The sequence below is a fragment of the Pseudomonas siliginis genome, from assembly GCF_024072275.1.
Lineage (GTDB): Bacteria > Pseudomonadota > Gammaproteobacteria > Pseudomonadales > Pseudomonadaceae > Aquipseudomonas > Aquipseudomonas siliginis.
This window is the reverse complement of the sequence record NZ_CP099598.1, coordinates 2871454-2929124: the sequence shown is the minus strand read 5'-3', so window position 1 is coordinate 2929124 and position 57671 is coordinate 2871454. Positions and strand designations below refer to the sequence as shown.

The 57671-nt window shown below is 60.8% G+C and carries 39 protein-coding genes and 2 pseudogenes (1 of these 41 running past the window's edge); 28 read left to right on the top strand and 13 right to left on the bottom strand.

All coding sequences use genetic code 11. From position 1 onward, the window contains the following. The 5 genes in view from NF676_RS13595 to NF676_RS13575 are tightly spaced (at most 43 nt apart) and all read left to right on the top strand, a layout consistent with a single transcriptional unit that may run on beyond the window. Positions 1 to 1017, top strand: the 3' portion of a protein-coding gene (locus NF676_RS13595; protein WP_252887914.1) for an MFS transporter. The gene continues 231 nt to the left of window position 1, outside the view; 1017 of the gene's 1248 nt are visible here — the last part of the coding sequence; the start codon falls outside the window, past its left edge; the stop codon is at positions 1015 to 1017. A 9-nt stretch (positions 1018 to 1026) separates the two neighbouring features. Then, positions 1027 to 2157, top strand: a complete 1131-nt coding sequence (locus tag NF676_RS13590; protein ID WP_252887913.1) for a LuxE/PaaK family acyltransferase — start codon at positions 1027 to 1029, stop codon at positions 2155 to 2157. A gap of 1 nt (position 2158) precedes the next feature. Then, the gene (locus tag NF676_RS13585) at positions 2159 to 4561 is read left to right on the top strand and encodes an aldehyde dehydrogenase family protein (protein ID WP_252887912.1); all 2403 of its coding nucleotides are present in this window, start codon (positions 2159 to 2161) and stop codon (positions 4559 to 4561) included. A gap of 43 nt (positions 4562 to 4604) precedes the next feature. Then, positions 4605 to 5915: a phenylacetate--CoA ligase family protein gene (locus tag NF676_RS13580; RefSeq protein WP_252887911.1), complete on the top strand. Its 1311-nt coding sequence runs from the start codon at positions 4605 to 4607 to the stop codon at positions 5913 to 5915. Next, positions 5884 to 6819, top strand: a complete 936-nt coding sequence (locus NF676_RS13575) for a GNAT family N-acetyltransferase (protein WP_252887910.1) — start codon at positions 5884 to 5886, stop codon at positions 6817 to 6819. The genes NF676_RS13580 and NF676_RS13575 overlap by 32 nt, the downstream gene beginning before the upstream one ends. 45 nt (positions 6820 to 6864) lie before the next feature. Here NF676_RS13575 and NF676_RS13570 read toward each other — a convergent pair whose 3' ends face one another. Beyond that, a complete protein-coding gene (locus NF676_RS13570) occupies positions 6865 to 7392 on the bottom strand; it encodes a hypothetical protein (RefSeq protein ID WP_024012886.1) in 528 nt (175 codons plus the stop codon). Positions 7393 to 7745: 353 nt separating this feature from the next. Here NF676_RS13570 and NF676_RS27745 point away from each other — a divergent pair. The 19 genes and pseudogenes from NF676_RS27745 to NF676_RS13480 form a co-directional block, all read left to right on the top strand. Further along, a pseudogene (locus NF676_RS27745) lies at positions 7746 to 8828 on the top strand (cache domain-containing protein); the annotation flags it as partial. 381 nt (positions 8829 to 9209) lie between these two features. Next, positions 9210 to 9737: pseudogene (locus NF676_RS27740) on the top strand (methyl-accepting chemotaxis protein); the annotation flags it as partial. Positions 9738 to 9977: 240 nt separating this feature from the next. Continuing rightward, positions 9978 to 10424 carry a DUF411 domain-containing protein gene (locus NF676_RS13560; RefSeq protein WP_252887909.1) on the top strand — a complete coding sequence of 149 codons (447 nt, stop codon included), beginning with the start codon at positions 9978 to 9980 and terminating at the stop codon, positions 10422 to 10424. Then, positions 10424 to 10858: a YqaA family protein gene (locus tag NF676_RS13555; RefSeq protein ID WP_252883779.1), complete on the top strand. Its 435-nt coding sequence runs from the start codon at positions 10424 to 10426 to the stop codon at positions 10856 to 10858. Before NF676_RS13560 ends, NF676_RS13555 begins: the two co-directional genes overlap by 1 nt. Positions 10859 to 10944: 86 nt before the next feature. After that, entirely contained in the window at positions 10945 to 11991 is a 1047-nt protein-coding gene (locus tag NF676_RS13550) for an alpha/beta fold hydrolase (protein ID WP_252887908.1), read from the top strand. Positions 11992 to 12003: 12 nt separating this feature from the next. Then, positions 12004 to 12957 (top strand): D-2-hydroxyacid dehydrogenase family protein, encoded by a 954-nt coding sequence (locus NF676_RS13545; protein ID WP_252887907.1) that lies wholly within the window; start codon positions 12004 to 12006, stop codon positions 12955 to 12957. 590 nt (positions 12958 to 13547) lie between these two features. After that, positions 13548 to 15134: a glycogen synthase GlgA gene (glgA, locus tag NF676_RS13540; RefSeq protein WP_016774645.1), complete on the top strand. Its 1587-nt coding sequence runs from the start codon at positions 13548 to 13550 to the stop codon at positions 15132 to 15134. Positions 15135 to 15151: 17 nt separating this feature from the next. After that, entirely contained in the window at positions 15152 to 16954 is a 1803-nt protein-coding gene (treZ, locus tag NF676_RS13535) for a malto-oligosyltrehalose trehalohydrolase (protein WP_252887906.1), read from the top strand. Then, complete coding sequence (malQ, locus tag NF676_RS13530; protein ID WP_095179954.1) at positions 16951 to 19029, top strand: 4-alpha-glucanotransferase; 2079 nt, start codon at positions 16951 to 16953, stop codon at positions 19027 to 19029. The genes treZ and malQ overlap by 4 nt, the downstream gene beginning before the upstream one ends. Continuing rightward, positions 19026 to 21800 carry a malto-oligosyltrehalose synthase gene (locus NF676_RS13525; protein ID WP_252887905.1) on the top strand — a complete coding sequence of 925 codons (2775 nt, stop codon included), beginning with the start codon at positions 19026 to 19028 and terminating at the stop codon, positions 21798 to 21800. Before malQ ends, NF676_RS13525 begins: the two co-directional genes overlap by 4 nt. A 21-nt stretch (positions 21801 to 21821) precedes the next feature. After that, positions 21822 to 22160, top strand: coding sequence for a DUF2934 domain-containing protein (locus NF676_RS13520; protein WP_056785823.1), 339 nt, complete (start codon positions 21822 to 21824; stop codon positions 22158 to 22160). 239 nt (positions 22161 to 22399) lie between these two features. Continuing rightward, positions 22400 to 24559 carry a glycogen debranching protein GlgX gene (glgX, locus tag NF676_RS13515; RefSeq protein ID WP_041480983.1) on the top strand — a complete coding sequence of 720 codons (2160 nt, stop codon included), beginning with the start codon at positions 22400 to 22402 and terminating at the stop codon, positions 24557 to 24559. A gap of 1 nt (position 24560) precedes the next feature. Next, positions 24561 to 25559 (top strand): acyl-CoA dehydrogenase family protein, encoded by a 999-nt coding sequence (locus NF676_RS13510; RefSeq protein ID WP_150635384.1) that lies wholly within the window; start codon positions 24561 to 24563, stop codon positions 25557 to 25559. Continuing rightward, positions 25556 to 26314 carry a PIG-L deacetylase family protein gene (locus tag NF676_RS13505; RefSeq protein WP_150635385.1) on the top strand — a complete coding sequence of 253 codons (759 nt, stop codon included), beginning with the start codon at positions 25556 to 25558 and terminating at the stop codon, positions 26312 to 26314. The genes NF676_RS13510 and NF676_RS13505 overlap by 4 nt, the downstream gene beginning before the upstream one ends. Then, positions 26311 to 26910 (top strand): class I SAM-dependent DNA methyltransferase, encoded by a 600-nt coding sequence (locus NF676_RS13500; RefSeq protein WP_252887904.1) that lies wholly within the window; start codon positions 26311 to 26313, stop codon positions 26908 to 26910. Before NF676_RS13505 ends, NF676_RS13500 begins: the two co-directional genes overlap by 4 nt. Then, complete coding sequence (locus NF676_RS13495) at positions 26907 to 27566, top strand: glycosyltransferase family 2 protein (protein ID WP_095179947.1); 660 nt, start codon at positions 26907 to 26909, stop codon at positions 27564 to 27566. Before NF676_RS13500 ends, NF676_RS13495 begins: the two co-directional genes overlap by 4 nt. A 178-nt stretch (positions 27567 to 27744) precedes the next feature. Then, the gene (locus NF676_RS13490; protein WP_252887903.1) at positions 27745 to 28503 is read left to right on the top strand and encodes a PIG-L deacetylase family protein; all 759 of its coding nucleotides are present in this window, start codon (positions 27745 to 27747) and stop codon (positions 28501 to 28503) included. Positions 28504 to 28701: 198 nt separating this feature from the next. Beyond that, positions 28702 to 29484 (top strand): endonuclease/exonuclease/phosphatase family protein, encoded by a 783-nt coding sequence (locus tag NF676_RS13485; protein ID WP_056786852.1) that lies wholly within the window; start codon positions 28702 to 28704, stop codon positions 29482 to 29484. A 379-nt stretch (positions 29485 to 29863) separates the two neighbouring features. Beyond that, complete coding sequence (locus NF676_RS13480; RefSeq protein ID WP_252885986.1) at positions 29864 to 30916, top strand: autotransporter domain-containing protein; 1053 nt, start codon at positions 29864 to 29866, stop codon at positions 30914 to 30916. Between the two features lie 116 nt (positions 30917 to 31032). On the opposite strand, the gene glgB is transcribed toward NF676_RS13480, so the two are convergent. From glgB to NF676_RS13465, 3 genes are all read right to left on the bottom strand, one after another. After that, entirely contained in the window at positions 31033 to 33264 is a 2232-nt protein-coding gene (gene glgB, locus NF676_RS13475) for a 1,4-alpha-glucan branching protein GlgB (RefSeq protein WP_252887902.1), read from the bottom strand. A 2-nt stretch (positions 33265 to 33266) separates the two neighbouring features. Then, complete coding sequence (treS, locus tag NF676_RS13470) at positions 33267 to 36608, bottom strand: maltose alpha-D-glucosyltransferase (RefSeq protein WP_252887901.1); 3342 nt, start codon at positions 36606 to 36608, stop codon at positions 33267 to 33269. A 186-nt stretch (positions 36609 to 36794) separates the two neighbouring features. Next, the gene (locus NF676_RS13465; RefSeq protein ID WP_252887900.1) at positions 36795 to 38792 is read right to left on the bottom strand and encodes an alpha-1,4-glucan--maltose-1-phosphate maltosyltransferase; all 1998 of its coding nucleotides are present in this window, start codon (positions 38790 to 38792) and stop codon (positions 36795 to 36797) included. Positions 38793 to 39009: 217 nt separating this feature from the next. Here NF676_RS13465 and NF676_RS13460 point away from each other — a divergent pair, with 217 nt between their 5' ends. Then, positions 39010 to 39168, top strand: coding sequence for a hypothetical protein (locus NF676_RS13460; RefSeq protein ID WP_167351302.1), 159 nt, complete (start codon positions 39010 to 39012; stop codon positions 39166 to 39168). 70 nt (positions 39169 to 39238) lie between these two features. Here the strand turns inward: NF676_RS13460 and NF676_RS13455 are convergent, their stop codons facing one another. After that, the gene (locus tag NF676_RS13455) at positions 39239 to 39751 is read right to left on the bottom strand and encodes an MgtC/SapB family protein (RefSeq protein ID WP_056785798.1); all 513 of its coding nucleotides are present in this window, start codon (positions 39749 to 39751) and stop codon (positions 39239 to 39241) included. 121 nt (positions 39752 to 39872) lie between these two features. Here NF676_RS13455 and NF676_RS13450 point away from each other — a divergent pair, with 121 nt between their 5' ends. The 3 genes from NF676_RS13450 (at position 39873) to mapR (ending at position 43394) form a co-directional block, all read left to right on the top strand. Then, positions 39873 to 40121 (top strand): DUF3203 family protein, encoded by a 249-nt coding sequence (locus NF676_RS13450; protein ID WP_252887899.1) that lies wholly within the window; start codon positions 39873 to 39875, stop codon positions 40119 to 40121. Between the two features lie 195 nt (positions 40122 to 40316). Continuing rightward, complete coding sequence (gene ccoG, locus NF676_RS13445) at positions 40317 to 41747, top strand: cytochrome c oxidase accessory protein CcoG (RefSeq protein ID WP_252887898.1); 1431 nt, start codon at positions 40317 to 40319, stop codon at positions 41745 to 41747. Between the two features lie 237 nt (positions 41748 to 41984). Beyond that, complete coding sequence (gene mapR, locus NF676_RS13440; RefSeq protein WP_150635391.1) at positions 41985 to 43394, top strand: GntR family transcriptional regulator MpaR; 1410 nt, start codon at positions 41985 to 41987, stop codon at positions 43392 to 43394. Between the two features lie 131 nt (positions 43395 to 43525). Here the strand turns inward: mapR and NF676_RS13435 are convergent, their stop codons facing one another. The 8 genes from NF676_RS13435 to NF676_RS13400 all read right to left on the bottom strand — a co-directional run bounded on the left by NF676_RS13435 (position 43526) and on the right by NF676_RS13400 (position 57586). Continuing rightward, entirely contained in the window at positions 43526 to 44272 is a 747-nt protein-coding gene (locus tag NF676_RS13435) for an SDR family oxidoreductase (RefSeq protein WP_041480996.1), read from the bottom strand. A 177-nt stretch (positions 44273 to 44449) separates the two neighbouring features. Continuing rightward, entirely contained in the window at positions 44450 to 46531 is a 2082-nt protein-coding gene (locus tag NF676_RS13430; protein WP_016774626.1) for a putative bifunctional diguanylate cyclase/phosphodiesterase, read from the bottom strand. Between the two features lie 301 nt (positions 46532 to 46832). Next, positions 46833 to 48302: an efflux transporter outer membrane subunit gene (locus tag NF676_RS13425; protein ID WP_041480998.1), complete on the bottom strand. Its 1470-nt coding sequence runs from the start codon at positions 48300 to 48302 to the stop codon at positions 46833 to 46835. Next, the gene (locus NF676_RS13420) at positions 48299 to 51406 is read right to left on the bottom strand and encodes an efflux RND transporter permease subunit (protein WP_056785782.1); all 3108 of its coding nucleotides are present in this window, start codon (positions 51404 to 51406) and stop codon (positions 48299 to 48301) included. The genes NF676_RS13425 and NF676_RS13420 overlap by 4 nt, the downstream gene beginning before the upstream one ends. Before the next feature lie 136 nt (positions 51407 to 51542). Further along, positions 51543 to 54644 carry an MdtB/MuxB family multidrug efflux RND transporter permease subunit gene (locus NF676_RS13415; protein ID WP_252885980.1) on the bottom strand — a complete coding sequence of 1034 codons (3102 nt, stop codon included), beginning with the start codon at positions 54642 to 54644 and terminating at the stop codon, positions 51543 to 51545. After that, entirely contained in the window at positions 54641 to 55945 is a 1305-nt protein-coding gene (locus NF676_RS13410) for an MdtA/MuxA family multidrug efflux RND transporter periplasmic adaptor subunit (protein ID WP_041481001.1), read from the bottom strand. Before NF676_RS13410 ends, NF676_RS13415 begins: the two co-directional genes overlap by 4 nt. Before the next feature lie 174 nt (positions 55946 to 56119). Further along, positions 56120 to 56620, bottom strand: coding sequence for a thiol peroxidase (gene tpx, locus NF676_RS13405; RefSeq protein WP_016774621.1), 501 nt, complete (start codon positions 56618 to 56620; stop codon positions 56120 to 56122). Positions 56621 to 56908: 288 nt separating this feature from the next. Continuing rightward, a complete protein-coding gene (locus NF676_RS13400; RefSeq protein ID WP_076563101.1) occupies positions 56909 to 57586 on the bottom strand; it encodes a DUF3313 domain-containing protein in 678 nt (225 codons plus the stop codon). Positions 57587 to 57671: the final 85 nt, after the last annotated feature.

The following is a 57671-nucleotide window of genomic DNA, read 5'->3' as shown; positions in this document are numbered from 1 at the left end:
GGCCGACGACCACTGTTGTTGTCGGGCAGCGCGCTGTTCGGATTGTCGTGCGCGGCAGCTTTTTTCACCGACAGTATTGGGGCGTTCAACCTGTTGCGGCTGTTGCAAGGCATGGGTCTGGGGTTTGTCGTCGCAGTCAGCTATCCGGCGCTACAGGAGGTGTTCTGTGAAACGGACGCCGTCAGGCTGATGGCGTTGCTCGGCAATGTTGCGTTGTTATCGCCGCTGCTCGGGCCGCTACTGGGGATCCTGTTGCTGGAATGGCTGAGCTGGCGGGAAATCTTTCTGCTGCTGGGATTCACGGCAGCGCTGGTCTGGCTCGGTCTGTTGCTGTGGATGCCGGAAACCGTAGGCGTCGAGCGCCGCGATGGTCATCGAACACCCCTTGTGCCCTTCTCCTGGCGTTGCACTTCACGGCGCTATGGCGCGTTGTTGGGCAACCCGCGTTTTCTCTGCGCCAGTCTGGCGCTGGGCCTGATGAGTCTGCCCCTGATCACATGGATAGGCCTGGCACCGTTGCTGCTGGTGCGGGTGCTGGAACTGCCGCCGCTGGAATATGGCCTGTGGCAGATTCCGGTTTTCTCAGCGGTGATTGCCGGCAATCTGATTCTCGACCGCTTGCTGCAGACTCATTCGCTGACGCAATTGATTCAACTGGCGCTCTGGCCGTTCTGTCTGGGCCTTCTGTTTCTGGCCGCGTGCGCATTGTTCGGCGCGGGGCTTGGTCCGGTGGTGGCGAGTTTATCGCTGTACGCCGTCGGGCTGGGCATGAGCAACGCCGCGGTGTATCGCCTGGCGCTGTTTGCCAGCGACGACAGCAAAGGTCTGGTGTCGGCGCTGACCGGCATGATTTCGATCGCCGTCATGGGCCTTGGCGGTTCGCTGATTGCGGCCATCGGTGGCGGCGGCCGTCTTGAATACTTCGCTCTCTGGGCCGCATTCGGCGGGCTGATGTGCCTGCCCATGGTTTACCGGCTCCTGCAAACCACCACAGCTGATGTGGCCTCGCCTCAGTAAGGAACACTGATGACTCACCTACCCTATGCCGACGCGCTGTGCGCGTTGAAGCACCCCTATTGCGCGGATTCAGCCGCGCCCGGTCTGTTTGATCGGGCGATGAAGGAAATCAGCCGCTTTCACTGCGATCACACCCCGGGTTACGCCCATTGGCTCAACGCCCATGGGCTGGCACCGCAAGACCTCGACAGTCTTGATGACTGGTCACGTCTGCCGCCGATCTTTGCCAGTTTCTTCAAGCAACACTTGCTGCTCAGCAGTACGGGGGCGGACGCCCTGGAACTGACTTCGTCGGGCACCAGCGGGCAGAAAAGCCGGATGCGTTACGACGAACGCAGCCTGGCGCGGGCGCAGTTCATGGTTGCGCAGATCTTTCGCCATTACGGTTGGGACACTCCGGATACGCCGTGCAACTACCTGCTGCTGAGCTACGAACCCGAGGGTCACATTACGCTCGGGACTTCGTTTACCGACCAGTTTCTCTGTCGGTTCGCCCCGGTCAATCGCGTGGTTTACGCCTTGCGCAACACCGGTAGCGGCCATCAGTTCGACGTATTCGGTGTCATCGCCGCATTGCAGTCATTCGCTGAAGAAGGTTTGCCGGTACGGATTTTCGGCTTCCCGGCGTTTCTCTGGCAGACCCTGCAACGCATGCAGGCTACCGCTGTACAGGATGTGCAATTGCCCGCCGGTTCGCTGGCCTTTTTTGGCGGCGGCTGGAAAACCCAGGCTGCGCAGGAAATTCCCAAACAGCAGCTCTACGCCCATATCCATCGGCAATTGGGCATCGAACCCGCCCGCTGCCGCGACGGTTACGGCGCTGTCGAGCATGCGGTGCCTTACATCGAATGCGCCCGTCACCGCTTTCATGTGCCGGTGTATTCGCGGGTGCTGATTCGCGATGCGGCGGATTTTTCTCTGCTGCCCTATGGCCAACAAGGCCTGCTCGGCTTCGTCTCGCCTTACATCTCATCCAGCCCGGCCCACGCCGTGGTCATGAGCGACCTTGCCACGCTGCACCCGGGCGCAAGTTGCGGCTGTGGATTGACCAGCGACTGGTTCGAACTGCACGGCCGCGCCGGCACCACAGCGGGCAGAAGCTGCGCGATGGCCGCCGCCGAATTACTGGGAAGTCACTGAAATGTATTTGATAAATGGACAACTGCACGACATTTACAGCCTCGACCAAGCGCTGCAAGACCTGCAACACAAGTTGCCCCAGCGTTTGGCGACATCGCTAGACAGCAGCACGGTCATCACGGCGATAACTGTTTTTGCCCAGCTGCTGCGTGACTCGCGCACGAACCTGCCCCTCGACAGCGAACAACGGCAGGCCTTGATCGATTTCTGCCAACCTGAAGCCTTGACGATCAAACGCCAGCGCGAACTCGGCGTCGCTGCCGACTCCCTGCGCCGTATCGATTATCGCCTGCCGCGCTTCGAAGCCTGGCGCCCGCTCGGGCTGGTGGTGCACATCACCCCGGCCAACGCGCCGCTGCTGGCCTTTTGCGCGGTGGTGGAAAGTCTGCTCGCCGGCAACGTCAACTGGTTGCGCCCCAGCCGCAGCGATCAAGGCCTGACGGCGCGACTGTTGCGGGCGTTGGTGAACTGCGATGCGAGCGGACAACTGGCCGGCCACGTGGCGGTGGTTCCAGCGAGCACCGAGCAGATCGGCCAATTATGCAAATCGGCCAATGGTGTCGCGGCGTGGGGTGGCGAAGCGGCCTTGCAAGCCATTCGGCAACAGCTCGCGCCGGGTTGTCGCTGGATCGACTGGGGGCATCGCATCAGCTTCGTCTATCTCACTCCTGCATCGGCTACGCCAGAGGCGCTTGATGCCGTCGCCGACGAAGTTTGCCGACTGGATCAGCAGGCCTGCTCCAGCCCGCAATGGCTGTTGGTGGACAGCGACGACACGCAAGTCTTGCGCGATATCGGTGAACGCCTGGCGCAGGCCCTGCAACGACGCGCCGCACAGTGGCCGGCACTGGTGCCGACACGCCAGGAAGCTGCGCAAATTACCACGCACACGCAAATGGCCCGCCTCGGTCAGAGTTTTGCCGGTCACACCGGGCAAGTGTGGAATGGCCCAGGCTGGCGGGTGATCTGGAGCCATGATCGGCAACTCGCACCTTCGCCGCTGTTTCGCAGCGTATTGCTGCACCCGGTGCCGCAGGCGCTGCTGCCCGCCACTCTGCTGCCGTGGCGCAACGCCCTGCAAAGCTGTGCGCTGGTATGCGCACAATCGCAAATTGTCGAGCTTACCCATGCGTTGATCGCTGCCGGAGTCACGCGGATCGCACCGATCGGCAACATTCACGACGGCTACGAGGGCGAACCCCATGATGGCGTCTATGCGCTGCAACGTTTGAGTCGACGGGTATCGGTGAGTCTGGCGGCCACGCAACTGCCGAATCAGGCCAGTCTCGATCCAGCGCCATCAGCGGCGACGCCGTGCGCTGCGATCATGGACAAAGAAGCCTTCGTCGCCCAGCCCATCAACGATCAGGCGCAGTTGTATTTCCGCTCCGGAGGCAGCAGCGGCACCCCTGCTCTGGCCGGCTACAGCTATCGCGACTTTGATCGGCAGATGCGCGCGACCGCTGACGGTCTGTTCGCCGCTGGTCTTGATCCGGCGCGGGATCGGGTCATGAACCTGTTCTTCTGTGGCGGGCTGTACGGCGGTTTTCTCAGCTTCAGCAAAGCGCTGGAATTGCTTGAGGTGACGCACCTGCCCATGGCCGCCCCCGCTGATGACAATTATCGGGAGATTGCTCAATTGATCATCGACCAACGGGTCAACGTGCTGGTGGGAATGCCCGCCACAGTGCATCGCCTGTTTTTGAATGAGCAGCAGCGGCTGCGCGCTTATGGCGGGGTTGAAAAAGTCTTTCTGGGTGGCGAGCACCTGAGCGAGCAGAACCGTGCATTGCTGCGCAGTTGTGGCGTGTCGAGCATTCGCTCGGCGATCTACGGCAGCGTCGATGCCGGCCCGCTAGGCCATGCCTGCAGGGCTTCGGCGGATGGGGTTTTCCATCTGATGAACGTGATCCAGCACTTGGAAATCGTCGCGTTCGATGAGGATGTGCCGGTGGTCGAGGATCAAGTCGGTCGGCTGCTGGTCACCTCGCTCGCCCGTGAAGGGGGCCAGCGCGTGCAGCGTTATGAGATTGGCGACACCGGGCGCTGGCTGCCGGGCGTCTGCGCCTGCGGGCTGACGTCGCCACGCTTCGAGCTGTTGCAACGCCACGGCAAGCTGTTGCGCATCGGCACTGACTTCATCTCCCTGAGCGAATTGGCGTCGCGGCTGCAAGTGCCGTTTCAGTTGCAGCTGGACCACAGCGCCGAGGGCGTCGAGCGCATGCAACTGCATTGCGAACTTACAGCCGCCACGGTTGATACACGTCTCGCCGATTACCTGACCCTGACGACCATCATCGACAGCGGATTGCTGGTGCTGCAGATCGAGCAATGCTCGCCCGAACACTTCGCTCGAAACAAACACAGCGGCAAGACGCCGCTGGTCATTGACTCCCGCCGCTGACGCTTGCCGTGAGCTGGCTCATTCGAATCAAGAAGAACACACCGTGAAAATAACCGACTCGATTAGCGAATTAACGGGTTTCGCCCTCGAGCATTCGCCCTACTACAAGAACAGTCTCGCCAACATCCCCGAGGCGATAAGTTCACTGTGCGAATTGCCACTGCTTGATCCGGCAGACTTCTGGAAAGACAGCGCGGATCTGATGCAATGGCCGGTTCTGACGGCCCCCATTGCCCACGCCTTGGTGTTCAAGAGCGGTGGATCAACCGGCGGTGGCAGGCTGTCCGTGTATGCCCGCACGGAATGGCAGCGCACGGTGGAAGATTTCGGCCGCAGCCTGAGTGAACAATTCAGCCCCGGCGACCGTGTCGCCAACCTGTTTTTCGCTGGCGACCTCTACGCCAGTTTTCTGTTTATTCATGACTCACTCGCCCATGTTCAAACAGCTGTCAGCGAGTTTCCGTTTACCGGCGAGGTTGATCCGCCGAAGTTGGCCGATGCCATCGAACAGCATCGAATCAATGTACTGGCTGGCGTGCCCGCGCAATTACTGACTTTCGCCAGTTGGCTCAAACAACGCGGACTGACGTTGCCCCTGGTTGATAGCGTGCTTTACGGCGGGGAGAGCCTGTTTGCCTCACAGCGCCAGCTCCTTGAGCAAGTGCTGCCCAACGCGCGCATTGCCTCGATCGGCTACGCCAGCGTCGATGGCGGATTCATTGGCGCCAGTCATCCTGATTGCATCGAAGGAGAACATCGCACACCCGACGGTCACGTCCTGTTGGAGATTGTCGATCAGCACAGCGGCGCAACGATCGAGGCCTGCAATCAAACCGGTCTGCTCGTATTGACCAATCTGCATCGCCGCTTGATGCCGCTGATCCGCTATCCCGTCGGAGATCTAGCGTGCTGGCGCGAACCGCCGGGCACTGCACGACGCAAATTCGCCCTGAGGGGACGCAGCGGCAATAGCCAGCGTGTGCGGGTCGGCATTCTGTCGCTGATGACCGATGAAATCAGCGAAAGCGTACGGAGCATCACTGGCAGCGACGATTGGCAATTGCTGATCGAACAAGCCAATAGCGCAGATGTGTTGACGTTGAAATACGCAGTCATCGAACGATCGGCGCTCATCGACGAGAAACTTGAGGCCCGCTTGATCGAACTGTACCCGCCGATCGCGCAACTGCGGGCTGAGCGGTTATTGGAGCTGCGCATCCAGAGTTGCCGGTTTGAGGACTTGGCGCGCCATCCTCGCGCAGGGAAAAGCCTGCGGATCGTCGACTTGCGCTGCTATGACCAGGAAGAGCGGGAGGTGCGTGATGGAGTCGTTGATTCTGCGCAATTACCGTGACACCGACGCCAAGGCCGTCAGCCAGCTGTTTCGCGAGGTCTACGGTGATCATTACGTGCAAACCGACGTTTACATGCCCTGCCTGATCAATCAGAACCACGCCGACAAACGCTGGCATTCACTGGTTGCAGTGGAGGGTGAGCGGATTCTTGGTCATGCCACTTTGTATCGGCAAAGCGAAAGCTCGCACGATGCCGAACTGGCCTTGAGCGTCGTACATCCCGATACCCGTGGAAAGAACATTGCCACGCGGCTGGGCGGACAACTGCTGACTCATGCGCAGGCGTTGGGTTGTCGCAGCGTCTCGATCAAACAGGTCACCCATCACCCTTACACCCAACGCATGGCTATCAACCTCGGTTTTCACAACACTGGATTGTTGCCGGACTATGTCCGCTCACCCTTTGGTTGTAAAAAACCCGAGTCGATCGTGTTGGGTGTACGTGCTATCGATGGCTATCAACGGCCATTGCCAGAACAGGCATGGCCAGCCAGTTGCCGCCCCTTGATGGAGCGTCTGAGCGCTGTGTTCGGCGTCGGAGCTGATGCAGGACGCTGGCGCGGAGCTTCGGTTCAGGTCCAGCAGCACGGCAGCCGCCATGAAATGTGGCTGGAAAAACTCAATCCGGAACTGCTCGACCAGTTGCGATCACTGCCCGGGCATTGGCTGGTTTCGATTCGTCTACAGCTTTCGCGACAGTTTGCCGTGGATCTGCACAGTCTGAATGCCATCGGTTTTGCTTTCACCGGCCTGGCGCCTGCACAGGACAATCGAGGGGGATGGCTCGCGCTGTTTCATCGTGGCTACCGCGCCCGCCGGCTTGCGCTGCATTGCCCGCATATGCAGCAGTTGCATGACCAGGCACAACGTCACATCACTCGGCAAGCCGTGCCGGCGGCGTAAACAGCATGAGCCCGCACACGGATGAGCGGGCATCATCAGCAGACGTTACGCCTTTGCCTTCAGGCCTTTGTCGGACGGAACTGCCGCATTGCCTTCGCCATAGGTCTTGAGATTCTGCAGGACGTAAATGGCTTTCTTGAATTCGGGGATCAGGCTCTTGCCGTAGTAATTGCCATTGAGACTGTTGGTCTGGATGGCATCGAGCTGAGTGGCGAAATATTCCAGCGCGTTGAACTTCGCCTCCGGGTCTTTCTGCACGCCGAAGCGGTCGAATTTGTCGCCGGCATTGAGCAAAGTGATCGAGGTGATCTCGGAAATCAGGCCGCGCCCGCGCAGGAATTCGCTGAGGTTGCCCAACTGCTTGACGGAAACGTTGGCCGGGTCGAAGCCCTTGATCTGCTTGCGCAAACCCTGTTTGTCCATCTCCGCCACATTCAGCGCATTCGGATCGTTGCCGACCAGCGTCAGCATCTGCTGCACTTTGACGCTCTGCGAAACCTGCTTTTTCGCGCCGGTATCACGGACCATTACGCCTGCCTTGCTTTCCCAGGCGCCGGTATAGCCGATCGTCATGCGAGGATTCCTTTTGCGATGAGCATGAAATGTCCTTGTTCCAACCAATTGAATGGGCGCGAGTATCGGCCGATGCGCCTGATCGCACCAAGTCTTTTGTGCGCTTTTTTACAAATCTCGTACATTCGCGACACAAGCCTGCATCCCGTAAACATTGGTTCAGAGCCGTCATCTTGATGTAACAAACGTGGCGATCCGGGGATTTGTACCCATCCCGATATCAACCGGTCATCGCCCAGCGTTGTTTCGGCGCGCGAGCACCTAAAGCTTCGGCCCGCAACGACGATACGCTGTGATACCCGCCCTGTTTTATTCCTGCCCTCCAACAAAAAAGCCGCTCAAGGATCAGTTCCATGCCCGCACTGCGCACTATTCAGGCTCGCTACACGCTGTTTCTGATTCTGTTCATCCTGCTGTTGTCCGTGCTGACCGTGGTCGGCATCAGCCAACTGGTGGCACCGACCCTGCGCGATACCGAAGAGAAGGTCGTGCTCAACCGCATCGCCGAAGTCGCCGTGCAGATTCAGGGCGAACTGAACAAGGTCCAGGCGCAGCAACGCAGCATCACCCAGACCATCCCGCTGCTCGACAGCGCCGCCATCGACACGGTGTTGCCAGGGCTGGTGGATCAGTATGGCGAGCTGAAAGTCTTCGGCGGCGGCATCTGGCCGTTACCGGGCCAGCGTGAAGCCGGGCGCAACAAATTCAGCACTTTCTGGCACCGTGACGCCTCTGGCCAACTCAAGGTCAACACGTTCTGGAACAGCGATGCGGCGCCCAACTATTACGACCAGAGCTGGCACAAGGGCGGCATGGCCACTCCGCGCGGCCAGTGCGCGTGGGCCGCTGCCTATAAGGACGACGCCAGCGCCGAGCCGCGCACCAACTGTGCCATGGCGATCTACAAGAACGGCAGCGCCTGGGGCGTTTCGACCATCGACGTGACCCTGGGCTTCTTCAACGATTTGGTGGCGCGCAAGGAAAAGGACCTCAACGCCGAAATGCTCATCGTCGAGGCGGACGGCAAGATCATCAGCAACAGCTCGCGCATCAGCGGCCCGATCGTGCTGAAAAACATCAGCGAACTGGCGGCCAGCTCGACCTTCGTCAATCAGATCAAGACCGGCCTGCAGAATCGCGATACAGCGCAACGCGTCGAGTTCGATAACAACGGTGAAGATGCCACCTTCTTCATGCGCCCTATCGAGGGCACACCGTGGTTCCTCGCCACCGCCCTGCCGACCAAGATGCTCACTGCCCAGCGCGATGACGTGCTCCATAGCCTCAGCCTGATCCAGATTCCGCTGGTGATCCTGCTGGTGCTGTTGCAGGTTTACGCGATTCGCAAACTGGTGCTGCGCATGAAAGCGCTGAAGGCCAACATTGATTCGCTGTCCAGCGGTGACGCCGACCTGACCCGCCGCATCACCATTCGCGCCGAAGACGAACTGGGCGCCATCGGTCACTCGGTCAACACCTTCATCGCCTATCTGCAGAACATGATCGGCGAAGTCACCCAGGCCACCGGCGCCATGGCTTCCAGCCTCGACAACCTGCAGCGCACCTCGGCACATACCGGCCAGATTCTGCTGCGTCACGCTTCGGAAACCGATCAGACCGTCACCGCCATCAACGAAATGAGCTCGACTGCTGAAAGCGTCGCGCAAAACGCCGCTGAAACCGCTGCATTCACCCAGCGTGCCAATGAGAACGCAGACCGCTCGCGCGTTGTGGTCGGGGAAGCGACCAACAGCGTGGTCGCGCTGATCGACGAAGTGGCCAGCGCTACACACAAAGTTGAAAACATGCAGCAGGACGCCCAGCGCATCACCGAAATCCTCGGCGTCATCGGCGCGATTGCCGGCCAGACCAACCTGCTCGCCCTCAACGCCGCGATTGAAGCGGCCCGGGCCGGTGAACAGGGGCGCGGCTTTGCGGTGGTGGCGGATGAAGTCCGCGCCCTCGCCGCCCGCACTCAGGCCAGTACCTCGGAAATCAACGAAATGTTGACCCGTCTGACCCAAGGCGTGAGTTCCTCGGTCAGCGCCATGGAAAACACCCAGGCCAGTTGCCAGTCCGCTGCTGACGCCACCGCCCGAGTCAACTCGGGGCTGGACGAAATGGCCGGTTCGGTCAGCCACATCAACAGCCTCAGCACGCAGATCGCCACCGCCGCCGAACAGCAAAGCGCAGTGACCGAAGAGATCAACCGCAGCATGGTGCAGATTCGCCACATGGTCGATGAACTGGTGCAGAGCGGCCAGGCCAGCGAGCTCAATACCCGCCAATTGCTCGAAGCCAACAGCCGCGTGAGCGCGATCATGGGGCGGTTCAAGGTCAGTTAAGCCAACCGCGACCACGGGGATTTCGGCCTTTACGCCAATCCCCTGTGGGAGCGAGCCTGCTCGCGAAAGCGATTTTTCAGTCACTGTATCTGCGGCTGGTCAACCGCAATCGCGAGCAGGCTCACTCCTAAACTGGTTCGGGTGTTTTGTAGCAACTGGAAACACTCAGTTGATGCCGGGATGGAAAAACCGGTCAAAATGCGTTCTTGCTGACCTTCACCGAGTCGAGAGCCCATTCCCATGCGAAGCCAACTGCGTCTGCTCGCCCTGAGCGCCCTGTTCATCTCCTCCCTGGCGCAAGCCGCCGAACTGATCCCGATCGAAGTGCACCGCGATGCCAACTGCGGCTGCTGCAAAAAGTGGATCAGCCATCTCGAAGCCAAAGGCTTCAAAGTCGAAGATCACGTCGAAAGCGACATGAGCAGCTTCAAACAGCAGCACGGCGTACCACCGCGTCTGGCGTCCTGCCACACGGCGATCATCAATGGCAAATTCGTTGAAGGTCATGTGCCGGCCGATCAGGTGCTTGCGTTGAGCAAGCGCGACGATCTGCTGGGTGTGGCAGCGCCAGGCATGCCGATGGGCTCGCCGGGCATGGAAATGGACGGCATGAGCGATGCGTACCAAGTGATCGGTCTGAAGAAGGACGGCGCCGACGTGGTGGTGGCGGACTACCCGGCCCGTTAATGGGTGCGGCTTACTTCGGCCTGTTCTTTGCTGCGTTCGGTGCGGCAACGTTGTTGCCATTGCAATCAGAGGCGCTGCTGGTCGGTTTGATCGTCAGCGAGCGTTACTGGCTGTGGGGTTTGCTCGCAGTGGCGACGCTGGGCAACGTACTCGGCTCGCTGGTCAACTGGTGGCTGGGCCGTGGCATCGAGCGGTTTCAGGATCGACGCTGGTTCCCGGTCACTCCTCGACACATGGCCAAGGCGCGCAAGCACTACGAGCGTTATGGACATTGGTCGCTGCTGCTCAGTTGGCTGCCGGTGATCGGCGATCCGCTGACCTTGATAGCAGGCGTCATGCGCGAACCGCTCGGGCGCTTTCTGTTGATCGTGACGCTGGCCAAAGGCGCGCGCTATGGCGTGCTGGCCTTGCTGACACTTGGCTGGCTAGGTTGAACCAACCCTCAGTGTGATTGCCTTTGTTTAACGTCGGCGTAATCCCGACCTTCCAGAGTCGGCCAATTTTCAAGGAGTTTGTGCTTATGTCCGTCACGCTTTCCCGCTGGCTGCCCGGCCTCGTCCTCAGCGCTGCCTTGCCATTAATGGCGCACGCAGCCACTGAAACCGCCCCCGCCGAAGGGCCTGCCTACGGCCCGGAGCTGCAAGGCTTCCAATACCCCTACACGCTTAAACACTTCGCCTTCGAATCCCAGGGCCAGAAACTGCAAATGGGTTATATGGACGTCGCCGCCAATGGCAAGGCCAACGGCCGCACCGTGGTGCTGATGCACGGCAAGAATTTCTGCGCAGCGACCTGGGACAGTTCGATCAAAGCCCTGAGCGACGCCGGCTACCGCGTGATTGCGCCGGATCAGATCGGTTTCTGTACATCCAGCAAACCTGAGCATTATCAGTACAGCTTCCAGCAACTGGCGACCAACACCCAGCAATTGCTCAAGGCCTTGGGCATTCAGAAAGCCACCCTGCTCGGCCACTCCACCGGCGGCATGCTCGCTACCCGTTATGCGCTGCTGTTCCCTGAGCAGGTCGATCAACTGGCAATGGTCAACCCGATCGGTCTGGAAGACTGGAAAGCCCTCGGCGTTCCGTATCGCACCGTTGATCAATGGTATCAGCGTGAGTTGAAGGTCACGGCCAAGGGCATTCGCGACTATGAGCGCACCACCTATTACGACGGCCGCTGGAAGCCGGAATTCGATCGTTGGGTCGACATGCTCGCCGGCCTGAGCAACGGTCCGGGCAAGACCCAGGTCGCGTGGAACTCGGCGCTGATCTACGACATGATCTTCACCCAGCCGGTGTACTACGAGTTCAAAGACCTGAAGATGCCGACCCTGTTGCTGATCGGCACCTCCGACACCACCGCCATCGGCAAGGACCTCGCGCCGCCGGAAGTGAAAGCCAAAATCGGTCATTACGAGGTGCTTGGCAAACAGGTCGCCAAGCTGATTCCGCAGTCGACGCTGATTGAATTCCCGGGCATGGGTCATGCGCCGCAAATGGAAGAACCGGAGAAATTCCATCAGACGCTGCTTGGCTGGCTGGGCAAGACTCCTTCCGCTCCTTGATGAGGCAAGCCGATGACGGTGCAGATTGCAGTGATCGATGACTGGCAAGACGTGGCCCGCGACGTGGTCGACTGGTCCGTGCTGGAGAGCATCGGTGAAGTGACCTTTGTGCATGATTACCCGGCCGACAACGCCACACTGGCCGAGCGCCTTGGCAAGTACGAGGTGATCTGCGTCATGCGCGAACGCACGCGCTTCGACGCCGATTTGCTCGGGCGCTTGCCCAATCTGAAGTTGCTGGCCACCGGCGGCATGCGCAATGCCGCGCTGGACATGTCGGCCGCAGCAGCGCTGGGCATCAAGGTCTGCGGCACCGATAGCTACAAACACGCCGCGCCGGAACTCACCTGGGCGCTGATCATGGCGGCCACCCGTGATCTGGTGAAGGAAGCCAATGCCCTGCGGGCCGGCCAGTGGCAGCAGGGCCTCGGCGGCGATCTGCACGGCAAGACGCTGGGTATTCTCGGTTTGGGCAGCATCGGCCAGCGGGTCGCGCAATTCGGTCAGGTGTTCGGCATGCGGGTGATCGCCTGGAGCGAAAACCTCACCGCCGAACGCGCTGAACAGGCCGGCGTGACGTACGTCAGCAAGCAGCAACTGTTCGAGCAGGCCGACGTGCTGTCCGTGCATCTGGTGCTCAGCGAACGCAGTCGCGGTCTGGTCGATGCCCAGGCGCTGGACTGGATGAAACCGACCGCATTGCTGGTCAACGCCGCACGCGGGCCGATCGTCGATGAAACCGCGTTGATCAAGGCGCTACAGAAACGGCGCATTGCCGGAGCAGCGCTGGACGTATTCGAGCAAGAGCCGTTGCCGGCCCTGCACCCGTTTCGCACGCTGGACAATGTCCTCGCCACGCCGCATGTGGGGTATGTCAGTCGGCAGAATTACGAGCAGTTCTTCCGGCAGATGATCGAGGATATTCAGGGTTGGGCAGCTGGGGAGCCGGTGCGTCTGTTGAACTGAGTCCATCACTTTAAACTTCATTTGCTTCAACCGCCCTCTTCGCGAGCAGCCTCGCTCCCACAGGTTGTACGCGGTCCAATGTGGGAGCGAGCCTGCTCGCGAAGAGGTCATCTCAGATTCCACTCTGCAATACGCTCGCACCACAACGGTGCAACTCGCCCATCCCCTAGCACAAAACCGTGACTGCCCAGTCACTGTTTTGGCCCACTCCGACCGAAAAACATGCCCTTCGTCGGAGCGTTTTCCCTCCTGAACCCTCGCTTACATCCCGACACAACCGATTGTCGAACAATTTACCCATTTGCCCCGACCCGCTCTAGGATCTGGCCTAGACTGATTTTTCAGTGGCCAAACCACTCAGTCATACCGACGAAAAAAAGTCGAAACTTTTGCTTCACGCCACAGGTCATCAGAACAACTGGGCGAAAGCGACTGGTGTAATCCTTGCAACGGCCTCACCACCCATTCTGCTTGCGCGTGTTGGGTCAGCATTTGCTCACCGATGCGTGGCGCCTTTGCGCCCGGCCACAGGACTTGGCCACGAAACAGCTTGTTCGAGACAAGAATCAGATCACACACGGGAGATACATATGATCAGTGCGGCATTGGATATTCAGGGAGAGCGTGCTCACCAGTCGCTTGGAGAATCGAGCACCATCAGTGTTCCCGGCAGCCGACAGATCAACGTACCCGGCACCAAGACGCTTGCTCCGGTAGCAAGCCAGAATCCCAACAAGAAAAAAGTGTTGTTCGTGACCTCTGAGATCGCCGATCTGGTCAAGACCGGTGGCCTCGGTGATGTCTCCGCCGCCCTGCCCCGGGCGATGGCCCACCTGCATGACGTGCGGGTGTTGATTCCCGGGTATCCGCAAGTGGTGCACAGCGAAAACCCGATTCACATCATCGGCGAGCTGGGTGGCCACGCCGCGCTGCCACCTTGCAAGATCGGTCGTATGGACATGCCCGATGGTCTGGTGATCTACGTGTTGATCTGCCCTGAACTCTACGAGCGTGAGGGTGGCCCTTACGGCGCCAACAACGGTCGCGACTGGCCGGACAACCATATCCGCTTCGCCCGTCTCGGCCTGGCTGCTGCCGACATCGCCGCCAACCTTGCGCAAATCCACTGGCGCCCGGATCTGGTGCACGCCCATGACTGGCCGGCTGGCCTCGCGCCCGCTTACATGCACTGGCGCGGGCAGCGCACGCCAACGCTGTTCACCATTCACAACCTTGCCTACCAGGGCGTGACCAGCCTCGGTTCCTGCCCGGAGCTGGGGATTCCCACCCATGCCCTGCAACAGGAAGGCATGGAGTTCTACGGCAAGATGTCGTTCCTCAAGGCCGGCATGGCCTATTCGAGCCACATCACCACCGTCAGCGCGACTTATGCGCAAGAAATCACCACCCCGGACTTCGGCTGCGGCCTCGACGGTTTCCTTGCCGCCAAGACCCAGCAAGGCCTGCTCAGCGGTATCCCGAACGGCATCGACGAGAGCTGGGATTCGGCGACCGACCCGCACCTGTTTGCCCCGTTCGCCATCGGCGACTGGGAAGGCAAAGCGGTCAACGCCGCCCATGTCCGTGAGCTGTTCGGCCTGAATGACTCCACCGGCCCGCTGTTCGCCGTGGTATCGCGCCTGGTCTATCAGAAAGGTCTCGACCTCACCGAAGCGGTGTCCGAGTTCATCGTGCAGAACGGTGGTCAGATCGCGATCATCGGTCGCGGCGAGCCGGAGGAAGAGCAAGCCATGCGTGAACTGGCCCTGCGTTTCCCAGGCCAGATCGGCGTGCGGATCGGCTTCAACGAAACCGATGCCCGACGCATGTTCGCCGGCAGCGATTTCCTCTTGATGCCGTCGCGCTACGAGCCTTGCGGCCTGAGCCAGATGTACGCCCAGCGTTTCGGCTCGCTGCCGGTCGCGCGCAACACCGGCGGCCTGGCCGACACCATTGAAAACGGCGTCACCGGTTTCCTCTTCGATGAGTCCACCGTTGATAGCTACAAGGAAGCCCTGAGCCGCGCGTTCAAGGTGTTCGCCTTTCCGGAACTGCTCAACGCCATGCGCTGCCGTGCCATGGCTGCACCGTTCAACTGGAGCAAAGCGGTTGAACCGTACGCCGAACTTTACGAACAACTGGTCGCCAAGGCGTTGGGTAAAGCCAGCCACAAATAACCAGGGAGTTGCAGAAAATGCCGTCAAGGACCCAAGAAACCTGGCCCCACGGCGCGATCATGCTGGATGCCGAGCACACGCAATTTGCGTTGTGGGCGCCTGACGCGTTCTACGTCAGTGTGGAACTGGAAGATGGAAAATCGTTGCCCATGCTGCCCCAGGGCGACGGTTGGTTTGTAATCAAGGCCAATTGCCCGGCGGGCAGTCGCTACCGTTACTGCATCGATGGCGAACTGGAGGTGCCGGACCCGGCCTCCAGAGCGCAGGATGGTGACGTTGACCGCCACAGCGTGGTGGTCGACCCCCATGCCTATCAATGGCGGCACACGACCTGGAATGGTCGGCCGTGGAGCGAAGCGGTGATTTACGAGATGCACGTCGGTGCGCTCGGTGGATTTGCCGAAGTTGAACAGCATCTGGCGCGCTTGGTGGCGCTGGGCATTACCGCGATCGAACTGATGCCGCTGGCGCAATTTCCCGGTGATCGCAACTGGGGCTACGACGGGGTGCTGCCCTATGCACCTCAAGCCTCCTACGGCACCCCCGAACAACTCAAACACCTGATCGACAGTGCCCACGGTCATGGCCTGGCGGTGATTCTCGACGTGGTCTACAACCACTTCGGCCCCGACGGCAACTATCTGCATCGTTACGCCAAGGGCTTTTTCCGCGAGGACAAGCACACGCCTTGGGGCGCGGCGATCGATTTCCGCCGCCCGGAAGTGCGCGAGTTCTTCATTGAGAATGCACTGATGTGGCTGCTCGAATACCGTTTCGACGGCCTGCGTCTGGATGCGGTGCACGCAATTGAAGACCCGGATTTCCTCAGCGATCTGGCCCGGCGCATTCGCCAGCAGATCGACCCGACCCGGCACGTCTGGCTGACCGTCGAAAACGAGCTGAACCAGTCGAGCCTGCTGGAAAACGATTACGACGCGCAATGGAACGATGACGGTCATAACGCGTTGCACGTGCTGCTGACCGGCGAAACCGACGCCTATTACGCTGACTATGCAGCGCAGCCCACTGAGCAATTGGTGCGTTGCCTGAGTCAGGGCTTCGTGTTCCAGGGCCACATCACTCGCCATGGCGAACCTCGCGGCGAGCCGAGCGAACATCTGCCCTCCACCGCTTTCGTGTTGTTCCTGCAGAACCATGACCAGATCGGCAACCGCGCGTTTGGCGAACGTCTGCATCAGCTTGCCGACCCGCGTGCGGTGCAGGCGGCGACGGTGTTGTTGCTGCTGTCGCCGATGATTCCGCTGATGTTCATGGGCGACGAGTTTGCCGCCGAGCAACCTTTCCTGTTTTTCACCAGCCACCACGGTGAACTGGCGGAACTGGTGCGTGAAGGTCGGCGCAACGAGTTCGCCGCATTCAGTGCCTTTACCGATCCGCACAAGCGCGAACAGATCCCTGATCCAAATGCCGAAAGCACCTTCCACGCTTCGCAGCCGCGACTGTCCGGGAGCGGCACGCCATTGCAACAGCAGACCCATGAGCTCTACCGGCAACTGCTGAAGTTGCGCCATCAGTACATCATTCCCCATCTCTCCGGGACCCAGGCTCTGGGCGCGCAAATGCTCGGCTATGGAGCGGTCAGCGCGCGCTGGCGGCTGGGCAACGGCAGTGAGCTGCGAATTGACCTGAACCTCAGTGACACGCCAGTGGTCAACCCTGCACAGACCGATACCGAGTGGCTGTTTCAACAGCCAGCCGCGATCGAACTGTCGGACCCGAACCAACTGCCGGCGTACACCGCGCTCGTCAGCCTCACGGCCGCACCCCTTTTGCACCCCCTGGATGGAGAGCGCCTATGAGCGATGCGCAACTGGAAATACTCGCCAGTCGAGCCGGCCTTGCCGTCGACTGGATCGACGCCAACGGGCGTCAGCAAAAAGTCGCTCCCGCTGTGTTGCGCAATGTCCTGATCGGACTCGGCCACCCCGCCAGCACCGCGCAAGAAATCGATGCCAGCCTGTTGCAACTGCAAGAAGTCCAGCAAGACCGCCATCTGCCGCCCCTGCTGACCTGCGACGTTGGCGTTGCCCTCGACCTGAGTCGCTACTTCACACCGGAGACGCCCTGCGAGATTCATCTTGAAGACGGCTCGCAGATGAACCTCAAGCTGGACAACGAAGCCATGTTGCCCGGCTTGATTCCGGTCGGTTACCAGCAAGTGCACATCGGCGATCAGTATTTCACTCTCGCTGTGGCGCCTGAGCGTTGTTTCAGCGTTGGCGATGCGGTCGATAGTCCGATCCCGCGCGCCTGGGGTCTGAGCGCCCAGCTGTATTCGCTGCGCCGTCCGGGTGACGGTGGTTTTGGCGACACCCAGGCGCTGGAGGAATTGGTTCGTGTAGCGGGTGAACGCGGCGCCGATGCGCTGGCGATCAGTCCGATGCACGCGATGTTCAGCTCAGACAATGGCCGCTACAGCCCTTATTCGCCGTCCAGCCGCTTGTTTCTCAATTCACTGTACGCAGCGCCGGGCAGCATTCTCGGCGAGCGCGCATTGCGTGACGCAATCGATGCCAGTGGCCTGGCCGCGCAGTTCGACCAGTTGGAAAATCTCAAGCTGATCGACTGGCCTGCCGCCGCCCAAGCCAAGCAGAAACTGCTGCAAGCCTTATATGATGGTTTCGTCGCTGGCGAGCATCCGCTGCACGCCGACTTCGCCAGTTTCCGTCATGCCGGTGGCGAAGCGCTGGAGAACCATTGTCGCTTCGAAGCGATTCAGGAAATGCGCGCCGCCCGTGGCGAAAGCCTCGACTGGCGCGAATGGCCGGAGCACTGGCACGACCCGCGCGGCGCGGCGCTGGGCGCATTTGCCGAAGAATATGCCGAGCGCATCGGTTATTTCGCCTTCTGCCAATGGCTGATCCATCGCTGCCTCGAGCGCGTGCAATCTGCCGCGCGCAGTGCCGGCATGGGCATTGGCCTGATCGCCGACCTCGCCGTCGGTGCTGACGGTGCCGGCAGTCAGGCCTGGAGTTTCCAGGATGAATTGCTCGCCTCGCTGACCGTTGGCGCGCCGCCGGACATCCTCAATCGCAGCGGCCAGGGTTGGGGCATTTCCGCGTTCTCGCCGGAAGGGCTGATCCGCAACGGTTTCCGTGCCTTCATCGAGATGCTGCGCGCCAACTTCGCCCACGCCGGAGGCCTGCGCATCGACCATGTCATGGGCCTGCAACGCCTGTGGGTGATTCCCAACGGCGCCGCCCCGGCCGATGGCGCCTATCTGTATTATCCGTTCGACGACATGCTGCGTCTGCTGGCCCTCGAGTCGCATCGGCATCAAGCCATCGTGCTCGGCGAAGACCTCGGCACCGTGCCGGAAGGCCTGCGGGAAAAACTCGCCGCGCGCTCGATTCTCGGCATGCGCGTGCTGTTGTTCGAACAGGACAATACCCGCTTCAAACCGATTCTCGACTGGCCGGATGACGCGCTCGCCACCACCAGCACCCATGACCTGCCGACACTCAATGGCTGGTGGCATGGCCGCGATATCGACTGGAACGCGCGCCTCGGTCTGGTCGATGCCAACGGCGAAATCGACTGGCGCCGGCATCGCGAGCGTGAACGCGAAGGCCTGCGCGATGCGCTGCGTCAGGATCCACAGAACTTCCGCGAAGAGTCCCACGAAGCCGATCAAGTGGTCGATGCTAGTGTGCGTTTCCTCGGCCACACCCGCGCGCCGCTGGTGCTGCTGCCGCTGGAAGATGCCCTGGGTATCGATGAACAGCCGAATCTGCCTGGCACCACCGATTCACATCCGAACTGGTCGCGACGTTTGCCCGGTCCCAGCGAAGCGTTGCTGGACGGCCCCGATGCCGCCCGCCGCCTGGAACTGCTGGCCTGCGCGCGCCTTCAAGCCTCTGAGCGTGACCAATGAATCAACAGCAAATCCAGCCACTGCGCGCCACGTTGCGCCTGCAATTTCATAAAGGTTTTACCCTCGAACAAGCGGTGCCACTGGTGCCGTACTTTGCCCGACTCGGCATCAGCCATATCTACGCCTCGCCACTGCTGGCGGCGCGCGCCGGTTCCATGCATGGCTACGACGTGGTCGACCCGACCCAGGTCAATCCGGAGCTGGGCGGCGAGCCGGCATTGCGCCAACTGGTCAGCACCCTGCGTGAACACAACATGGGGCTGATTCTCGACATCGTTTCCAACCACATGGCCGTGGGCGGCAATGACAACCCGTGGTGGCTTGACCTGCTCGAATGGGGACGCCTGAGTCCGTATGGCGAATTCTTCGACATTCAGTGGCACTCGCCGGACCCGTTGATGGAAGGCCAATTGCTGCTGCCGTTTCTTGGCAGTGACTACGGGGTGGCGTTGCAGGAAGGCACACTCAAGCTCAAATTCAACGCGCAGACCGGGACTTTTTACGTCGAGCATTACGACCACCACTTCCCGATCTGCCCGAACAACTATGGCGAGCTGCTCAAGTCCGACGACACGCTGAAATCGCTGGCAGATCGTTTCAGTACGCTCAGTTACCAGACCGATGCTCACTCGCTGGCGATCCCGCTGAAGCAGGAGTTGCGCGAGCTGGCAAGCAATCCGCGTGTTCTGGCCACCATCGAAAGCAATGTCGCCCAATACGATTCGACCATCGACGAGGGCTTCCACAAGCTCCACGAGTTGCTCGAGCGGCAAAGCTATCGCCTCGCCAGCTGGCGCACGGCTGCGGACGACATCAACTGGCGGCGCTTCTTCGACATCAACGAGCTTGGCGGTCTGCGCGTGGAGCGCCCGGCAGTGTTCGAAGCAACCCACGGCAAGATCTTCCAATTGGTTGAAGAAGGTCTGGTCGACGGCCTGCGCATCGACCACATCGACGGCCTTGCCGACCCGCGTGGCTACTGCCGCAAATTGCGCCGTCGCCTTGATCACTTGGCACCGGGACGTCATCTGCCCATCTATGTCGAAAAGATCCTCGGCGAGGGCGAAACCCTACGCCGCGACTGGAGCGTCGACGGCACCACCGGTTACGAGTTCATGAATCAGCTGTCGCTGCTGCAACACGACCCGGATGGCGAACATGTCCTCGGCGAACTCTGGCAGCGCCGCACCGAGCGCCCGGCAGCGTTCATGGAAGAAGCGCAACTGGCCCGTCAGCAGATTCTCAACGGTTCGCTGGCCAGCGACTTCGAAAGTGTCGCGCAGGCGCTGCATCAAGTCGCGCGGGATGACTTGATGACCCGCGACCTGACCTTGGGCGCGATTCGCCGCGTGCTGCATGCGTTGATCGTGCACTTCCCGGTTTACCGCACCTACATCAGCGCCTTGGGCCGCTCGGAACAGGACGAGGCGATTTTCCAGCACGCCATGGACGGTGCGCGGCAGACCCTCAGCGAAGCTGACTGGCCCGTGCTCGACTCGGTTGCCAGCTGGCTCGGCGGCACGCCATGGCGACGCAAGCCACGGGGGCGCTCGCGCAAGATCCTCAAGCATGCCTGCGTGCGTTTCCAGCAACTGACTTCGCCGGCAGCTGCCAAAGCCGTGGAAGATACCGCGCTGTATCGCTCGGCGGTGCTGCTGTCGCGCAATGATGTCGGTTACAACACCGAGCAGTTCAGCGCGCCGGTCAGCGAGTTCCACGAAGTCAATCAACAGCGTATGACGGAGTTTCCTGACAACCTGCTCGCGACCGCCACCCATGACCACAAGCGCGGCGAAGACACCCGCGCCCGGCTGGCCGTACTCAGTGAGCGCAGCCATTGGTACGCCGACCAGGTCGAACTGTGGCGCGCCCTCGCCCGCCCCGTGCGCATCGAAGATGACGCGCCGTCTGCCGGCGACGAACTGATCCTCTATCAGGCGTTGCTCGGCAGTTGGCCGCTGGAGTTGCAGGACGATGACCAGGCCGGTTTCGCCGATTACGCCAAGCGCATCTGGCAGTGGCAACAGAAAGCCCTGCGCGAAGCCAAGCTGCAAAGCAGCTGGAGCGCGCCGAATGAAGCCTATGAAAACGCGGCCCAGGCTTTCACGGAGAAGCTGCTGACCGGTGAAGAAGGCGAGTTGCTGCGTGCCGCGCTGAGCAAGACCGTCAACAGCATCGCCGCTGCCGGCGCGCTCAACGGGCTGGCGCAAACCTTGCTGCGCATGACTGTGCCGGGTGTGCCGGATCTGTACCAAGGCAACGAGTACTGGGACTTCAGTCTGGTAGACCCGGACAACCGCCGCCCGGTGGATTACGCCGCACGCGAGCAAGCGTTGCAGGCATCCGTGCCGGGTACCGAGCTGCTTAAGGACTGGCGTGACGGGCGCATCAAACAGGCGCTGATCAGTGAGGTGTTGAACCTGCGCAAGGAACACGGCGAGCTGTTCCGCCGTGGCGATTACCAGCCATTGGAAGTGCTGGGCAGTCAGGCGCACAACGTCTTGGCATTCGCGCGTGAACACGAAGGCGTGCGGGCCATTGTCGTAGTGCCGGTGCGTTGCGCGACGTTGCTGGAAAACAGTGCCATCCCGCAGGTCGATGCGCTGCGCTGGGGCGATACGCGGGTCGTTTTACCGTCTGCCGCTTCGGATGCAAACCTGAAGGGACTTTTTGCAAGCAGCGTAGTCACACAAAACAGGGAGCTGAATGTCAGCGAAGCGCTGGGGGATGTCCCGGTCAATCTCTTTATCCAACACTTAACACAAGCATGAGTTCAGTTCAGGAGCATTGCGATGAGCACCGACGATAAACGCATTCGCGAATTCGCCTATCAGATCTGGGAGTCGGAAGGGAAACCTGAAGGCCACGAAGAACGTCATTGGGAAATGGCGCGCAAGCTGGCCGAGGCCGAAGCGCTGGCACCCAAGAAGCCACCCAAGGCGGCCGGCAGCAAAGTGGCTGGCAAGACTACAGGCGCAGCAGCGAAAAGCACCGACGGCAAGACTCCAGCTGCCGCCAAAGCCAAACCAGCGGCGAAAGCCAAGCCGGCGGCCACGGCCAAAGTAGTCCCGCCGGGCGAAAAGGCTGCCGAGAAAAAGCCGCGAGCCGCGAAGAAGCCTCCGGCGAACTGATCCGATCCATTTTTGAACTGAATGACTGTGTGGCGAGCGTGCTCGCCACAAGGGGTTCTTGCGCCCCGAAGAAAGCCCTTCTTGGGGCAAAACACACCACCCTGTGGGAGCGAGCCTGCTCGCGAAAGCGCTAGGTCAGTTGGTGAAAACGTCGAATGTACCGACGCTTTCGCGAGCAGGCTCGCTCCCACAAGGAAATCTCATTGCCTGAACTGTCCCGTTTTTTTGCAGGAGCAATCATGACCCGTCCAAAGAAAGCCGAACCCGCTGCGCACGCCGAGCCGTCGAGAATCCGTGAAGGCCTGCCCTTCCCGCTGGGTGCGACCTGGGATGGTCTGGGGGTGAACTTTGCTCTGTTTTCCGCCAACGCCACCAAGGTTGAGCTGTGCATTTTCGACGATGCCGGCGAAGTCGAACTCGAACGCATCGAGCTGCCGGAATACACCGATGAGATCTACCACGGCTACCTCCCGGATGCGCATCCGGGGCTGATTTACGGCTACCGCGTCTACGGTCCCTATGACCCGGCCAATGGTCACCGTTTCAACCACAACAAACTGCTGATCGACCCTTACGCCAAACAATTGGTCGGTGAGCTGAAATGGTCGGAAGCGCTGTTCGGCTACACCATCGGCCACCCCGACGCCGACCTGAGTTTCGACGAGCGTGACAGTGCGCCGTTCGTGCCCAAGTGCAAGGTTATCGACCCGGCCCACACCTGGGGCAACGACCATCGTGTCAGCGTGCCGTGGGACAAGACCATCATTTACGAAACCCACGTGCGCGGCATCAGCATGCGTCATCCTTCGGTGCCGGAAAACCTGCGCGGCACCTTTGGCGGCTTGATGGTCGACGACGTGCTTGAGCACATTCGCAAGCTCGGCGTGTCCTCCGTCGAACTGCTGCCGATTCACGCCTTCGTCAACGATCAGCATCTGCTGCAAAAGGGCATGACCAACTATTGGGGCTATAACAGCATCGCGTTCTTCGCCCCGGACCCGCGTTATCTGGCCAGCGGCAAGATTGCCGAATTCAAGGAAATGGTCGCGCACCTGCACGATGCCAATCTCGAAGTCATTCTCGACGTGGTCTACAACCACACCGCCGAAGGCAACGAGCAAGGCCCGACCCTGTCGATGCGCGGTATCGACAACGCCTCCTACTACCGCTTGATGCCCGACGACAAGCGCTACTACATCAACGACTCCGGCACCGGTAACACCCTGGACTTGAGTCACCCGTGCGTGCTGCAAATGGTCACTGACTCCCTGCGCTACTGGGCCAGTGAGATGCACGTCGACGGTTTCCGTTTCGACCTGGCAACCATTCTTGGCCGCTACCACGATGGTTTTGACGAGCGCCACAGCTTCCTCGTCGCCTGCCGTCAGGACCCGGTGCTGCGTCAGGTGAAAATGATCGCTGAGCCGTGGGACTGCGGCCCTGGCGGTTATCAGGTCGGCAACTTTCCGCCGGGCTGGGTCGAATGGAACGACAAGTTCCGCGACACCGTGCGTGCGTTCTGGAAAGGTGACGACGCTCAGCTTGCCGATTTCGCCAGCCGCATGACCGCTTCCGGCGAGATGTTCAACCAGCGCGGGCGCCGGCCGTATTCGTCGGTGAACTTCATCACCGCCCACGACGGTTTCACCCTCAACGATCTGGTGTCGTACAACGACAAGCACAACGAAGCCAACGACGAGAACAACCAGGACGGCAGCAACAACAACCTGTCGTGGAACCACGGCGTCGAAGGTCCGACCGACGATCCGGAAATCAACGCTCTGCGCCACCGGCAGATGCGCAATTTCTTCGCCACTCTGCTGCTGGCCCAAGGTACGCCGATGATCGTCGCCGGTGACGAGTTCGCCCGCACCCAGGACGGTAACAACAATGCCTATTGCCAGGACAGTGAGATTGGCTGGGTGAACTGGGACCTGAGCGAGGACGGCAAGGCCCTGCTCAAGTTCGTCAAACGCCTGATCAAGCTGCGCCTGACTTATCCGATCCTGCGTCGTGGACGCTTCCTGGTCGGCGAGTACAACGAAGATATCGGCGTCAAGGACGTGACCTGGCTGGCACCAGACGCCACCGAAATGACCACCGAGCACTGGCACGATGCGCACAATCGCTGCCTCGGCATGCTGCTCGACGGTCGCGCGCAGGAAACCGGCATCCGTCGCAAAGGCGCCGACGCGACGCTGCTGCTGGTGGTCAACGCACACCATGACATCGTCAACTTCACCCTGCCGGAAGTACCGGATGGTGGCTTCTGGACGTGCATGATCGATACCAATCAGCCGTCGATTCGCGGCCAGGAACGCTTCGAATTCGGTCACGAGTATTCGGTGACCGGGCGTTCGTTGCTGTTGTTCGAACTGCAACGCGACGAAGAAGATTGATATGGACTTTCAACATTATCTGGCTCGCCGTCCGCCAGATTACGCCGACACCAATGCCCTCGGCCGTTGCCTGCGAGCAATGGTCGAGGCCGGCCTCGACCGCTTGCCGTTGCCCGGCAGCGGTCACACGCTGGAGCGCTTCCAGCGTCTATCGGAGGTGGGCGGACACGATCTTGGGCTGTGCAAACTCTATGAAGGCCATACCGACGCTCTGGCGATCATCGAGCAATTGGGCGGTACGCCAACCCCGGGCAGCACGTGGGGCATGTGGGCCGCCGAACCGCCGCAGGCACGGGTGAAAGTCACGCCGTCCGGGCATATGGTGATGCTGAACGGGCGCAAGGCCTGGTGCTCTGGCGCTGCGGTGCTCAGCCACGCCTTGCTCACTGCGTGGGACGCTGATGATCAGCAGCAATTGGTTGCAGTCGCACTCGATCAACCTGGCGTGACCATCACCGATCAGGGCTGGCAAGCCGTGGGCATGGCGGCCACCGGCAGCGTCGAAGTGCTGTTTGAAAACGCCGAAGCGCAGGCCATTGGCAACCCCGGTGATTACCTGCAACGGCCGGGGTTCTGGCAGGGCGGGATCGGTATCGCGGCTTGCTGGTACGGCGCTTCACGGCGGATTGCCGAAGGGCTGCGTCAGCATTGCGCGCAACGCGATGAACCGCACGCCCTCGCCCATCTCGGTGCGACTGACACAGCACTGCAAGCAGCGGCCGACGTGTTGCGCTTCAGCGCGTTGCAAATCGATGCGCAGCCTGAGGCTGACGCTGAACTGCTGGCCCGTCGCGCCCGCGCGGTGGTCGAACAGTCTGCCGAACAGGTCATGCGTGAAGTCGGGCGGGCGCTGGGTGCCGGGCCGTTTTGTCAGGATCGGCATTTTGCGCGACTGAGTGCCGACTTGCCGGTGTTTCTGCGCCAGAGTCACGCCGAGCGCGACCTTGCTGCGCTGGGCCAGCGGATTGCCGGTCAATCCTGCGAGGTCTGGGCGTTATGAAGGACAACCCGATCGTCGGCCAGGGCACTTCACTGCAGCAATGGCAGGGTTCGCGGCGTCTGGCCGAACTGCCCGCCATCGACGTTCTTGACCTGGTACCGCTGGGTTCGCGGGCGGTGATCATCGCGCCGCATCCGGATGACGAAGTGCTCGGTTGCGGCGGCATCATGCAGTTGCTGGCGGCAGCCGGACGGCCGTTGCAATTGATCTCGGTTACCGATGGCAGCGCCAGTCACCCCGGCTCGCAACGCTGGACGGTCGAACGCTTGAGCGTGGTGCGACCGCAGGAATCCGCCGAAGCTCTGCGCCGCCTCGGCTTACCGATGCACAGCCTGAAATGGCTGCGCGGCGGGTTTACCGACACCCAAGTGGCGGCTCAGGAAACCGGGTTGAGCGAATTCATCGCCGGTTATCTGCACGCCAATGATGTGGTTTTCACTACCTGGCGCCAGGACGGCCACAGCGATCATGAGGCCGTCGGCCGCGCCAGTGTCGAGGCGGCGCGACGCGTCGGTGCGACCTGCCATGAACTTCCGGTCTGGACCTGGCACTGGGCAACCCCGGAAGACGCCTCGGTACCATGGGAACGCGCGCGCAAGATTCTTCTGTCACCCACGCACATCGCGCGCAAACGCCACGCGGCCCACGCGTTCGCCAGCCAGTTGGAAGGCGACCGCGACGTCGGGCTCGGGCCGGTGCTTGCGCCCTATGTGCTTGATCGTTTGCTGCAACCTTTTGAAGTGGTGTTCCTGTGAGCGTCGATGACCGCTATTTCGACGGCCTGTTCGCGGGCAATGACGACCCATGGGCGTTCCGCCAGCGCTGGTACGAGCAGCGCAAACGCGCGATCACCCTCGCCGCCCTGCCGCGTCCGCGCTACAGGTCGGTGTTCGAACCGGGTTGCGCCAACGGCGAACTGAGTGCAGAACTGGCTCCGCGCTGCGACCGCCTGTTGTGCTGCGACACGGCGAGCGCGGCAGTGAAGCTGGCGCGTACTCGCTTGAGCGTGTTCGAGCATGCCGAAGTCCGTCAGGGCCGCCTTCCGGCTGACTGGCCGGAGGAAAAATTCGACCTGATTGTATTCAGCGAAATCGGCTACTACCTCGACGAAAAAGATCTGACAGAAATGATCCGCCGGATCAGTGAGTCACTGACCGCCGACGGCCAATTGCTGGCCTGCCACTGGCGCCCGCCGATCGAGGGCTGCCCGTTGAATGCACGACAGGTCCACGATCAGATTCACGATCAATTGGCTTTGCCGCGTCTGGTGCTGCATCAGGAAGCGGATTTCATTCTCGAAATGTGGAGCCGCGAGCCACGCTCGGTGGCGGCACTGGAGGGCTTGCGTTGATCGGTATCGTGATTCCCGCGCACAACGAAGAAGCGCTGCTCGATGAATGCCTGCGCGCCGCCCTGCGGGCCAGCCAGCATGGGCAACTGGCCGGCGAGCCGGTGGAAATACTGGTGGTGCTCGACAGTTGCAGCGACGCCTCGGCGCAGATCGTCAGCGCTTATCCGGTGCTGAGCCTGCAGATCGATGCACGCAACGTCGGCGAAGCCCGAGCCGCCGGTGCGCGACTGCTGCTCGAGCGCGGTGCCCGCTGGATCGCCTGCACCGACGCCGACAGCCGCGTCGCCGATGACTGGCTGGCGGCGCAACTGGGACTGGAGGCGGACGCAGTGTGCGGCACGGTGACCGTCGAGCACTGGCACGAATCGATCGATGAAGCGGCGCAGATTCGCTATCACCGCCATTATCAGGCCCGCGATGGCCATCGGCACATTCACGGCGCCAACCTCGGTGTCAGCGCCGAGGCTTATCGCCTGGCCGGCGGTTTCAAGCCGCTGACCTGTGACGAGGACGTGCAACTGGTGCGTGCGCTGGAGCGCAGCGGTGCGAATATCGCCTGGAGCCACCGTCCGCAAGTGCACACCAGCGCCCGTCTCGACAGTCGGGCCAAGGGCGGATTCGGTGACTTTCTGCGCAATCTGGCACAGCTGGAATAAAAAAATACGGATCAGATTGATCTGTGACGCGACGAATCGGCTGTCTTGAGCAATACTCTGCCTCGCAGTAATCCAAGGGTTGGAGCACTGCACAGTTGCTATTCATTTGCCTTCACGGGCCGCGATCAGCGTTGGCTGTTCACGACTGAGGGCGAGATACCACAAGGACGTCGCACTCATGAAATCGTCATTGATCAACGAACACGGCCTGCCAGCACAGATCTGGAACAGCGCGCCGCAACTCGACAATATTCCCGTCATCAACACCCACAGCCTGGTTCCCGCCGGCGCCCGCGCCGTGGTCATCGCCCCGCATCCGGGCGATGAAGTGGTCACTTGCGGCGGTTTGCTGCAATTGCTCTCCAGCCTTGGCCATCCCCTGCAATTGCTCTCCATTACCGACGGCAGCGCCAGCCACCCCGGCTCGCGGCAATGGTCGGAACAACGCCTGAGCGTGTTCCGCCCGCAGGAAAGCGTCGAAGCCCTGCGCCGCCTCGGCCTGCCCATGCACAGCCTGAAGTGGGTGCGCGGCGGCTTTACCGACAACGCACTGAGTGATCAGCAAAGCCAGCTCGCCGAGTTCATCGGCCGTTATCTGCGACCGGGCGACGTAGTGTTCAGTACCTGGCGCAAGGATGGCCCGCCGGATCATGAAGTGGTTGGCCGCGCCAGTTTCGACGCGGCGCAAAAGGCCGGGGCGACCTACCACGATGTGCCGGTGTGGGCCTGGCACTGGCCGGAGCGCGAGCAGCGCATGATTCCCTGGGAACGCGCGCGCAAGCTGCGTCTCGACACCTGGACGGTAGCGCGCAAGAGCCACGCCACCCACGCTTACGCCAGCCAGCTCAAGGGCGAACCGGCCATCGGCATCGCCCCGCTGCTGCCCCCGGTGCTGCTGGAGCGGATGCGCTTGCCGTATGAAATCGTCTTCTTCTGAACGGCGGAAGCTCACAATACCTGTGGGAGCGAGCCTGCTCGCGAAAGCGGTGTGTCATGTGTCAGATGTATTGAACGTGATGAAGTCTTCGCGAGCAGGCTCGCTCCCACATTGGCCCAGCAGTGAATCATCGGAAGGAACTGCCACCCCCTCAAACCAGTCGCATGAACAGGCATGGCCCAATTCAGAGGAGTGAACGTGTCCAGCGATCCCAAGCGTCAAGTGGTCGACGCGCCAGTCATTCATCGCCTGCGGGTACTCACGGTCAACACCCACAAGGGCTTCACCGCGCTGAATCGGCGGTTCGTTCTCCCGGAGCTGCGCGAAGCGATGCGCAGTACCTCGGCCGATCTGGTGTTTCTGCAGGAAGTGGTGGGTGAACACGAACGCCATTCGAGTCGCTACAACGACTGGCCGCAGACCTCGCAATACGAATTCCTCGCCGACAGTATGTGGAGCGATTTTGCCTACGGCCGCAACGCCGTTTACCCCGACGGCCACCACGGCAACGCGCTGCTGTCGAAATACCCGATCCGCGAATACCGCAACCTTGACGTGTCGATCACCGGGCCTGAACGGCGCGGCCTGTTGCACTGCATTCTTGATGTGCCCGGGCATGCCGAGGTGCACGCGATCTGTGTGCATTTGAGTCTGCTGGAGAGCCATCGGCAATTGCAGTTGCAGCTGCTTTGCCAGTTGCTTGAATCACTGCCCGACGATGCGCCGGTGATCATTGCCGGTGATTTCAATGACTGGCAGTTGCAGGGCAACGCCGCCCTCGCCCGTCGCGACTATTTGCACGAAGCTTTTGAACGTCATCATGGGCGCCCGGCGAAAACCTATCCGGCGCGTTTTCCGCTGTTGCGCCTGGACCGGATTTACCTGCGCAATGCCAGCAGCCACGATCCAAGGATTCTCGGCAACAAGCCTTGGACGCATTTGTCGGATCATCTTCCCTTGGCGGTTGAGGTGCACCTCTAGCTGCATTTTTGACAGCCATCTAATGACAGGTCGTTCCGGCAATTACCGCTCGGAAGGACCTTTCGTCGGCGGCAAAAAACCGTCAAATGCACCCTTCGCAAGCGTTTTTCCATGCAAACAAGCACTTAGTTATGTGCAGAAAAACAAATGCTTGCGGTTGCTGATTTAAGCGCGCCATTCATCGTGCATTTTCTTGACGCGCAGGCGTCGCTCTTCTTATCTCTACCTTACTACCCCCGGAATCACTACTGGGGCTGACCTTCCGGCACTCGCGAAATCGAGCAGCCGCGGTTCGCCCCGCTCTATTCGGTCGCCCCTCGTTCGGGGTAGGAGAGACGCCAAACTCGAGATGACGCATGCGCTTGCAAGGTAGACCTCCATGAAAACTTCACTGACCCCACATGAATTGAAAATCACCTTTTGCACAGTGTCAGGTTCGCTGTTGCTGTGCTCGTCCATGGAGGCGCATGCGGAATTTTCGGCGGATGAACGCGCGTGGTATCGCGCCGATGTCCCTGTGATGACCTTGCCAGTGACCGTGATAACGCCCGGACCGCTGCCATTGAGTCAGCAGAGTTCGCGCCTGATCACCGAAGATCTTGCGCCCTCCGCATGGGACGAGCTGTACGGCAAAAGCGCCCGGCGCGCGCAGACGGATGCATTGTCCTCCGGTTACGCGATGCCTGGCGGCGAGTTCAAAGGCCCGGCGGTGGTCACGTTGAAAAGCAGCAGTGGTGCCACCCAGACCCTTGGTCTGATCGGCGGCGATAATCAGATTCAGATGAATGCCGGTGGTGCGCTGACCCGACGCGCCCTCGCCGACCGCAACACTGACAGCCTCAACCTGCAAGGCCAGAGCCTTGGCGCCTATTACAGCCTGGTCGGTGCGCAGGGCTGGCACGTCGACCTGTCGGCCAGTGGCGGTCGGGTCAGCGGTTTCAGTCGGAGCCCACAAGGCAATCGGCAAGCCACCGAAGGCAACGCGATGACCTTTTCCGTTGAAGGCGGTTATCCGATCGGCTTGAGTGACAACTGGGTGATCGAACCACAGGCGCAACTGATCAACCAGCGCATCAGCCTCGACGCGCCTTATGCCGGCTCGGGCAACGCCTCGTCGACCGACCTGACCGCGTGGAGTGGCCGTGTCGGTGCGCGATTGAAAGGCAGTTATGACTTGAACGGGTTGCCTGTTGAACCCTACGTGCGCACCAACCTTTGGCACACGGTGTACACCGGCAGCACGGTGACCCTCGATCAGGTCGACAAGATCAGCAGCAGCCGCAAGTCTTCAACAGTGGAATTGGGCTTGGGACTGGTGGCGCGGGTCACACCGGCGGTAAGCCTGTACATGAGCGCCGATTACAGCAGCGATGTGGATGACAATGACCTGAACGGCATTATCGGCAGCCTTGGAGTGCGGATGCGTTGGTGATCTGCTGAACGCTGAAGAACCTTGTGGGAGCGAGCCTGCTCGCGAAAGCGGTGCCACCTTCAACATCATCGTTGACTGACATGGCGCCTTCGCGAGCAGGCTCGCTCCCACAGGTGCTAGCCCTGCGGCTTGAGAATCAACACCGCCAATGGTGGCAGGTTCAGTTCCAGCGACAACGACTGACCATGGCTTGGCACTTCTTCGGTCACTGCCCCGCCGCCATTGCCATAGTTGGAGCCGGCGTAAATGTCGGCGTCACTGTTGAACAGCTCGGTCCAGCGCCCGGCAAACGGCACGCCGACCCGATACGCCTGGCGCGGTACCGGGGTGAAGTTGGCAACCACCAGCACCGGCGAGCCATCCTTGCTCCAGCGCAACCACGCGTAAACGCTGTTGATCGCATCATCGCCAATCAACCACTGGAAGCCCTGCGGCGCATCGTCCTGGTCGTGCAGTGCCGGCTCTTCGCGATACAGCCGATTGAGATCGCCCACCAGTTTCTGCACGCCTTTGTGCTCGGAATACTGCAGCAGGTACCAGTCCAGTTGCTGATCGTGGTTCCACTCGCGCCATTGGCCAAACTCGCAGCCCATGAACAGCAATTTCTTGCCCGGGTGCGTCCACATGAAGCTCAGATAAGCACGCAGGTTGGCGAACTTCTGCCAGCGGTCGCCGGGCATCTTGTCGATCAGCGAGTGTTTGCCGTGCACCACTTCGTCGTGGGAAATCGGCAGGATGAAGCGCTCGGACCAGGCGTAGACCAGACCAAAGCTCAACTCGTTGTGGTGATGGGCGCGGTACACCGGGTCCTGCTGGATGTAGTGCAGCGAATCGTGCATCCATCCCATGTTCCATTTGTAGGCAAACCCGAGACCGCCCTGCTGGGTGCTCTGGCTGACGCCCGGCCATGCGGTGGACTCTTCGGCAATCACCAGCGCACCCGGCGCTTCCAGCTCAACCACGTCGTTCAAATGCCGCAGGAAGTCGATGGCCTCCAGGTTCTCCCGACCGCCGTGGCGATTCGGCACCCATTCGCCCGCCTTGCGCGAATAGTCGCGGTACAGCATCGAAGCCACCGCATCGACACGCAGGCCGTCGATATGGAAGTGTTTCAGCCAGTGCAGCGCCGAGGCCAGCATGTAACCGTGCACTTCGGTGCGACCAAGGTTGTAGATCAGCGTGTCCCAATCCTGATGGAAGCCTTCCAGCGGGTTGCCGTATTCGTAGAGCGCGGTGCCGTCGAACTGCGCCAGACCATGGGTATCGGTGGGGAAATGCGCCGGCACCCAATCAAGAATCACCCCGATGTCGGCCTGGTGACAGGCGTTGACGAACTCGGCGAACTGATCCGGCGTGCCATAACGCGCACTCGGGGCGAATTGCGAAAGCAACTGATAGCCCCACGAACCGCCGAACGGGTGCTCCATGATCGGCATCAGTTCGATGTGCGTGAAACCCAGCTCTTTGACATAAGGAATCAGGCGCTCGGCCAGCTCCGGCCAGGTGTACTGGCGCGCGACCTCACCGAGATCATCCAGCTCGCACTGCCAGGAACCGGCGTGCAACTCATAGATCGACAAAGGCTTGGATCGCTGCTGGCGATCCTGACGGGAATTCATCCATTCGTGATCCTGCCAGTCGATCTGTAATGGCGAGGCGACTTTCGAAGCGGTATCCGGCGGCAGGCTGGTGGCCAGTGCCATCGGGTCGGCCTTGAGCGGCAGAATGCCGTGGGCGCCGAGGATTTCGTACTTGTACAACTCCCCCGCTTGCAGCCGCGGGATGAACAGTTCCCAGACCCCGGAAGGATGGCGCAGCCGCATTGGGTGGCGACGACCGTCCCAGACGTTGAAATCGCCGACCACCGAAACACGGCGGGCATTCGGTGCCCACACGGCAAAACGCACACCGTCCACGCCATCAACGGTTTTCAGCTGTGCACCGAGGCAAGCGCTGAGGTCACGGTGATTGCCTTCGGCGAACAGATACAAATCCATCTCGCCGAGCAACTGGCCGAAGCTGTACGGATCTTCGGCGACCTGCTCGCCACCGGCCCAGCGCGTGCGCAACAGGTACGGTCGCGCCTGATCGAAATGGCCGACAAGCAGCCCCGGCGTCTCGGTCATCTCCAGCGGGCCAAGCTCTTCGCCGCTGTCCTTGTCCAGCACTGCCACACTCAGCGCACCGGGCAGATAGGCGCGGATGAACTGCCCGCCGGCGCCATCGCCGTGCGGGCCGAGAATGGAAAACGGGTCCTGATGTTCAGCGCGCACCAAAGCATCGATGTCGCGCGCCGAGGGTAACAATGCTTCCTTTACCACACCCTGTTCCTTGTTCGAGAAACTCATGACTACTCTCCACCAAGATCGGAAAAGGGTTTAAGCCCTGTCAATAATCCATACAAGCCGTGCAATGGCACGGGCAGCCACGTTGGGCGGTTTTCTGCCTCGTAAGCCACTTCATAAGCGGCTTTTTCCAGGCCGAACAACGCCAGCGCGGCGTCGGCACCCTCGGGATCCTGCCAGGCATGCTCAAGACTAGCTGCTGCCTCGCGGTATGCCTGGACAAATACCTCGCGTGCCTCACGCAGATAACGCTCGGCGACCCGTTTGCGCGCCGCTTCGGCTTCGACGCTGTTATCAACGTTATGCACATTGATGGTCATCGCCGCTGCGTAATCGAACGAACGCAGTACGCCGCTGACGTCCTTGTACGGGCTGTGTTTACCGCGACGCTCGCTCAATGGCCGCGCCGGTTCGCCCTCGAAGTCGATCAAGTAGGCGTCGCCCTTGATCACCAGCACCTGGCCCAAATGCAAGTCGCCATGCACCCGAATGCGCAAGCCGCCGGTGGCTTTCTTCGCCAGATCCTGCACATGGGCAAGAATGGTTTTCTTCTCGTCGAGCAGACGCTTGACCAGTTTCTGGTCCGCCGCATTCAACTCGCCTTGATGCTGCTTGAGCAGCTTCAAGGCGTGTTCGACCTGGGCGGTGACATCCTTGCCCGTCGCGGCCATGTCCTTGCTCGACGACACTTGCGGCGCGAAGTCGGCATTGTCGGTTGGCGCAGCGAGCACCTGATGCATCTCGCCCAGACGCTGGCCGAGCATGCCGGCGAAGTCTCTCAGCTCGCCGAGGGCGTTGTAATGCTGCTCCTGCTCGGACATGGCGTCGGCCAGTTCATCACGCAGCGCCCGTTCAAGGTTGTTCTGCGTCCATTCCCACGCGTCGCCCTGATTGCTCAGATAGCCTTGGGCGATCATCAGCAGATTGTCGTCCCCCTGCGCGTCACGGCGAATCACCGAACCGAGCAGTGGAGAGATATTGGCAAACCCGGCCTCGGTCAGGTAAGCGCTCATCTCCAGTTCCGGGTGTACGCCAGAAGCGACTTTGCGTATCAGCTTAAGCACCAGACTGTTGCCGATTACCACTGAACTGTTCGATTGCTCGGCCGACAGGTAGCGCACATCCGACTCGGCGCCGAGGCCGAGTTTTTCCAGATGATCTGTCTGTTCGAAGCGGATTTCGCCTTCGATCGACTCCAGTACGGTGTTGTTCTGCATGCCTTGCAGAACGGCGCGGACGAAGGTTTCCAGGGTGAACGCATCGGTGATCAGGCCGACCTGACGCACACGGCGTACACGCGAAAGCGCCAATTGCTGCGGCAATGGCGGGCCGACATGGTCTTCGCCAATGAAGCCGAACGGCAGTTGATAACGATTGGTCTGGCCACCGCTGGTGACTTCGATTTCGCTGAGCAGCACCGGATGCTGGGCATCACCGAAACGCACGCCGTAAGCCAGATTGACCTTCTCGATCGCCGCATCCTTGCCGGCAAACCAGCGACGGTTCTGCAGCCAGCTCGGCAGGATGCTTTGCTCCAGCGTCGTCCGCGATGGCACTTCGAGCAGTTCTTCCATGCGTTTTTTCAGCACCAGCGTGGTGAAATCCGGCAGGCTCTGCGCCGGTTCGACGTGCCAGCTCGGCATCTGGTTTTCTGCCGCCAGTGCAAACCAATAGAAACCGTACGGCGCCAGGGTCAGGAGGAAATTCAACTGACCGATCGGCGGGAACGCGTTACCACCGAGCATTTCCACCGGCACCATGCCGACATACGCCGACAGGTCTAGCTCGACCGCTTGCGCACTGCGCGAGACGTTCGCCACGCACAGAATGATCTCGTGCTTGCCGTCGGCATCGGTGTATTCGCGGGTGTAAGCCAGCACGCGACGGTTGCTCGGCGAGAGCATTTTCAAGGTGCCACGGCCGAAGGCTTTCGATTGCTTGCGCACTGCCAGCAGACGGCGCGTCCAGTTCAACAACGAGTGCGGATCGCCGGACTGGGTTTCGACGTTGACCGACTGATAGCCATACTGCGGGTCCATGATCGGCGGCAGTACCAGACTGGCCGGATCGGCGCGGGAGAAACCGCCGTTGCGGTCGATCGACCACTGCATCGGTGTACGCACGCCATCGCGGTCGCCGAGGTAGATGTTGTCGCCCATGCCGATTTCGTCGCCGTAATACAACGTCGGCGTGCCGGGCATCGACAGCAGCAGGCTGTTGAGCAGTTCGATGCGGCGACGGTCGCGTTCCATCAACGGTGCGAGACGACGGCGAATACCGAGGTTGATCCGCGCGCGACGGTCAGCCGCGTAGTAGTTCCACAGGTAATCGCGCTCGCGGTCGGTGACCATTTCCAGGGTCAGCTCATCGTGGTTGCGCAGGAAAATTGCCCACTGGCAATTCGCCGGAATTTCCGGGGTCTGCCGGAGAATGTCGGTAATCGGGAAGCGATCTTCCTGCGCGAGCGCCATGTACATGCGCGGCATCAACGGGAAGTGGAAGGCCATGTGGCATTCGTCGCCATTGACCCCAGCGGCATCGGTGTCACCGAAATACAGCTGAGTGTCTTCCGGCCACTGATTGGCCTCGGCCAGCAGCATGCGATCGGGATAGTTGGCGTCGATCTCGGCACGGATCTGCTTGAGGACGTCGTGGGTCTCGGGCAGGTTTTCGTTGTTGGTGCCGTCGCGCTCGATCAGGTACGGAATCGCGTCGAGGCGCAGGCCGTCGATACCCATGTCGAGCCAGTAACGCATTACCGACAGCACGGCTTTCATCACTTGCGGGTTGTCGAAGTTCAGATCCGGCTGGTGCGAGTAGAAGCGGTGCCAGAAGTATTGGCCGGCGACCGGGTCCCAGGTCCAGTTGGACTTTTCGGTGTCGAGAAAGATGATCCGCGTGCCGTCGTATTTCTGATCGTCATCGGACCACACGTAGAAATCCCGCGCCGCTGAACCGGGCTTGGCTTTGCGTGCACGCTGGAACCACGGGTGCTGGTCGGAGGTGTGGTTGATGACCAGCTCGGTGATCACCCGCAGCCCGCGCTTGTGCGCTTCGGCAATGAAGCGCTTGGCGTCGGCCATGGTCCCGTAGTCGCTGTGCACGCCACGGTATTCGGCGATGTCGTAACCGTCGTCGCGGCGTGGCGAGGGATAGAACGGCAATAGCCAGATGGTGTTGACGCCGAGGTCGGCAATGTAATCGAGTTTGGCGATAAGCCCGGGAAAGTCGCCGATCCCGTCATTGTTGGAGTCGAAAAACGATTTGACGTGAACCTGATAGATCACCGCATCCTTGTACCAGAGCGGGTCTTTGATGAAGGCGGCTGCCTTGGGTTTCTTCGCCATGTGGAACTCCTGAAAAATTCTCTGATACACCGAGGGGCTCGCATTGGTGAGCCCCTGTGGCGAGGGGATTTATCCCCGTTCGGCTGCGCAGCAGTCGCAAATTGTTAACGCGGTGCAGCTTGAAAACAGGGGCCGCTGCGCGCCCCAACGGGGATAAATCCCCTCGCCACGGAGGCGGTGCAAATGTTACGAAGCGGTAATCCGCCAAATCCCGAACGGCTGATACGCCGGATCGATGCGCATGAACTGATACTTGCCGTGCCAGTCCCAGCGATGGCCGTTCATCAAATCTTCGCCATGGGTGGTGGCATCGTCCGGCAGGCCCATTTCCCACAGCGGCAGTTCGAAATTCGCTTCCTGCACGTTATGCGGATCGAGGCTGACTGCGACCAGAATGAAATTGCTGCCATCGGCGCTGCGCTTGCCGAAGAACAGAATATTGTCGTTCCAGGCGTTATAGATTTTCAGGCCCAGATGCGTATGCAGCGCCGGGTTCTGCCGGCGGATGCGGTTGAGCTGGGCGATTTCGGCAATGATGTTGCCCGGTGCGGTGAAGTCGCGGACGCGGATTTCGTATTTCTCCGAATCCAGGTATTCCTCTTTGCCCGGTACCGGTGCCGATTCGCACAACTCGAAGCCGGAATACATGCCCCACAGGCCCGAGCCCATCGTTGCCAAGGCAGCGCGGATGAGGAAACCGGGACGCCCCGACTCATGCAAGAACGCCGGATTGATGTCCGGGGTATTGACGAAGAAGTTCGGCCGGTAGCATTCGCGCCACGGTGACTGATTCAGTTCGGTGAAGTACTCAGCCAGCTCGGCCTTGGTATTGCGCCAGGTGAAATAGGTGTAGCTCTGCGAATAACCGACCTTGCCCAGACGCGCCATCATCGCCGGCGTGGTGAAGGCCTCGGCGAGGAAAATCACTTCCGGATACAGCGTGCGCACATCGGCGATCAACCATTGCCAGAACGGCAGCGGTTTGGTGTGCGGGTTGTCGACGCGGAAGATCTTCACACCTTCCTTGACCCAGCCGACAACGATGTCGCGCAACTCGACCCATAGACTCGGAATTGCATCCGGCGCATAGAAGTCGACGTTGACGATGTCCTGGTATTTCTTCGGCGGGTTTTCGGCGTATTTGATCGTGCCGTCCGGGCGCCAGTTGAACCAGCCCGGATGCTCCTTGAGCCACGGATGGTCCTGGGAGCACTGGATGGCGAAATCGAGAGCGATTTCCAGGCCGTGATCGGCGGCGGCAGCCACCAGCCGGCGGAAATCTTCACGGGTGCCGAGCTGCGAGTGAATCGCCTCGTGGCCGCCCTCTTCGCTACCAATCGCATACGGGCTGCCGGGATCATCCGGGCCAGCAGTCAGGGAATTGTTGCGGCCCTTGCGGTGGGAGCGGCCGATCGGGTGAATCGGCGTGAAGTACAACACGTCGAAGCCCATGTCCTGAATCATCGGCAGACGCGAGTGCACGTCGTTGAACGTGCCGTGACGCTGAGGATCGTCGGTGATCGAGCGCGGAAACAGCTCATACCAACTGGCGAACTCGGCGAGTTCGCGCTCGACGTCCATGGGGAATTCGGCGCTGATGCTGAGATAGGCGCGGTGATCAGCCTGGGCCATCAGCTCTGCACTGCGCGAGTGCAGAAACAGCGCAACCTGCTCGGTTTCGAGCAGGCCGGACAATTCATGGTGCAGCGCCGCGAGCTGCTCGCTGAGCTGGCCTTCGCTGCGTTCGGCGGCCTGTTGCACCATGGTCCGGCCTTCCTGCAGCTCCAGGGAAACCGGCACAGCAGCATTGTGCTTCTTTTCCAGTTCGTACTGGAAGCTGGCGAAATGGTCGATCCACGCTTCGATGCAATACAGATAGCGGCCCTGCTCTTCGGGGCGGAACTGGCCTTGCCAGGTGTTGTTGCCCTGATCGGACATGACCTCGGTCTGCCAGGTTTCCTGGCCTTCTTCGCGCCAGCGGATGCGTACGGCGAGCTTGTCATGGCCGTCGGCAAACACTTTGCTGGTCACCACCACTTCGCGCCCGGCAATCGACTTGACGGCAAACTGGCCGCCGTCGAGGGTCGGCATGGTGTTTTCGATGACGATTCGAGGCAGCAGCAACGCCTGCGACAATGGCATGTGCGGGTTGTAACTCAGCTCTGAAGGTCTTTCAGCAGTCATTGAGCATCTCTCCTTAACGCCCCAAGGACGCTCTTGTGCCGGAACAGTATTCGCGACAAAGCGCCGGCCCTGTCATGAACTCACTTAGGTTCCGAGCAACCGGCGCGGGGAAAAGTTCAGATGAAATTAACAAGACAAACCGGCGGATCGAATTTGCCGTGGCCGGGTCAACTTACTTAAGCACGTCCCACGCCATGTGCCATACGGAGGTCATCAGATGAACATCCCGATCCCGGCGGAAACGCCTGATCCGAACATCGACAAACCCACCCTGCCGGATACCGAGCCGCCACCGGTGCCCGAGCAAGAGCCACCCGGCACCACGCCACCGCCGAAAGAAGAGCCACCGAATACGATGCCGCCAGTGATCGTCTGACCCTGCCCCCCTGATCGTTCCCACGCTCCGCGTGGGAACGATCAGGCAATGATCATCAGCCGGCGGGAAGTCAGAGGTGGTCATTCTTGTCGACATCCTTTTCGAACACTCTCACCACGTAAGGCATCACGCTGAAAATCGCCAGTGCCAGAATGGTACTGAGCAATGCCGTCGCTTCCTTGCCCAGCCCCGCCGCCACGCCGATCGCCGCCGTCATCCATAAGCCCGCCGCCGTGGTCAGGCCTTTGACATGGGCCTCGTCGCCCTGCTGATTTTTCAGAATGGTGCCGGCGCCGAGAAAGCCGATCCCGGCAATCACGCCCTGCAAGACCCGACTCATCGCATCGGATTCCGCGCCCGAGGTCTGTGGCACCAATACAAACAACGCCGCGCCCAGCGCCACCAGCATGTGCGTGCGCACGCCCGCTGCCTTGCCTTTATGCTCGCGCTCAAATCCGAGTATCCCGCCGAGAATCGCCGCCATCAGCAGGCGTACGGTGATCCGGGTCATTTGCGAGGCGTCGCCGATATCGGCAAATTCGGCTTGCATCGTGGCCCACACTTCATCCCACCAGTCTTCCATCGTGCTTCCCTTGTTATTGGCTTGATAAGCGATGGACAACAGCGACCATTAATCGGTTGCGCAGAACGAACTGCGCGCTGCGTTTCCTAACGTGCAGACCTCACTTGAAAGGACTGCCGCCATGACCGTTCGAATCGATGCATCCAACCCTGAGCAGAAAGTGTGTTTTTTCACCGTCGAGCATGGTGAGGAAATCCGTATCTGCGACACGTTGACAGTCGAGACCGATAGCGAAAAAGCCATGTCGTTCGTGGAAATCGAAGGCAAACGCGCCTACATCACCGAAGCAGAAGCCGATGTCTTGACCGTGGCCGGGGCTAAAGACGGGCGCAAGCACGTTAAAGCCGATGACAGTGGTTCGGTGGTTTGATTGACCTCGCTCAATACGCTGCGCAAACATCCGCGATAGGCGTTTGCGCCGCGCCCACCCTGATGCTTCAAGTTGTCGCAGGGATTGCGCCAAACCTCATCTGATCCGCTTTTTATTGCCAGACCTGAGTCTGTTCTGCAAACAGATCGGCGCCCATAGTTCATCGGCCTGATGGAGGCTGATGAGCGAACGAGCATGAGCGAGCAAATCCCCGTCCGAACCGTAGAAGCATCGCCAAGGATAAGAAGCGTACCCGCGCGCCCACTGAAAGCGACTGCGGGATCCACCGACAAGCAGATCCACACCCGCAGTTTCACCGGCCTGTTCCGCAACCTGCGTATGAGCGGTGCCGGGTTTCTGTTCCTGCTGTTCTTCGGCACCGTGTGGCTGAACTGGGGCGGTCGGCAGGCGGTGCTGTGGGATCTGACGGAGAGCAAATTCCACATCTTCGGCGCGACGTTCTGGCCGCAGGATTTCATTCTGCTCTCAGCATTGTTGATCATCGCTGCGTTCGGACTCTTCGCGATTACCGTGTTCGCCGGTCGCGTCTGGTGCGGTTACACCTGCCCGCAGAGTTCGTGGACGTGGATCTTCATGTGGTGCGAGAAGATCACCGAAGGCGAGCGCAACCAACGGATCAAACTGCAAGCGGCGCCGTGGAGCCTGAACAAACTGGCGCGGCGCGCCGCCAAGCACACGTTGTGGCTGGCGATCAGCGTGATGACCGGCCTGACCTTCGTCGGTTACTTCACCCCGATCCGGCCGCTGGCTGAAGATTTGCTGACCCTGCAGATCGGTGGCGTCAGTCTGTTCTGGGTGCTGTTCTTCGCCGCCGCCACCTACATCAACGCCGGTTGGCTGCGTGAAGCCGTGTGCATGCACATGTGCCCGTATGCGCGGTTCCAGAGTGTGATGTTCGACAAGGACACGCTGACCATTGCCTACGACGCCGCCCGTGGCGAAAACCGTGGTCCGCGCAAGCGTGATGTGCGCCCGGTCGAAGCCGGCCTGGGTGATTGCATCGACTGCCAGTTGTGCGTGCAGGTCTGCCCGACCGGCATCGACATCCGCGATGGCTTGCAAATGGAATGCATCGGCTGCGCAGCGTGCATCGACGCCTGCGATTCGATCATGGACAAAATGTATTACCCGCGCGGCCTGATCCGCTACAGTTCCGAGCGCGAATTGCAGGGCGGCAAAACCCATCTGCTGCGTCCGCGTTTGATTGGCTATACGGCGGTGTTGTTGGTGATGATCGGAGCGTTGGCGCTGGCATTGATCGAGCGGCCGATGGTGTCGCTGGACGTGACCAAGGATCGCGGGTTGTTCCGCGAGAACGCTCAGGGGCAGATCGAGAATATTTATTCGCTGAAAGTGATCAACAAGACTCAGCAGCGACAGGAATACCGGTTGAGTCTGGTTGATGGCGACGGGTTTGAGTTGCAGGGCAAAACGGCCCTGAGCCTGGCGCCGGGAGAGATTGTCGATGTGCCGGTGTCGGTGGCGATGACCACCGAGCGCCCGGCGAGCAGTTCGCAGACATTGAGTTTCAGGATTGAAGACAGTGACGAGCCGCAGGTATACAGCGTGGCGAAGAGCCGGTTTGTGGCGCCGATAAATCGTTGAGAATTTGGCATTGCTGCCCTCACCCCAGCCCTCTCCCGGAGGGAGAGTGAGCCGACCGAGGTGTCTGTCGCTATGCATCGACCTGAAAGACCGAGTCGATTATGGATTCGGCAAAGCACTGTCAGGCCGGCATATTTCATCAGCATCCCCCAATCAGCCCCTCTCCCTCTGGGAGAGGGCTAGGGTGAGGGCTCCTTCCCTGACACCCCACAAAATCAAGTCCACCAAGGCCCACCGATGAAACGCTACGAAAAATTCGCCGACGACATCGCTGAACTGATCCGCTCCGGCGTCCTCGGCCCCGGCCAGCGGGTGCCGTCGGTGCGCTACGCCAGCCAGACCTACGGCGTCAGCCCGTCCACGGTGTTCCAGGCCTATTACCTGCTCGAACGCCGTGGCCTGATCCGCGCCCGGCCGCGCTCCGGTTACTTCGTCAACGCCCATACGCCGAGCACATTCTCCGAGCCGGTAATCAGCAGCCAGGTCAATGAATCCACCGAGGTTGACGTCAGCGAACTGGTGTTCTCGGTACTCGATTCGATCAAAGACCCCAACACCGTGCCCTTCGGCTCGGCCTTCCCCAGCCCGACACTGTTCCCGCTGCAACGCCTGTCGCGCTCCCTGGCCAGCGCCGCGCGGGAGATGGATCCGCGCATGGTCGTCACCGATATGTCGCCGGGCAATCCGCAACTGCGCCGGCAGATTGCCCTGCGCTACATGGTCGGCGGGCTGATGTTGCCGATGGAAGAATTGCTCATCACCAACGGCGCCCTCGAAGCGCTGAACCTGTGCCTGCAAGCAGTGACCGTGCCCGGCGATCTGGTAGCCATCGAGGCCCCGGCGTTTTATGCCTGCCTGCAGGTGCTGGAGCGCCTGAAGCTCAAAGCCGTGGAAATCCCCGTGCACCCGCGTGACGGCATCGACCTCGGCGTGCTCGCGCAAACTCTGGAACGCCATCCGATCAAGGCTTGCTGGTGCATGACCAGTTTCCAGAACCCAATGGGCGCGACCGTGCCCGAGGCGAAGAAACAGGAACTGGTCGAACTGCTGCGTCAGCATCAGGTGCCGTTGATCGAGGACGACGTCTACGCCGAGCTTTATTACGGGCAACAGGCGCCGAAACCGGCCAAGGCTTTTGATACCGAAGGATTGGTCATGCATTGCGGCTCGTTCGCCAAAAGTCTCGCGCCCGGTTATCGCATCGGCTGGGTGGCGGCCGGGCGTTTTGCGCAGAAAATCGAACGGCTGAAGCTGATGACCTCACTGTGCGCTTCGATGCCGGCGCAAGCGGCTATCGCCGATTATCTGCAACACGGCGGCTACGATCGGCATCTGCGTAAACTGCGTTATGCCCTGGAAGAACAACAGAGCGCGATGCTCGCGGCGATTGCCCGCTACTTTCCGGCGCAGACCCGGGTCAGCCAACCGGCGGGCGGCTACTTTCTGTGGCTGGAATTGCCGGAGCAGATGGATTCGCTGAAGCTGTTTCAGATGGCACTGGCACAAGGCATCAGCATCGCGCCGGGGCCGATATTCTCGCCGACCCAGCGCTTCAGGAATTGCATTCGGTTGAATTACGGCAGCCCCTGGACCGAGGAATCGGAAAAGGCCATGGAGACGTTGGGGCGGATTGTGCGGTCGTTCTGAGGGATAGATGTTGTCTGGACTGGCCCCTTCGCGAGCAGGCTCGCTCCCACATGGGGTCTGTATTCACAAATCCACTGTGGGAGCGAGCCTGCTCGCGAAGAGGCCGGTTTTAACACTGCAAACCCACCGGTTTACCGCCCACCCCCCAAATCAACAAACGTCCCGGTCGCATACGATGCCTTGTCCGACAGCAACCAGACAATCGCCTCCGCCACTTCATCCGGCCGCCCGCCCCGGGCCATGGGAATCGCCGATTCGAGCTTGCTGACCCGATCCGGGTCGCCGCTCAGCGCATGGAAGTCGGTATAGATGTAACCCGGACGCACGGCATTGACGCGAATGCCCTCACCCGCGACTTCTTTCGACAGACCGATAGTGAAGGTGTCGAGCGCACCCTTGGATGCGGCGTAATCAACGTACTCGTTCGGCGAACCGAGGCGTGCCGCGACCGAGGAGACGTTGACGATGCTGCCGCCCTGCCCGCCATGTTTGGGCGACATGCGCAGGATCGCGTGTTTGGCGCAGAGGATCGGCGCCAGCACGTTGGTTTTCATGATTTTGAGGATGCGGAATTCGGACATCTCATCGACCCGCGATTTCTGCCCGACGGTGCCGGCGTTATTGACCAGCGCGGTGACACGGCCCAGTTCGGTGTCGACGCGATGAAACATCGCGATCACTTCGTCTTCGATGCTGACATCGGCGCGAACCGCGATGGCCTGCGCGCCCAAGGCTCGAACCTGTTCGAGTACGCTGTGTGCGGCCTGCTCATCCGACTGATAGTTGATGCAGATCCGGTAGCCCTGTTCGGCTGCCAGCAATGCCGTAGCCGCGCCGATTCCGCGCCCGCCCCCGGTGATGACAATGACTTTATCCATGCTGGCCTTCCCCCACGTGCACACGTAACAGTCGAGGGAAGAATAACTGCCATTCATGGCTTTTGCATGAGTTCTATGGTGTTTGCACAAGCGCCTTCGCGAGCAGGCTCGCTCCCACAAGGGAATGCGATCACCTGTGGGAGCGAGCCTGCTCGCGAAGAACGATGACTCGGTATCTCAGACCACCGCCAGCCGTTGCCCACGCACGATGTCCTGCATGAAGCGCTCCGCCGGCATCGGATGGCCGAGCAGATAGCCCTGCAGCGAATCACAGCCCAGTTTGGTCAGGAAATCCTGTTGCGCGCCGGTTTCGACACCTTCGGCGACAATCCGCAAATCCAGGGCCTGCCCCAGCGCAACGATCGCCGAGACGATTGCGGCATCATCGCTGTCATGCTCCAGATCGCGGACGAAACCGCGGTCGATCTTCAGCTCATTGGCCGGCAAACGTTTGAGGTACATCAGGCTGGAATAACCGGTGCCGAAGTCGTCGATCGACAGGTCGACGCCCATGTCCGACAACTCTTGCAGCACGGTCATGCTCGCATCGGCGTCGCTCATGGCCGTGGTTTCGGTGATTTCCAGAGTCAGGCTGTTGGCCGGCAGGTGATGGGTCGCCAGCGCCTTGGCCACGCTTTGCACCAGCCCGGCATGGCAGAACTGCAAGGCCGAGAGGTTCACGGCGATGCGCCAGTCGGTGTAACCGAGCACGTACCATTCGCGCATCTGCCGGCAGGCTTCGTTGAGCACCCATTCACCCATCGGAATGATCAGCCCGGTTTTCTCCGCCAGATCAATGAACTTGTCCGGCATCAACATGCCGTGCAGCGGATGCTTCCAACGCAGCAGCGCTTCGGCACCGACGGGGCGACCGTTGGCGGCGTCGAATTTGGGTTGGTAATGCAGGCAGAACTGGTTGTGCTCGATGGCCGCGCGCAGGTCCTGCAACAGTTGCAGTTGTTTGCGCGCGTTGGTGTTCATCGACGCATCGAAGAAGCTGTAGCCGTTCTTGCCGCCGCCCTTGGCGTGGTACATCGCGGCGTCGGCGTTCATCAGCAGTTCCTGGGCGTTGGCGCCGTTGCCCGGATACAGGGCAATGCCGACGCTGGCGGAAATCTGCAGATCATGCTCGGCGACGCGGAACGTGCGACCGATCAGGCCGACCTGACGCGCAGCCAGGCTCAAGGCGTCATTGGGCTCGCTCAAGCGCACCAGCAAAACGAATTCATCGCCACCGATCCGCGCCAACGTGTCCTGGCTGCGCAGGTCTTCACGCAGACGCGCGCCGACCTCGCGCAGCAATTGGTCACCCATGTGATGGCCGAATGCGTCGTTGACCGGTTTGAAGCCGTCGAGGTCGATGAACATCAAGGCGAAGCAGCCGCCCTGCTCTTCAACTTTTCTGATTGCCTGATTGATGCGGTCGTCGAGCAGCATGCGGTTGGGCAGACTGGTCAGCGGATCGTGCAAGGCCAGTTGGGTGAGTTCGCGGTTGGCCACCGTCAGCGAGTGCGCCAGATCAGCCGTGCGCGCTTCGAGGCGGGCATCGAGAATCGAGGTCAACAGGGCAATCGACAGCACCGCCAGCGTGGTGACCACGACCAGGCTATCGAGGCCATTGCCCTTCAAGCCATTGAGTGTCGCGCCGCAGAAACTGCCATCAGGAAACTGCGCCGCCGCCATGCCGGTGTAATGCATGCCAACAATCGCCACACCCATGATCACCGCCGCACCGGCACGAATCAGCCGCACATAGGGCGAATGCTGGCGCAGGCGAAAGGCAATCCACAATGCCGCTGCCGAGGCGCCGACGGCAATCAGCAGGGAGGCGCTGAACAGGGTCGGGTCGTAATCGATGCCCGGGGTCATGCGCAGGGCGGCCATACCGGTGTAATGCATGGCGCTGATGCCCGCCCCCATGATCAGCGCACCAAAGGCCAGTTGCGCCAGGGGCAGCTTCGGCTGGCTGACCAGCCACAAGGCGAAACCGCAGGACAGCACCGCGATCAGCAGCGACAGCGCAGTGAGGGCGAAGTCATAGCCCAGGTCGATCGGCAATTTGAAGGCGAGCATGCCGATGAAATGCATCGACCAGACGCCAACGCCCATCGCCAACGCCCCGCCCGCCGTCCAGAAATGCACGGCCCGGCCTTTAGCCGTGGCAATGCGCCCGGTGAGATCGAGCGCCGTGTAGGAAGCCAGAATGGCCACGCACAACGAAATGAAAACCAGGGTGAAGGAGTAGCTGCCGATGAGCATGGACGTTCTCGTGACAAGCCGAAACCGTACTGCTTCCATTCTCGGTCGGGCAAATGCGGCGATTGTACTGATTGCGCGGAAGAACGCACTGACAAAGTAACCAAATTGCCATCAAGCCGATGAAACGCTTGTTCGATCGTCCTACAAGGCTCTGCGGTGGGCTTTAACCTCACCCTGTGAAAGCGATCTCATGCCAGACAAAAATCCCCGTGGGAGCGAGCCTGCTCGCGAAGGCGTCGGCACAGCCACCATCGTAGTTGCCTGACCCACCGCTTTCGCGAGCAGGCTCGCTCCCACAGGTTCAGCGGTTGTCGCTGACGTCGAGTTGGCCGTCCCAGCCGCCGCCCAGTGCGGCGATCAGTTGCACGCTGGCGATCAGTCGGTTCTGCAGAATATTCAGCACACTGCGTTCGTTGCTCAGCGCCGTGGCTTGCACCACGACCACGTCGATATAGGCAATCAGGCCCGCCTTGTACTGGTTTTCCGTCAGGCGCAGAGAATCGCGGGCGGCATCCAGCGCTTCCTGGCGCACCGCCGCTTCGTCCTCATACACCTTGAGCTGGACCAGGTAGTTTTCCACTTCGCGGAAACCGTCGAGCACGGTCTGGCGGTAGCGCGCGACGGTTTCGTCATAGGCCGCCTCGCTGCGGTCAACCTCGGCCGAACGAATGCCGCCGTCGAACAGCGGCAGAGAAAGCTGCGGGCCGACCGACCAGAAACGGTTCGGCAGGCTGATCAGGTTTTTCGAGGTACTGCTGCTGTAGCCGCCGCTCAGGCTCAGGGTCAGGTCCGGGTAATACGCGGCCTTCGCCACGCCGACATTGGCGTTGGCGGCGATCACAGAGCGCTCTGCCGAAGCGATGTCAGGACGGCGTTCGAGCAATTGCGAAGGCAGGCTCAACGGCACTTGCGGCAAATTCGGGATGTTCTGGGTTTCGGCGATGCTGAAGTTGGCCGGGGCTTCGCCAGTGAGCACGGCAATGGCGTTTTCAAACTGTGCGCGCTGCCAGATCAGATCGACCAGATCGGCCTGGGTGCTTTTCAACTGGGTTTGCGCCTGCGCCACCGCATCGCGCCCGGAAACCCCGGCGCGGTACTGGTTCTGGGTCATCTTCAGTGATCGCTCGTAAGCGGCAACCGTGGCTTCAAGCAAACGCTTCTGCTGATCGATGACGCGCAGTTGCAGGTAGTTCTGCACCAGCTCCGACTGCTGACTCAGACGCATCGCCGCCAGATCGGCAAAACTCGCCTGGGCGTTGGCCTCATCCGCCTCCAGCCCACGGCGCAGCTTGCCCCAGACATCGGCTTCCCAACTGACGCCCAGTTGCGCGGTGTAGGTATCACGAATACCGCTTGAGGAACTGCTCAGGCTCGAACTGCTGCTGCCGGTGCCCTGACTGGAGCGGTTCTTGCCCAGACTCAGGTCGACACTGGGGTAAAACGCCCCGCGCGCGCTGCGCACCAAAGCCTGCGCCTGACGAAACTGCGCTTCGGACTGGGCGACGGTCTGGTTGGAGCTGTTGAGTTTTTCCACCAAGGCGTTGAGCTGCCGATCGCCGTACAACTCCCACCAGGCGCCCCGGGCCAGCGAGTCGCTGGGGTTGGCCTGACGCCAGCCTTCGGCTTCCTTGAACTGAGCGATTTCGGCGGTTTGCGGGCGCTGGTAGTCCGGGCCGACTGCGCAAGCGCTGAGCAGCGCCACGCACAGCGACAGGCTCAATAGGCGCGAGCCGCGGACGGTGGCCAATTGGATAAGCGAACGGTCAGTCATAGCGGAGTTTCCAGAGCGGCATCAGTACGCACGCCACGCCATTTGTTGAATCGATGGCGCAGCTTGTCGAGATAAAGGTAAACCACCGGGGTGGTGTAAAGGGTCAGGACCTGGCTGAACACCAGGCCGCCAATGATGGTCAGGCCCAGCGGCTGGCGCATTTCCGCACCCTCGGCGCGGCCGAGCAGCAACGGCAAGGCGCCGAGGATCGCCGCCAGCGTGGTCATCAGGATCGGCCGCAAGCGTTGCAGACAGGCGCTGCGGATCGACTCCAGGGGCGACAGGCCCTCATGCCGCTCCAACTGCAGCGCAAGGTCGATCATCAGGATGGCGTTTTTCTTCACCACGCCGATCAGCAGGAATATCCCCAGCAGGGAAATCAGGCTGAACTCGCCGCCCAGCGCATAGATCGACAGCAACGCGCCAACCCCGGCCGAGGGCAAAGTCGAGAGAATGGTCAGCGGGTGGATGTAGCTTTCATACAGCACACCGAGCACCAGATACACCGCCAGCAACGCACCGAGGATCATGAACGGCTGGCTCTTCTGCGTCGCGGCGAAGGCGTCCGCAGTGCCGGCCATTTTCGCAATCACATCCTCCGGCAAGCCGACCTTGGCGATCGCTCGTTCGATGGCGGCACTGCCCTGCTCTACGGTCACGCCTTCGGCCATGTCAAAGGAAATGCTTTCGGACGCGAACTGGCCCTCATGGCTGACCCGGTCGTTTTCGAGGCTGTTTTCGTAATGGGCGAACGTCGACAGCGGCACCCGCGCACCGTCAGCGGTAATCACCTCGACCTGCTTGAGCGTCACCGGATCCTGGGCGTATTTCGGATTGACCTCCATCACCACCTGGTACTGGTTGAGGCTGTCGTAGATCGTCGAAATCTGCCGCTGGCTATAGGCGTTGTTAAGCACGGCGGTGACCATGTTCATGTCGACCCCCAGGCGCTTGGCCTGATCCCGGTCGACAATCAGTGTCACCTGCTGCGCCCCGGCACCTTCGCGGGCATCGATGGCGGTCAGCTCGGGCAAGGCACGCAACGCGGTGACCACTTTCGGGAACCACTTGCGCAGCTCGGCGAGGTCGCCGCTTTGCAGGATGTAGGTGTATTGCGAACTGGTCTGCTCGCGGCCGCCGCCAAATTGCAGGTCCTGGTCGGCCATCAGCATCAACTGCGCCCCGGGCACCTTGGGCATTTCCTTGCGCAGACGCTCGATGACTTTCTGTGCCGACAGCTGGCGCTCCTTGATCGGTTTCAGGCGCACGATCATGAAGGCGTTGTTGGTGCCGTTGTTACCACCAATGAAGCCGGCCACGCTTTCCACCGCTTCGTCCTTGAGCACGGCGCGGCGGAAGGTTTCCATTTTCGGCTGCATGACGTTGAACGACAGACCGTCGTCGCCACGCACGAAACCGATCAACTGGCCGGTGTCCTGCTGCGGCAGGAAGGTTTTCGGCACCACCACATACAGCGCAATGTTGACGCCAACAGTGAGCAGCAGACTGAACAAGGTCAGACGCCGATGACGCAACACCCAGTCGAGGCTGGTGGCGTATTTGCCGACCATCCAGTCGTTGGTCTTGTGGCTCCAGCGTTGCAGGCGGTTTTCCTGGCCCGGCGTGTGCGGCTTGAGCCAGCGCGCGCAGAGCATTGGCGTCAGCGTCAGGGAAACCACCAGCGACACCACGATCGCCGCCGCCAGGGTGATGGAAAACTCGCGGAACAGGCTTTCAACCAGCCCGCCCATGAACAGGATCGACAGGAACACCGCCACCAGCGAGACGTTCATCGACAGCAGGGTAAAACCGACTTCCTTGGCCCCGAGGTACGCGGCCTGCATCGGTTTGACGCCTTCGTCGATATGCCGGGAAATGTTCTCCAACACTACGATGGCATCGTCCACCACAAGACCTGTGGCGAGAATCAGCGCCATCAGCGACAGGTTGTTCAGCGAGAACCCGTACAGGTACATCACCGCAAAGGTACCGACCAGCGACACCGGCACCGCCAGGGTCGGGATCAGCGAGGCGCGGAAGTTACCCAGAAACAGGTACACCACCAGCACCACCAGGGCGACGGCGATCAGCAAGGTCATCTCGGCTTCGTGCAGCGTCGCCTTGATCACTGGCGAGCGATCCATGGCCAGATTGAGTTTGACGCTGGCCGGCAGCACCGCTTGCAGCGCGGGCAACTGCGCCTTGATCTCGTTGACCGTCTCGATGATGTTAGCGCCGGCCTGACGGTTGATCACCAGCAATACCGCCGCGTCGTCGTTGAAGAAACCGCTGTTGTAACGGTCTTCGACGCCATCGCTGACTTTCGCCACATCCCTGAGACGCAATGCGGCGCCATCGGCGTAGTGAATGATCAGCGACTCGTAATCCTTGGCTTTCTCCAACTGATCGTTGGCCTGGATCTGCCACAAGCGCTCGCCGTCCTCGACCGAACCCTTGGGCCGGCGCACGTTAGCGTCGGCAATGGTCTTGCGTACATCGTCGAGGGCCACGCCGTACTGGTTCAGCGCCTGCGGTTCGAGCTCGATGCGCACCGCCGGCAGCGAACTGCCACCGATCTGTACTTCACCAACGCCCTGCACCTGCGACAGGCTTTGCGAGAGGATGGTCGAAGCCAGGTCGTAGAGCTGGCCTTTTTCCAGCACGTCCGAGGTCAGCGACAGCACCATGATCGGCGCCTGCGACGGATTGACCTTTTTATAGGTCGGCATGCTGCGCATCCCGCTAGGCAGCAGATTGCGCGAGGCGTTGATCGCCGCCTGCACTTCCCGCGCCGCGCCGTTGATGTCGCGGTCGAGGTCAAACTGCAGAATCACCCGCGTCGAACCCTGACTGGAACGGCTGCTCATGGTATTGACGCCGGCAATCGCACCGAACGACCGCTCCAGCGGCGTCGCCACCGTCGAAGCCATCACCTCGGGACTGGCGCCCGGCAGACTGGCCTGGACGACAATCACCGGGAAATCCATCTGCGGCAACGGCGATACCGGCAACAGCCCGAAGCTGACCCCACCGAGCAACATGATTGCCAGGGATAGCAGCATGGTTGCCACGGGGCGTTTGATGAAAGGGCCGGAGAGGTTCATCGACTCTTGTTCTCCCCGCATACCTCTGTGGGAGCGAGCCTGATCGCGAATGCGCCCTTACCTTCAACTTTGGCAGTGACTGACCTCCCGCTTTCGCGAGCAGGCTCGCTCCCACAGGGGAGATATATTCCGACAGTCATACCGCGACCTCTTCACCTTCGGCTTTGGATTTGCCAAAGCGCCTTCCGAGGCGGTCGAAGTACAGGTAAATCACCGGCGTGGTGAACAGCGTCAACACCTGGCTCACCAACAAGCCGCCGACCATCACCAGACCCAACGGCTGTCGCAATTCAGCACCAGACCCAGTGGCCAGCATCAGCGGCACTGCGCCGAACAACGCCGCCAGCGTGGTCATCAAAATCGGCCGGAAGCGCAGCAGCGCCGCTTGATAGATCGCCTCTGCCGGGGCCATGCCCTGGGTGCGTTCGGCGTCGAGGGCGAAGTCGATCATCATGATCGCGTTCTTCTTGACGATACCGATCAACAGAATGATGCCGATGATCGCGATCATGCCCAGGTCGTTGCCGCTGAGCAGCAACGCCAGCAAGGCACCGACTGCGGCGGACGGCAAGGTCGAAAGAATGGTGATCGGGTGGATGTAGCTCTCGTAGAGCACACCGAGGACGATGTACATGGTCACCACGGCCGCCAGAATCAGCAGCAAGGTGCTCGACAGCGAAGCCTGGAACGCCTGCGCCGCGCCCTGGAACTGAGTCTGCACGCCGACCGGCATGCCGATGTCCTGCTGCACCTGCTCGATGATGTCCACGGCATGCCCCAACGCCACGCCCGGCGCGAGGTTGAACGACATCATCACCGCCGGGAACTGGCCGATGTGAGTGATCGCCAATTGCGCCTGACGCTCTTCAACATGCGCCAGACTCGACAGGCGTACCTGCGCGCCGTCGGTGGTCTTGACGTGAATCTGATCCAGCGCCTGCGGGCCGATCTTCTCCCCGGCCTGGGCTTGCAGCACCACGCGGTACTGGCTGGCCTGGGTGTAAATGGTCGAAATCTGCCGCTGGCCGAAGGCGTCGTACAGCGCATCGGTGATATTCGCCACCGACACGCCAAGGCGCGATGCGGCGTCGCGGTCGATCACCAGATAGACCTGCAAGCCTTTGTCCTGCAGATCACTGGCCACGTCGGTCAACTCCGGACGCTGGGCCAGGGCTTCGACCAGACGGCCACTCCACTGGCTGAGCAATTCCGAGTCCGGCGAGGACATGCTGAACTGGTACTGGGTGCGGCTGACCCGATCCTCGATGGTCAGGTCCTGCACCGGCTGCATGAACAGCCGAATGCCGACCAGTTTGTCCAGTTGTGGTTGCAGGCGTGCGATCACTTCGCTGGCCGTCAGATCGCGCTCGCCATGAGGCTTGAGGTTGATCAGCAAGCGGCCGCTGTTGAGCGTGGCGTTGTCGCCGTCGACGCCAATGTAGGACGACAGGCTCTGCACCGCCGGATCTTCAAGAATGATCTTCGCCAGTTGCTGCTGCCGCTCGCCCATCGCCGCGAAGGAGATCGACTGCGGCGCTTCGGAAATACCCTGAATCACCCCGGTGTCCTGCACCGGAAAGAAACCCTTCGGCACGATCACGTAAAGGAATACGGTCAACGCCAGCGTGCCGATGGCGACCAGCAAGGTCAGCGGCTGATGCTTGAGCACCCAGCGCAGCATCCGCCCGTATTCCTTGATCATCCAGTCGATGAACGCACCGCTGGCGCGGTAGAAACGGCCTTGCTCGTGTTCTTGCGGTTCACGCTTGAGCAGGCGCGCGCACATCATCGGCGTCAGGGTCAGCGACACCACCAGGGAAATCAGGATCGCCACCGCCAGGGTAATGGCGAACTCGCGGAACAGGCGCCCTACCACGTCGGCCATGAACAGCAGCGGAATCAGTACGGCGATCAGCGACAGGGTCAGGGAAATCAGGGTGAAGCCGATCTGTTTCGCGCCCTTGAGCGCGGCCTGCATCGGGCTGTCACCCTCTTCGATGAAGCGCGAAATGTTCTCGAGCATGACGATGGCGTCGTCGACCACGAAGCCGGTGGCAATGGTCAGCGCCATCAACGTCAGGTTGTTCACCGAGAAACCGGCGAGGTACATCACGCCGAAGGTGCCGATCAGCGACAGCGGCACGGCGACCGAGGGAATGATCGTCGCACTGGCGCGGCGCAGAAACAGGAACGTGACCATGACCACCAGCGCGATAGCGATCAGCAGTTCGTGTTGCACGTCGGTGACCGAGGCACGGATGGTCTGGGTGCGATCCGTCAGCACCGTGACGTCGAGGCCGGCCGGCAGGTTGTCGGTGATGCTCGGCAGCAAGGCCTTGATGCGGTCGACCACTTCGATAACGTTGGCGCCGGGCTGTCGCTGGATGTTCAGCAACACCGCCTGATTCTGGTTGGCCCAGGCGGCCAGACGCTCGTTCTCGGCGCCATCGACGATTTCCGCTACGTCCTTGAGCCGCAACGGTGCGCCGTTCTTGTAGGTCAGGATGAGGTTGGCGTAGTCCTCGGGCGAGGTCAGTTGGTCGTTGGCATCGAGCATCGACACCCGGGTCGGGCCGTCGAAGTTGCCTTTCGGCTGGTTGACGTTGGAGGCGCCGATCAGCGTGCGTACGTCCGACAGGTTGAGGCTGTTGGCCGCCAGCGCTTCGGGGTTGACCTTGATCCGCACGGCCTGACGCTGGCCACCAGCGATGCTGACCATGCCGACGCCGCTGATCTGGGCGATTTTCTGCGCCATGCGCGTATCGACCAGATCATTGAGCTTGGGCAGCAGCATGGTTTTCGAGGTGATGGCCAAGGTCAGAACAGGCGTGTCCGCCGGGTTGACCTTGTTGTACACCGGCGGTGCCGGCAGGTCGGTGGGCAGCAGGTTGGTCGCGGCGTTGATCGCGGCTTGCACCTGCTGTTCGGCGACGTCCATGTTGATGTCGAGGCTGAAACGCAGGGTCAGCACCGAAGCGCCGCCGGAGCTGGTCGAGGCCATTTGTGTGAGGCCCGGCATCTGCCCGAACTGGCGTTCAAGCGGCGCGGTGACGGCGCTGGTCATCACGTCCGGACTGGCGCCGGGGTACAGGGTCATGACGCGGATGGTCGGATAATCGACCTGCGGCAAGGCCGAAACCGGCAGCAGGCGATAAGCGATCAGGCCGGCCAGAACAATGGCCAGCATGCTCAGGGTGGTGGCTACCGGACGGAGGATGAACAGCCGCGAAATGTTCATGCGCCCTTCTTGGCCTTATCGGCTGTGGTCGCATCGGGATTGGCGGCAGATTTGCCTTGCAGGTGTTCGGTCGGCGAGGTCGGCACTTCGCTGCTGTCATTGACCACTTCGACTTCGCTGCCCTCCTTCAGGCGATCGGTGCCTTCAAGCACAACGCGATCACCCGCGGCGAGGCCTTCGGTGACCACGGTGTTGTCACCGTCGCTGGCACCGATTTTCAGTTGGCGAATGGTGACTTTCTTGTCGCCGTCCAGCGCATAGACAAAGGTGCCATTGGTGCCGAACTGAATCGCTGCCGACGGTGCCAGCACTACACCTTTGAGCGTGTCGGCCAGCAAATGAACGTTGACGAACTGATTGGGGAACAGCGACTGGTCGCGGTTATCGTAACGGGCCTTGAATTTCAGGGTGCCGGTGGCAACGTCGATCTGGTTGTCCAAGCTTTGCAGCACGCCAGTGGCTTGCAGCTTGGTGTCGCCGCGATCCCACGCTTCGGCAGGCAACTTGGCGCCACTGCGGTAACGGGCGAGCACGGTGTCGAGGCTGTTTTCCGGCAAGGTGAAGGCCACGCTGATCGGTTGCGTCTGGGTGATCACCGCGAGGAACGTGGTGTCGTTGGCCGCGACGAGGTTGCCGACGTCGACCTGACGCAGGCCGACGCGACCGGCAATCGGCGCGCGGATCTTGGTGAATTCAAGATTGAGCTTGGCGTCGTTGACCGCCGCCTGATTGGTCTTGACCGTGCCCAGGTACTGGCCAACCAGCGCTTCGGCGGTGTCGAGGGTCTGTTTGGCGATGCTGTCTTCTTTATACAGACCGCGGTAACGCTCGACGTCGACCTGGGCGTTTTTCAGTTGCGCCTGATTCTGCAGCAGCGTGCCTTCGGCCTGGAGCAAAGCATTCTGGTAAGGACGCGGATCGATCTCGGCCAACAGGTCGCCCGCCTTGACCATCTGCCCTTCTTCGAAATGAATCTTTACCAGTTCGCCGCCCACGCGGCTGCGCACGTTGATGGTATTGAGCGCGGTAACCGTGCCCAGTGCCTTGTAATACAGCGGGAAGTCGCCCTTCACCGCCGGCGCCACACGCACCGGAATCGGCCCGGTACCGCCGCCGAAGCCAGGCCGCATCATTCCCGAGCGCCCGGTATGCCCGGCGGCCGCTTTGTCGCCGCCCGCCTTGTCAGCAGAGCCGGCGGGCCAGAATTTCCAGCACAGGACAGCGATGACCAACAGGACCAGCAGGCTGATCAGCCAGCGACGGGATTTGCGGGGGGACGATTGCATGGAGTTATTGACCATTGGGCGCGTGGGCTTCTATTACGGGAGGCTGAACGATAAGCACTGAGTGGATTTAAGCAAAGCAGCTTTACCGGCAATTTACCTTCCACTTACGTTTCAAGGTGTGAGGCAAAACCCTGATACACAAATGAAAACGGCCTGGACAGGGCCAGGCCGTTAACAATTGTAAAAGCCTTACTTGAGAACGGACAGTGCCGCTTCGTAGTTAGGTTCTTCAGCGATTTCCTTGACCAGTTCGCTGTGCAGAACGGTGTCGTTTTCGTCCAGCACCACAACGGCGCGAGCGGTCAGGCCTTTCAGCGGGCCGTCAGCGATGGCCACGCCATAGTTTTCGATGAACTCGCTGCCGCGCAGGGTCGACAGGTTCTGTACGTTTTCCAGGCCTTCAGCACCGCAGAAGCGCGCCTGGGCGAATGGCAGGTCAGCAGAGATGCACAGCACCACGGTGTTGCTGATGTCGTTGGCCTGGGCGTTGAACTTGCGCACGGAGGTGGCGCAGGTCGGGGTGTCGACGCTTGGGAAAATGTTCAGGACTTTGCGCTTGCCGGCGAAGTCTTTCAGGGTGACGTCGGACAAATTGCCGGCTACCAGGGAAAAGGCTGGCGCCTTGGAACCGGCTTGTGGCAACTGGCCGTTGACTTGAACCGGATTGCCTTTGAGGGTGACTTGAGCCATGACTTGAGTCCTTCTGTTTTTTGATTGGAAAGCATGCAAGAGGCGGAAGTTAACCACGAAATCGGCTGACGACCTATGCCCTGTTGGAAATTGTTGGGTGCTGAGCGGTGACATTGTATACAACCCACCGCAGCTTTCCTGTAGGGCTGAGCCTGCTAGCAAAAGCGTTGTGCCATGCAGCACATTCGGAACTGATACACCGAAATGCGAGCAGGCTCACTCCCATACTGAATACGAGTCCAGTGTGGGAGCGAGCCTGCTCGCGAAAAGGCAACCAGCCTTACTGCATCATTTGGCTTCAGATTTGAGTTTCAGATACGACTGATGCAGATCGCTTGCCCAGCCATCGATCACCGCTTTCATGTCGTCGGCTTTCATCACCTGGGAAGAGTTTTCCAGCGGTTTGCCGGTACCTTTGCGCACTACCTGCGCGATGACATGATTGGTCGCGCCGTCCATGAATACCGCTTCGGTGGCCAGCGTGGTTTCCTGGTCGCGGATACCAGTGGCCGTGCTTACTGCTGCGGCGACCAGTGCGATCGGGATCACTTCATAGACTTGCAGGCCTTCGGTCTTGCTGCTGACTGCGGTAATCGCCGGACGCACCACAATTACGCCCGGCCCGGGACCTGCGGCCAACGGCAGCGATTTGCCGAGTTCGCGCTTGAGCGCCTGATCGTAATAACTGGTGATGCCGTTGAGAGTCTGCTGGGGGATTTTCTCGGTGGCTTGCGGCTTCGGGTAGAGCTGGCTTGGCTCTACGTAAACGCTGGTGAATTTATTGATGTCGAGTTTCGGGTCCATCCAGCGCATCACCTCGGCACCAGAGGGTGACTTGGCCTCCTTCAGCTGGCTGTAATCCTTGAGAAAACCGGAATACTGGTCAGGCTCGACGGTTTTGCTGGAACAACCCACCACGCCAAGGGTGGCAATGCACAGCGTGCCCATCACGACGGCTAGCTTCATGCTGTAATTCCTTTGAGAAGGCCAAGACATTTTGCATAGGGGAGATACAGGTATAGCCAAAACCCCGGCAAATGCGATGGCCAAT

Coding starts and splice junctions, on each gene's coding strand:
- NF676_RS13590 (WP_252887913.1), top strand. CDS start 1,027: ATGACTCACCTACCCTATGCCGACGCGCTGTGCGCGTTGAAGCACCCC.
- NF676_RS13585 (WP_252887912.1), top strand. CDS start 2,159: ATGTATTTGATAAATGGACAACTGCACGACATTTACAGCCTCGACCAA.
- NF676_RS13575 (WP_252887910.1), top strand. CDS start 5,884: ATGGAGTCGTTGATTCTGCGCAATTACCGTGACACCGACGCCAAGGCC.
- NF676_RS13570 (WP_024012886.1), bottom strand. CDS start 7,392: ATGACGATCGGCTATACCGGCGCCTGGGAAAGCAAGGCAGGCGTAATG.
- NF676_RS13560 (WP_252887909.1), top strand. CDS start 9,978: ATGCGAAGCCAACTGCGTCTGCTCGCCCTGAGCGCCCTGTTCATCTCC.
- NF676_RS13555 (WP_252883779.1), top strand. CDS start 10,424: ATGGGTGCGGCTTACTTCGGCCTGTTCTTTGCTGCGTTCGGTGCGGCA.
- NF676_RS13550 (WP_252887908.1), top strand. CDS start 10,945: ATGTCCGTCACGCTTTCCCGCTGGCTGCCCGGCCTCGTCCTCAGCGCT.
- NF676_RS13545 (WP_252887907.1), top strand. CDS start 12,004: ATGACGGTGCAGATTGCAGTGATCGATGACTGGCAAGACGTGGCCCGC.
- glgA (WP_016774645.1), top strand. CDS start 13,548: ATGATCAGTGCGGCATTGGATATTCAGGGAGAGCGTGCTCACCAGTCG.
- treZ (WP_252887906.1), top strand. CDS start 15,152: ATGCCGTCAAGGACCCAAGAAACCTGGCCCCACGGCGCGATCATGCTG.
- malQ (WP_095179954.1), top strand. CDS start 16,951: ATGAGCGATGCGCAACTGGAAATACTCGCCAGTCGAGCCGGCCTTGCC.
- NF676_RS13525 (WP_252887905.1), top strand. CDS start 19,026: ATGAATCAACAGCAAATCCAGCCACTGCGCGCCACGTTGCGCCTGCAA.
- NF676_RS13520 (WP_056785823.1), top strand. CDS start 21,822: ATGAGCACCGACGATAAACGCATTCGCGAATTCGCCTATCAGATCTGG.
- glgX (WP_041480983.1), top strand. CDS start 22,400: ATGACCCGTCCAAAGAAAGCCGAACCCGCTGCGCACGCCGAGCCGTCG.
- NF676_RS13510 (WP_150635384.1), top strand. CDS start 24,561: ATGGACTTTCAACATTATCTGGCTCGCCGTCCGCCAGATTACGCCGAC.
- NF676_RS13505 (WP_150635385.1), top strand. CDS start 25,556: ATGAAGGACAACCCGATCGTCGGCCAGGGCACTTCACTGCAGCAATGG.
- NF676_RS13490 (WP_252887903.1), top strand. CDS start 27,745: ATGAAATCGTCATTGATCAACGAACACGGCCTGCCAGCACAGATCTGG.
- NF676_RS13480 (WP_252885986.1), top strand. CDS start 29,864: ATGAAAACTTCACTGACCCCACATGAATTGAAAATCACCTTTTGCACA.
- glgB (WP_252887902.1), bottom strand. CDS start 33,264: ATGAGTTTCTCGAACAAGGAACAGGGTGTGGTAAAGGAAGCATTGTTA.
- treS (WP_252887901.1), bottom strand. CDS start 36,608: ATGGCGAAGAAACCCAAGGCAGCCGCCTTCATCAAAGACCCGCTCTGG.
- NF676_RS13465 (WP_252887900.1), bottom strand. CDS start 38,792: ATGACTGCTGAAAGACCTTCAGAGCTGAGTTACAACCCGCACATGCCA.
- NF676_RS13460 (WP_167351302.1), top strand. CDS start 39,010: ATGAACATCCCGATCCCGGCGGAAACGCCTGATCCGAACATCGACAAA.
- NF676_RS13455 (WP_056785798.1), bottom strand. CDS start 39,751: ATGGAAGACTGGTGGGATGAAGTGTGGGCCACGATGCAAGCCGAATTT.
- NF676_RS13450 (WP_252887899.1), top strand. CDS start 39,873: ATGACCGTTCGAATCGATGCATCCAACCCTGAGCAGAAAGTGTGTTTT.
- ccoG (WP_252887898.1), top strand. CDS start 40,317: ATGAGCGAGCAAATCCCCGTCCGAACCGTAGAAGCATCGCCAAGGATA.
- mapR (WP_150635391.1), top strand. CDS start 41,985: ATGAAACGCTACGAAAAATTCGCCGACGACATCGCTGAACTGATCCGC.
- NF676_RS13435 (WP_041480996.1), bottom strand. CDS start 44,272: ATGGATAAAGTCATTGTCATCACCGGGGGCGGGCGCGGAATCGGCGCG.
- NF676_RS13430 (WP_016774626.1), bottom strand. CDS start 46,531: ATGCTCATCGGCAGCTACTCCTTCACCCTGGTTTTCATTTCGTTGTGC.
- NF676_RS13425 (WP_041480998.1), bottom strand. CDS start 48,302: ATGACTGACCGTTCGCTTATCCAATTGGCCACCGTCCGCGGCTCGCGC.
- NF676_RS13420 (WP_056785782.1), bottom strand. CDS start 51,406: ATGAACCTCTCCGGCCCTTTCATCAAACGCCCCGTGGCAACCATGCTG.
- NF676_RS13415 (WP_252885980.1), bottom strand. CDS start 54,644: ATGAACATTTCGCGGCTGTTCATCCTCCGTCCGGTAGCCACCACCCTG.
- NF676_RS13410 (WP_041481001.1), bottom strand. CDS start 55,945: ATGGTCAATAACTCCATGCAATCGTCCCCCCGCAAATCCCGTCGCTGG.
- tpx (WP_016774621.1), bottom strand. CDS start 56,620: ATGGCTCAAGTCACCCTCAAAGGCAATCCGGTTCAAGTCAACGGCCAG.
- NF676_RS13400 (WP_076563101.1), bottom strand. CDS start 57,586: ATGAAGCTAGCCGTCGTGATGGGCACGCTGTGCATTGCCACCCTTGGC.